This is a genomic window from Pseudomonas sp. CFBP 13602, from assembly GCF_014842725.1.
GTDB lineage: Bacteria > Pseudomonadota > Gammaproteobacteria > Pseudomonadales > Pseudomonadaceae > Aquipseudomonas > Aquipseudomonas baltica.
In genome coordinates this window covers 57,672-115,342 of sequence record NZ_JACYVT010000001.1, presented here as the reverse complement: position 1 = coordinate 115,342, position 57,671 = coordinate 57,672, and the positions used below count along the sequence as shown (strand labels likewise).

The window sequence follows — 57,671 nt, the reverse complement described above, 5'->3', positions numbered from 1 at the left end:
CACTATCTTGTGCGACGCGGTATTGGCATCTCTTGCCTCGAAAGAGGCTGGACGCCCGGTGAAGGTCGCACTTCCCCGACCGCTTATGTTCAACAACCTGACCCATAGGCCTGCGACGATTCAAAGAATCAGGCTCGGTGCCAACTCCGACGGCAAGCTCACTGCCGTTGGTCATGAGAGCTGGTCGGGCAATCTGCGAGGTGGGCGCACTGAAGCCGCCACCGCATCGACCCGAACATTGTATGCGGGTGCTAACCGCATGACCCGCCTCTATCTTGCCCAACTCGACCTTGCTGAAGGGAGCGCCATGCGTGCGCCCGGTGAAGCGCCGGGCATGATGGCTCTGGAGATTGCCATGGACGAGATGGCAGAGAAACTGGGGATGGATCCCGTAAGATTTCGTGTTATCAACGACACCCAAGTAGATCCCGAGCAGCCGGATCGCCGGTTCTCTCAACGCCAGTTAGTAGAGTGCCTGAATAAGGGGGCTGATCATTTCGGCTGGGCGCGACGTAACACCCATCCGGCCAAAGAACTCCGTGACGGATGGTGGGTTGGCTTGGGAATGGCCTCCGCGATCCGAGGTGCACCTACGACAAAGTCCGCTGCTCGAGTCCGGCTTGACCGCGAAGGCATAGTCACCGTCGAAACTGACATGACCGACATCGGCACCGGCTCTTACACGATTATTGCCCAGACTGCTGCGGAAATGATGGGCGTGGATATGGACAAGGTAAACGTAAACTTGGGCGACTCGCACTTCCCGGAATCATCCGGTTCGGGCGGTCAATGGGGCGCTGCCTCATCTACGGCAGGCGTCTACGCTGCTTGTGTGAAGCTCAGGGAAGCCGTTTCGATGAAGCTGGGCCTTGATCCGACCCTCACCGAATTTGTCGCTGGCCACGTTCGTCAAGGGTCGATAAGTCTGCCATTGACCACTGCGACAAAGAACGGCGAGCTGGTGTCCGAAGACTTCATGGAGTTTGGCGACCTCGCCAAGGAGTACGCTCAGCAAACATTTGGCGCCCATTTCGTTGAGGTTGGAGTAAATGCTGCCACTGGCGAGATCCGTATTCGTCGTCAACTGGCAGTGTGCGCAGCGGGCAGGATACTCAATCCAAAAACGGCACGAAGTCAGATCATCGGGGGAATGACCATGGGCGCCGGTGCTGCGCTCATGGAGGAAATGGTCGTGGATCATCGCCTAGGTTTTTTTGTTAATCACGATCTGGCCAGCTATGAAGTGCCGGTACATGCCGACATCCCCCATCAGGAGGTTATTTTCCTGGATGAGGTTGATCCCTATGCCACGCCGTTGAAGGCTAAAGGCGTCGGCGAGCTAGGTATTTCTGGCGCCGCTGCGGCGATTGCCAACGCTATCTATAACGCGACCGGCATTAGAGTCCGTGACTATCCCATTACGCTCGATAAGCTGATTGACCACTTGCCGGAAGTCGGCTGACCTTAACGCTTTACCATCGGAGTCATCAATGCAGCTGAGCCGCACGAACCTGGCAGATATCATTTATTTCCTTGCCATCGCTCGGCACCAGAGCTTCAGGAAAGCTGGGCTGGACGTGGGGATCAGCGCGTCTGCGCTAAGCCATGCCATGAAAGGGCTAGAGACACGGTTGGGCGTTCGACTGCTTAACCGCACAACACGAAGCGTGACGCTTACGGCAGCTGGCGAAGAGCTGCAGGGCCTCATCAGCGCGCCGGTAAATGATATCGGTCAGGCGCTGGAGGCCCTGAACCGGCTGCGCGACGAGCCTGCCGGACGCATCAGACTAAACGTCTTGAGCGACGGCGCGAAACTCATCCTCGGCCCGGTCCTCCCAGTCTTCGTTGATCGCTATCCGGATATAGAGGTTGACCTCACCGTCACGAATCGAATGGTAGATGTCATTGGTGACGGCCATGATGCGGGGATACGTTACGGCGGGACGGTGCCCGAAGACATGATCGCCCAGCGACTCTCTCCCGATGTCGCTTGGGCCGTCGTTGGCGCGCCGGATTACCTGCAGCGTTTCGGAATTCCGATGCATCCGGACGACCTGCACCATCATCGGTGTCTGCGTGTGCGCCTGGGCAATGCACGCATCTACCACTGGCAGTTCTCGAAAGGCGGTCAGCAGATGGAGATAGATGTGCCGGGGCCCATCACTATTGATGAGGGTCGCGTCGGTGTGGCGATGGCTATGCGCGGCGTAGGCTTGATGTACGTCCCGCAGAAGGTAGTCGAGCGGCAGATTGCGGAAGGATCTTTGCAGCGGGTCCTTGTGGATTGGACTCACTATGACCCAGGCTTTCACATTTACTACTCAAGTTTCAGACAGATACCTGTTGGTCTGCGCCTGCTCATTGACCTCATACGTGAGCTTGAGCCGATGGGGCCACTCCCCTAGCCGCTACTCGTTGATCCATAGAGGATAAGTCGTGCTTGATACTCGACGAAAGCTCTTGGAGGTCACTGACTGCTTGTACCGACTCTTAAGCTATACAGGGATCTACTTCTCCACAAAATGACTGACACAGGTTGGGCAAAGCATTGATTCAGGAGCATCCAGAAGAACGGCGGCCTGCTCAATCCCAAGAAGGCGCTGTTGGTCAGATCCATACTTTTTACCTGGCCTATAGAATCGACCAAATTGCCCTTGTGCCTACCGATGACTTGCTTTAGCTTAGCTCGTGTGATGGCTACGGGCCATGCCTCTTCGGCATGACACCGGGTAGCAATACTTACAACGCCCTGGACTACCCATGAAAAGATTTGTCGTACTCGACAGTTTCCGCGGCCTCTGCGCGGTTGCCGTCGTGCTGTTCCACACTTACGTGGTGCAAAGCATTGCCGAACTCGAGTTTTTCAAGAACGCCTTCCTGCTCGTGGAGTTCTTTTTTATCCTCAGTGGTTTCGTGTTGTTTCACACCTACGGCCAGCGTTTGAACAACGCGACCGATTATAAAAATTTCTTCATCAGTCGCACGGCTCGCCTGTATCCCCTGCATCTGACGATGTTGGGCGTTTACCTGGTACTGGAAATGGGTCGTTCGCTGGCTGAGAGGAAAGGCTTCAGTTTCAACGAACCGGCATTCAGCGGTGCCACTTCGATGGACGAATTTCTGCCCAACCTGCTCCTGCTGCAATCCTGGCTGAACAGCGCCATGACCGGCTCGTTCAATTACCCCTCCTGGAGCATCAGCATCGAGTACTACCTGTACTTGATATTTGGCGTCATGGCAGTGCTGGCGCGCACCAGCAAGGTCAAGGTCTTCGCAATGGTGTCCCTGGCGGCCTTCATCACTTTGTGGAACGGTGAATCCTGGCTGAAGCTGGAAATCTTCCGCGGCGCTTCGTGCTTCTTCGCCGGTGCCTGCCTGTATGTGCTCTACGATCGCATCAAGGACCTGGAGCTGGACGCCGTGGACTTCAATCTGCTGGAGATTGCCCTGGTGCTGGGCAGCTATCGTCTGCTGGTGTCGAACATCGATCACAAGGGCGTGTATGCCAGCCTGCTGTTCTGTGTCTTGATTCTGGTATTTGCGTTCGAGCGCGGCGTGGTTTCGCGACTGCTGCACCAGCGCTTTTTCGTCTGGCTGGGCGCCCTGTCGTTCTCCATCTATTTGACGCACGCAGCCATTCTCTTCGTGTTCAAGAGCGCCGTGATCGTGCTGTCGAAAGTGCTGCACACCGACCTGACAGAGACCCTGCAAGGCCATGACATGCCCAACATGGTCAAGTACATTTCGACCCACAGCATATGGCTCGACAACGCCATTGTCGTCTTGCAGTTGGCGGCGGTACTGCTGGTCTCGACATTGACCTACAAGTATGTCGAGATGCCGGGCGTGCAATTAGGCAAGCGACTCACTCGCCGCAAAGGCGCAACGCCTGGCCCTACTCTGCAAGGCACCGTGCAGTAACCTCCCAGGTATCCTCCGGCCGTGCCTCTTAAGGGACGGCCCATGTGCCACGACAACCCACTTAACCAACCCCATCAGCTTTTCCCAGGCCACTCCATGCCAAGGACCTTGTAAACCTCGGCAACCACCTGCATCGCTGCCTGTTCGACACCGCCGTCATTACGGCAGCAAACCCAGCCGTGATCTGCAATCGCCCGCTCGAAGGCTTGCGTACAATCGACATGTTCTTGCAGGGTATGGATCACCGTACTGCTGAGTCCGCGCCGTCGTGCAGCTGCCCTCGCCCATGAAATATCCGGGTCTGTGACAACCCCGACATGCAGGTCCGGCACTCGCACGTTTCGATCGATGTTAAGCTGCAGAATGTCTGCGAATGGGACCATCCGGCGAAAAGCGGCCTCCGATGGGTACCAGCGATCGATCAGGATGATGCTGTCGCGTGGCTGCCGGGTCAGCACGTGCTGCGAGATCCAGGCCCGGCTCTGGGCAAAGCGCTCACAGATCTCCCACTCCAAGTCCTGACGGGGACTTCTCGCAAGTTGGTTGACCAGGACCATCGTTTCACCCCTGAAGGGATCGCTCTTGCGCTCGCATAACCGGATCACTTTTTTGTCGTCGGCCCTCAATAATTTAGTTACGGCCTCCAACAGCGTGGTTTTTCCGGTGCCCTTGGGCCCGTCGAGAGAAACGAATAATGGAAGATTCATTGTTCACGTAACGATTCATATAGGGTTTATTTGCGCGATGATGTCACTGCCCATCATGCCGGGGTCAGTCTCGAAGTAATACTGTTGAATAGCTGTTGCTCGGTAAACAGTTGGCAAATATATACCCGAATCAGAGCGGTCTATTCCATTGTGATCGTTGCGATGGCTTTTATAGTGCGATTCAATCTAAGGACGCTGCACTTCGACGCTCGTTTGTCTGGTTGAAAACCCTGAATGGCAAGCTGCGTTCGAATGCGTTCTTCGCGATTGCTCGGTCGTGGGTTTGTGACTGAGTGTCCACTACAACACAGCCATCATTTGGCGCTCTGGTGAATACAATGGCAAAACACATTCAAATCCTCGACGGCGGCATGGGCCGAGAGCTGTCGCGAAACGGTGCACCGTTTCGTCAACCCGAGTGGTCTGCGCTGGCGCTGATCGAAGCCCCGGAATATGTGCGCCAGGCACATGACGCGTTCATCGCTGCCGGTGCGCAGGTCATTTCCACCAACAGCTATGCCGTGGTGCCCTTCCATATCGGCGAAGCGCGGTTCGAGAACGACGGCACCGCTTTGGCGCAGCGGGCGGGCACCCTCGCCCGCGCCGCTGCCGATGCCAGTCCTTACGCCGTTCGCGTCGCCGGGTCGCTGCCTCCCCCGCTTGGCTCGTACCGCCCGGATCTGTTCGAGCCGGTGCAGGCTGGCAAGGTCCTGCGGGTGCTGATCGACGCGCTGAGCGAGCATGTCGATCTATGGCTGGCAGAGACGCAAAGCTCCATTGCGGAAGTCAGGCTGGTGGCCGAGTTATTGAAAGACGACCCGCGACCACGCTGGTTTTCCTTCACGCTGGATGACGCGCTGGACGCCCAGGGCAAGGCTCGCCTGCGATCTGGCGAAAGCATCACCGACGCCGTGTTGGCGGCAGTCGAACTGGGCGCGGCTTCCGTGCTGTTCAACTGCAGCCCGCCGGAAGTCATGAGCGCTGCCTTGCTCGAGGCTGGCGCACACAGCAGTTTACCGCTCGGCATCTATGCCAATGCCTTCGAACCGTCGGACCATAAACGGGGTGCCAACGTCGGCATCAGCGCACTGCGCCGCGACACCCAGCCGGACAATTACCTGCGCTGGGCGCGTGAGTGGGTCGATCAGGGTGCCAGTATCGTCGGCGGTTGCTGTGGCATCGGTCCGGAACACATTCGCGCACTGTCGACCGCCCTCGCCGGCTCCGACTTCGTACCCGTTGCCCAGGATGCCCTGCATGTTTGATCGTCGCTCGTTCATCAAGGGTACCGGAGCGGCCGCGATGACAGCGGCCATGACCTCCGCCTGGCCGTTGGCCAATGCCTTCGCGCAGGAGCCACAGGGTCCCAGAAAAGGCGGCCACCTGACAATCGGCCTGGACAACGCGTCGACCACAGACCGCCTGGATCCGGCCTTCTGGTTCGAAAGCTGGATGTATTTCACCGGCAGTCAGCTGTTCAATGCTTTGGTTGAAGTCGACGATAGCGGAGCAATCGTGCCTTCACTCGCCGAATCCTGGTCCAGCGATGACGGTGGCCGCAAGTGGGTCCTGAACATCCGCAAAGGCGTGCATTTTCATGATGGACGCGCCTTGAGTGCAAAGGACGTGGTCTGGTCGCTCAACCACCACCGCAACGAGAAGTCGTCCTCCCCGGTCAAGGTCTATCTGGACCCGGTCACGAGCTTGAGAGCCACTGCGGATCACGAGGTCACTGTCACGCTGGCGGAGCCGAACGTCGAGTTCATCGCCTTGTTGTCAGCGGTGCATTTCGTGATCACAGCCGAAAACGAGGCGTTCGAAAAAGCCATCGGCACCGGCGCCTTCATTCTGGAAAGCTTCCAGCCGGGCGTGCGCATGCTGGTCAAGCGCAACCCCAACCACTGGAACCCTTCACGCGGCCATGTCGACTCCGTCGAAACCCTGGCCATGAATGACTCGACCGCCCGGGTCGCGGCGCTGGTCAGCGGTTCCGTGCAGATCATCAATCGGGTCAATCCGCGGATAGTCGGGCGCATCGAGAAGCTGCCCTCGATTCAGCTGGTGCGGGACAAGGACAGCCAGATATTCACCCTGCCCGGCCTGGCCAACGTGGCGCCGTTCGATTCCCTCGATGGGCGTCTGGCACTGAAATACGCGATAGACCGGCAACAGTTGATCGACACGGTCCTGGGCGGGTATGGCTCGCTGGGCAACGACAATCCAGTCTTCCCATCGAACCGGTACTTCGCGCAGGATATTCCCCAGCGACCTTACGACCCTGATCTGGCGCGCTTCCACTGGCAAAAAGCAGGGTTCGCAGGCCCGCTCACGCTCTTCGCGGCAGACGCGGGCTTTCCAGGGGCGGTGGATGCGGCTCAGCTGTATCAACAGTCGGCGCAAAAGGCTGGCATTCCCCTGGGCATCGAACGGGTGCCAAACGACGCATTCTGGACCGATACCTGGCTGAAAAAGCCGTTCTGCACCTCCAATTGGGGGGCGCGCCCCACTGCCGATGCATTGCTGTCCATGGTGTTCACCAGCCAGGCCCCCTGGAACGAATCCGCTTGGCGCGTCCCGGCTTTCGATCAATTGGTGAAAGCGGCGCGTGGCGAAACCGATGAAGACAAACGCCGGCAGATCTACCACGACATCCAGGTGATGCTGGTCGAGCAGAGCAGTGAAATCATCCCGCTGTACGCCGATGCGCTGGCAGCCACGCGCAAGAACGTCAAGGGTTTCACGTCGGTGCCTGGGGTGCCCCTCAGTGGCAACCGAGCCGCCGAGAAAGTCTGGCTGGAAGGATAAAGTCGATGTCGGTGACACTTTCGGTTATCGCTCGCGCGGGGGGGCAAGGCGCGCTGGCAAGCATGATTGCGCGGCGCCTGGCGGTCGGCATGGTCATGCTGCTGGCGACTTCGCTGTTGATTTTCATCGGCCTGAACCTGCTACCGGGCGATACGGCAACCGCAATTCTGGGTCAGTCCGCAACCCCTGCGGCGATCCAGGCCCTGAAGCTGCAACTGGGCCTGGACCAACCGGCCGGCTGGCGTTATGTGCAGTGGCTGGGTGGGGTGCTGCAAGGTGAGTTCGGCGTCAGCCTGAGCTCTCGGGAAACCATCTCTACGGCCCTCTTGGAACGGCTGCAAAACACCCTGTTCCTGGCAGGCATCACCGCGTTGGTCGCGGTACCGCTGGCGCTGATCATGGGGTTCGTTTCGGTCCGTTTCCATGGCGGCTGGGTCGATGGCCTGTTGAGCCTGGCAAGTCGCACCACAGTGGCCTTGCCCGAATTTTTTTCCGGCTACCTGCTGATCTTCATCTTTTCGATGACCCTCGCGTGGTTGCCCAGCAACAGCAGCGTGCAGGCAGGGATGCCGTTCTCGGACCGATTGACAGCCATCGCACTTCCCATGGCCACGCTGGTACTCGCCGTGCTGGGCCACATGAGCAACATGACCCGAGCGGCGCTGCTCAATGCCCAGCGCAGCAGCTACGTCGATACCGCCGTGCTCAAGGGGCTTTCACCCATGCGGGTTTTGTGGCGGCACGTCTTGCCCAATGCCTGGGGCCCGATCATCAACGTCATCGTGTTGAACATGGCCTACCTGATGGTGGGCGTGGTGATCGTGGAAAACGTTTTCGTCTATCCCGGCCTGGGCCAATACCTGGTCGACAGCATCGGCAAACGGGACGTGCCTGTGGTCCAGGGTTGCGCGCTGGTGCTGGCAGCCATCTACATCCTGCTGAATCTGTTCGCCGACGTGATCGCCTTGTTGACCAACCCCCGTCTACGCCACGGAAAATAATTCATGCCCGCACCGAAAATCGTTCACCTGCCCGGCATCGTCGGTCTGGTTCTGTTCGTGGCCGTCGCCCTTTTCGCGCCCTGGCTGGCTCCCCATGCTCCCGACCAGGTGATTGGCACAGCCTGGGATGTCCCCTCGGCGCTGGCGCCTCTGGGCACCGACAATCTGGGCCGCGACCTGCTGTCGCGGCTGATCTGGGGCACGCGCACGTCGCTGTCGGTGACTGCCGCCGCAGCCTTGGTGGCGTTCGTCGGGGGAACGACGCTGGGCTTCATCGCTGGGGCTGCCGGGGGCTGGATCGACCAACTGATCTCGCGTATCAACGACGTGCTGATGGCGATACCGACGTTGATACTGGCGCTGGTGATTCTGGCAACGCTGCCCAAGACCCTGGCTGTGATCATTCTGGTGCTCGGGCTGCTGGAGGCCACTCGCATTCTGCGCGTGGCACGTGCCTTGGCGGCGGATATTGCAGCCATGGAGTTCATCGACGTGGCGCGCATGCGCGGAGAAAGCATGGCCTGGATTCTGCTGCGGGAAATTCTGCCCAATGCCCTGCCCATCCTGATCGCGGAATTCGCCCTGCGCTTCGTTTTCATTCTGCTGTTTCTGTCCGCGTTGTCTTTCCTCGGGCTGGGCATTCAGCCCCCTACGGCAGACTGGGGCGGATTGGCCCGGGATAACAAGGACGGCGTGTTGTTCGGTGTGTGGGCCGCGTTGATACCGGGTGCAGCGATTGCCGTGTTGGCGCTGTGCATCAATGCGCTGGCTGATTGGCTGCTGAACGGCAACACACGCCAGTGGGGAGCGCGCAACCATGACTGATTCGACCCACGCCTCTGCACCTCCACTGTTGTGCGTCGACCAGTTACGAATTGCCGCCAGAGGCGAGCCTGGGCAGATGCTGGTCGATAACCTGTCCTTCACGCTCAATGCCGGAGAAGTGCTGGGTCTGATCGGCGAGTCCGGAGCGGGGAAATCCACTGTCGGCCAGGCGATCCTGGGTCATCTGCGTGAAGGCATGACGCTTGCCGACGGGCGAGTCCTGTTCCATGGGCAGGACCTGCTGCGCCTTCCCGAACCTGGCTTGCGACGGATACGCGGCAGGCGCATCGCGTACGTCGCACAATCGGCTGGATCGGCCTTCAACCCGGCTCTGACCATCGGTGCCCAGGTGATCGAAGCTGCGCAGTTGCACGGGCCCATGGATGCGGCCACGGCCAAGGCGCGGGCACTGCAGCTGTTCACCGAGTTCAGTCTGCCGGAGCCTGAAACGTTCTACACACGTTACCCGCATCAGGTGTCGGGCGGGCAGCTGCAGCGCGCGATGATCGCCATGGCGCTGTGCAGTTCGCCCGAGCTGATCGTCTTCGACGAGCCGACGACCGCACTGGATGTCGTCACGCAACTGGGCATTCTTCAGGCCATTGCGCAGGTCATCCGCCGGGCAGGTGTAGCCGCCATCTACATCAGCCACGACCTGGCCGTGGTTGCACAACTGGCCGACCGCATCATGGTGTTGCGTCATGGCCAATGCGTGGAGCACGGGACGACGCAGCAGATTCTGCAAAGGCCGACGCAGCGCTACACCCGGGATCTGCTCGATGCCGGATGCACTTCTCGCGGTCCAGGCGTTGTTCCATCGGTGCAGAAAGAACTGCTGACCATCCGCTCACTGAGCGCCAGGTATCACCATCGGCCGGTATTGGACGACGTTTCCCTGCGTCTGTGGCAAGGCTGCACGCTGGCGCTCATCGGTGAATCAGGATCAGGTAAGTCGACCTTGGGTAGAGCCATTTGCGGATTGCTCACGGACGTTGGCGGGTCGATGACGCTGAACGGCAAGGCGCTGCCGTTGACGCTCGGGAAGCGTGCCCACCAGCACCTGCAGCAGGTCCAGCTGGTCCATCAGATTCCCGATAGTGCGCTCAATCCCAGACTGTCGATCGGCGATCAGCTCGATCGCGCCGTGCAGAAATTTACCGGGTCAAGCCGACAGCTGCGGCAACAACGGGTGATCGCATTGCTGGGCCAGGTGGGCCTGCCTGCAGACATCGCAAAGCGACTGCCGCACACGCTTTCCGGGGGGCAGAAACAGCGCGTATGCATTGCACGCGCGCTGGCTGCCGAGCCTGCACTGATCATTTGTGATGAACCCACTTCGGCGCTGGATCCGCTGGTTGCCCAGGAGATTCTGGCGTTGCTGCGGCATCTGCAAGCCGAAACGGGCGTGTCGTACCTGTTCATCACCCACGACCTGCACGTCGCCAAGCAGATTGCCCATGAGGTGGCGGTGTTGCGCAACGGCCGTATCGTTCACCGAGGACCCACTGCTGAAGCACTCAGCGCACCGTTTGATGACTACACACAGAGCCTTGTCGAATCGGTACCGCAAATGCGGCAAGACTGGTTGGCGCAGATGACCGGTTGATAGCGCGTCGTTTTTCCCAGAGTGCGCCAGGTGTTCAGCTGGGCCTGGCTTTGAACGTCAACGCAAAGCCCAGCAACACCACCCCGGCGAAGCCCGCCGGGAACAGCCAGATACTTTTCCAGTCATGTTGCATGCCCGTTGCATAGTGATCGGTCACCTGCCCCGCTACCCAGAAGCCAATCAACATGCCCAACCCATAGGTGGCCAGGGTGATCAGGCCCTGTGCCGAGCTGCGGAAGCGTTCAGGCGTCTTGGCGTCGGTGTAGATCTGCCCGCAGACGAAAAAGAAGTCGTAGCAGACACCATGCAACGCGATGCCGATCAGCAGCATGGCGACTTCTTCCCCGCCGCTGCCATAGGCGAACAGCAAGTAGCGCAGCACCCAGGCGAACATGCCGACCAGCAGCGCGATCTTGATGCCGAAGCGGGCAATGAACAGCGGCAGCAGGAGCATGAACAGCACTTCGGACACTTGCCCGATGGCCATCTTCGCGGTGGGATTGGCGATGCCGATCTCGGCCAGGAACGGGTTGGCATTCTGGTAGTAGAAAGCCAGTGGTATGCAGATCAGGATCGAGGCCAGGAAGAAGATCAGGTAGCTGCGATCCTTCAGAAGCCCCAAAGCATCCAGGCCCAGCACTTGACTCAGTCCCTTGCGCTCGCTGGTGGCCTGCAAAGGTGCCGTGCTGGGCAGGGTGAAGCTGTAAAGCCCCAGGAGCAGCGAAGCGACGGCCGACATCAGGAAAGTATTACGCAGTGCGCCACCGGCGATACCTTGAGCAGAATCCCAGGCGAAAACCATGCTGATCACCACGCCGGCAACGATCCAGCCGATGGTGCCCCATACCCGGATGCGGGAAAACTCGCGAGCCGGTTCTTTCATCTGGCGGAAGGCAACCGAGTTCACCAAGGCCAGGGTCGGCATGTAGGCCACCATGTAGGCCAGGACATAGGGATAGAACGCGGCGAAATCCGCTGCTCGATAGAGTTGATACAACAGCACCGCGCCCAGCAAGTGCAGCACGGCAAGGATACGTTCGGCGTTGAACCAGCGGTCGGCGATCAGACCGATGACGAAGGGCGCAATGATCGCTCCCAAGGATTGCGTCGAGAATGCCAGCCCGATCTGGCTGCCGCTGGCACCCAGGCCCGTCGCCAGGAATGTTCCCAGGGTAACGAACCAGCCACCCCAGATGAAGAACTGCAGGAACATCATCACGCTCAGTCGGGCGTTCATCGTTTTCATTGCGCTCACCGTTTTATTGTTATGGCAGGTGTCGGTCGAAAGCTTGGGCGGTTCAGTCTTCGAGCAAACCCAGTAATCTTCGGTTGGATTGCACGTCGGCGGACACGCCGGCGAAATCATCGAAAGCGCGTTGCGTGCGCTTGATCATGTGTCGCTCGATGAAGGCAGCACCCTCACCTGCGCCTTGCGCCGAATCCTTCAGGCAGCATTCCCACTCGAGCACGGCCCAACCGTTGAAGCCGTACTGGGTCAACTTGCTGAAGATCGATTTGAAGTCCACCTGGCCGTCACCCAGCGAGCGGAAGCGGCCCGGCCGATCGACCCAGTCCTGGTAGCCGCCATACACGCCGGAGCGGGCATCGGGACGGAACTCGGCGTCCTTGACGTGGAACATGCGGATGCGCGCGTGGTAACGATCGATGAAACCCAGGTAGTCCATCTGCTGCAGCAGCAGGTGGCTGGGGTCATACAGGATGGCGGCGCGCGGATGGTGGTCGACTGCCTGCAGGAAGCGCTCGAACGAGGCACCGTCGTGCAGATCCTCACCGGGGTGAATCTCGTAGCACAGGTCGACACCGGCCTCTTCGAAACAATCGAGAATCGGCAACCAGCGCCTGGCCAGCTCGGCAAAACCCTGCTCGACCAGACCATTGGGCCGCTGCGGCCACGGGTAGACATAGGGCCAGAGCAAGGCGCCGGAAAAGGTCGCGTGGGCGGTCAGGCCCAGGCGTTGGCTGGCTTGTGCGGCAAGCTTGAGCTGCTCGATGGCCCACTCGGTGCGGGCTTGTGGAGCATTACGCAAATGCACCGGCGCGAACTCGTCGAACACCGCGTCGAAGGCAGGATGCACGGCGACCAGTTGACCCTGCAGGTGGGTCGACAGCTCGCTGATCTGCACGCCGGCTTTGGCGCAGACGGCATTGAGCTCGTCGCAGTACGCCTGGCTTTGCGCTGCACGCTCCAGGTCGATGTAGCGGGTGCCTAGCGTGGGCAGTTGGATCGACTTGTAACCTTGTGACGCAGCCCAGCCAGCGATGTTGGCCAGGTTGTCGAAAGGCGCTTCGGGCGACATGAACTGCGCCAGGAATATACCTGGGCCACGCAGCCCCGTCTCGGCAGGAAGGTTCATTGTGCGGTACTCCGTGAGGAAGATGGGCAGATCAGTTCGGTCCACTTGGCGTCGCCGCGGTGGTTGATGATGGCGGCCTCGATGAAGGCCATCCCGCGCAGGCCGATGTGCATGCCGGGTACGCCGGGCACCTGGTCGCCGGCCCCGCCCGCCTGGATGGCGTCGGCAAAATCCACGTACAGATTGGCCATCGCCTCCAGGTAACCTTCGGGATGCCCTGCGGGCAAACGCATCCGGCGCGTGGCGGCGGCACTGAGCCAAGGTTGGCCAAGACCCGAACGCAGGATGCGCATGGGCTGGTCCAGCGAACGGTGAATCAGACTGGACGGTTCTTCCTGCCGCCATTCCAGCCCGCCTAACTCGCCATAGACGCGAATCTTCAACGGATTCTCTTCGCCGGCGCAGACCTGGCTGGCGATCAGAACTCCGCTGGCCCCGCCGCTCATCTTGATCAGCACACTGACGTCGTCGTCCAGTTGGCGACCTTCGACATGGGAGCCGAGCATGGCGCTGAGGCAGTACACCTGCTGGTCGGCAACGAATTCAGCCAAACTAAACGCATGCGTACCGATGTCGCCGATGCAGCCGCCAATGCCGGATTGTTCCGGGTCGTCGCGCCAGTCGGCCTGCTTGTTGCCCTGGCTGGCGATGTCCTGGCTGAGCCAGCCTTGCGGGTATTCGACGATGACTTTACGCACGGCACCGATGAGGCCATTACGCACCAGCTCGCGGGCTTCCCAGGCCATGGGGTAACCGAGGTATACGTGGGCAAGGCCATAGAGTCGGTCACTGCCGAGCAAGGTCTGGTCCAGCGCCTGCAGCTCGGCCAGGTTCAAAGCGGCGGGCTTTTCGCTGAACACATGGAAGCCTGACTGGATCGCGCGCTGTGCGACGGGCGCATGCAGATGATTGGGCGTGACGTTGACCAGCAACTGCATGCGCTGGTCTTCGGGGAGGCGCGCTTCGGCCTCGATCATCTCCCGCCAGTCGCCATAGACACGCTGTGGCGCGAGCCCCAAAGCGTTTCCAGTGCGCTGATTGTTGAGCGAATCGCGACTGAAAGCGCCGCACACCAGATCGAATCGCCCATCCAGCGCCGCCGCCCGCCGATGTGCCCGGGCAATGAACGACCCTTCCCCCCCACCGACGAAACCCATTCTGGTTTTTTGCATGACATCCAGCCTCTAGATCCTTGTCAGCTCAGCGCTGGTCAGATCAGCAATCAATGACCTAGCGATGTAACCGGTTACATTTGTTCAAGGAATCTAGGCGTCAACGCGTCCCCTGTCAAACACCACCGGGCGGATCATCGCGGTACCGGAGGCAGTGGCAAACTGAGGTAAGCTCTGCGTCGGGATTACCGGGAACGAGGTAGGCGTGTCGAATATTCGTGAAGTGGCGCGGCTGGCCGGCGTTTCGGTGGCTACGGTATCGCGTGCGCTGAAATCACCTGAACGGGTACTGCTGGCAACGCGCGAGCGGGTCAATACTGCGGTGGAACAGGCCGGGTACCGGCCAAACCTGATGGCCGTGCAGTTCCGTTCGCGACGCACGTTCAACCTGGTCATCCTCGTGCCGCATATTGCTAACAGTTTTTTTGCCCGAGTCATCAGCGGCGCGCAGAAAGCTGCCCAGTCGGCGGGCTATCGCGTATTGCTGTGCGACACGTTGGGCTGCGAAGCGACCGAGCGCGAATATGCCGACCTGGTGCACGCCCATCAAGCCGACGGCGTACTGCAGCTGCGCGCCTACGATCCATTCGCGTCGACTACCGACGCAGCCGACCTGCCCCCTATCGTCAACGCCTGCGAAATACTCGAGGGGGGCCGTCATCCCACCGTCAGTCTGGATAACCATGGCGCTGCGCGAGCGGTCACAGAACACCTGCTTGCCCTGGGCCACCGACGTGTGGGTTTGATCAACGGGCCTGCCACCAGCCCGTTGACCCGTGATCGGCGTGCGGGCTACGAGGCAGCCTTGCGTGCAGCGGGCATCACACCCGATGCCAAGTTGATTTGCCCAGGGGATTTCAGCCTGAAAGCAGGCTATAACGGAGCACTGCAGTTGCTCGGCATGCCCGAGCGTCCTACTGCATTGTTCTGTGAAAGCGATGAGATGGCCATTGGCGCATTGAAGCGCATCAAGGAAATGGGCCTGCGAGTTCCCCAGGACGTTTCCCTGGCCGGCTTCGACGACATCGAACTGGCTGCCTATTGCGACCCACCGCTGACGACCATCGCTCAGCCAGCCGAGTGCTTCGGCCAGCACGCGGTGGACATGCTGATCAGTTTGATCGAGAAACGCCCTCTTGAAGTGCGGCACGTGACGCTGCCCCACAGCCTGGTCGTTCGGCAGAGCACCGCTGGCGTGCCCAACGGTGATATCGCTAGCGGGTGACAGACACGGGCTTTGAAACATCAACCACCGGGAACCGGCTTCTTCTGCCGCCTGCAACGTTCCGAACAATAGCGGACCTCGTCCCAACAGCGCGCCCATTTCTTGCGCCAGGTGAACGCAAGCCCACAGGTGACGCAGTGCTTTACCGGTAACTCACTTTTCTTCAAGACCCTCTCCATGGCAACGTTCACGGACTAACTGGGTAGCCAACCGACAGAGCTGTATAAAGATACAGTGCTCAGCTAGAATAGCGCACCTGCCCATTATCCGGACATACGCATGGATCTTCATCTCAGCCAGACCAGCGCAGCTATCGCTATGGTCAACAGGCTTCAGGCCGAACTGACCGATTTGGGCGAAGTATTGCGAACTGCAGCAGACCACGTACGTGTCGATGCCATGTTTGGTCTGGATTTCAGGCCTGAGGACGCGGTGCGCAACGAACCGATAGAAGTACGTGTACTGGAAGGTGACGAGGCGGTACAGGCGGCGTTCGAGGCCTTGACCAGTATCTGGGTCAAAGTGGGTCAGCACCCGCGGGAAACATTGCGCGTGCCTGGTGCCATCGCCCTGCCCCGCACTGCCATCGACAAGATCCTGCAGACGAATGCGACGCGTGTCGAACTGGGCAAGTTGATCGGTGCCATCGACAAAACCAACGACCGTCGCAACGTGTGGAACCGCTTCAAAGGCAGCGGAAATGGCATCGTGCCCAAGCAAGCCCTGCGTCTGACCAACGTGCTCACTGCGCCGTCGAACATCAACTTTTATTGGGATGACACCGGTTCGTCCGGCGCCCGCAAGATGGCCGGTGATCTTCTGCAAGAGTGGCACGAGCTACTCGATCAATATCATGACAAACAGGCAACGGTGCAACACTCCTCGGAAGCCGCTGCCGAGAATGCTCTCGTCTACGGCATCGACATGCTGGGCAAGCTGGACCCGCAGGAACAGGTCGCCATTCGCCGCTTGGTTCAGCCTCATATCCGGGCACGAGTCAGGAACGGCGACTCGAAGGTCAAACCCATCATCGCGCCAGTGCCCTTCGTGTATGAAACGGGTATCGCACCGCCCAAGATAAAGCGGCTCCCGAGTTACGAACCCAAAGTAGTGATCCGCAAGAACACCCGCTTGGCGTTGCTGGAGGAAGAGCCTTATGTGGAGGCAATGAATCTCTATCGTTATAAGGATAGGCATCGGGTTTATGGACCTCTGCAAAAAAAGTCAGCTGAAGAGGGCTAGGGAGTTGATGCTTGAAGCCAGCTAGCAAGGAAGGCTGACGCCGTGCTGTCTATTAATAACATCATCATAGGGTAAAGATTTTTACTTAGCCCCTTCCCTCTCGACGTGGCCACATTGAATTAAAACCTGCGCCTGGCACCTTGCCCCGCTTGGTGATTACTAAGTTGATAATACGGAAATGAAAGCAACTCGTAGCGGAGCCTTGTCATGATGTTATTGTTTATGGCTAAAGGCATCCTGGTGAACGCAGCAAAGCAGCTTGGTGCTCGTTACTGATCACCTTTGCGGAAGGTTCACGGAGGAAAGCATGTGCGACGACGTGTCATGATGTTATCTATAGTTTTCCAATTAATTCAGCGAGGTTGCCGGCCCCTTCTGCATCGCCTATAAAGCTGCTCTTCACTTTGATCAGGCTCTTCAAGTGTCCGCCGCCGCCCTCTCTGCACGAGAAACTTGCCAACTGCTTCGTGACGTCGCTCTAGGTATTCGCACCTTGCACCGTCTCGACGAAACGGATTGGGCCGATCCCTACGGCACAGCGATGACCGTCGGCGCCGACGGCTGGATCATCACCTTTCACAACCATGAAAACGGGCGCTTTCATTGCGAGCGTTGTGAAAGCCCGGACGGCCGCACCTACCTCTTCGATTCATCCCACCACTACGGCACCGACCCTATCGAGCTTCTAAGTACCTGGGAGCACACCAGGCTGGCGGAAATACTGACGACTATCTAAAGCAAGGCTTCGAAGCCAGCAACTGTCAATGCGAATCGTTTGCGGATAGAATCCGCTGCCATTTCGCTAGCCTCCCCTGCCTGGAACGATGAACCCATGCGTCGCACGTTACTTTCGCTGTGCCTGCTGCAAGCTGCCCTGGTGTTTGCCTGGGCCTTTGAACCCGTCGAAGCCAGCGGAAACCTCCAGCTCGAAGCGGTGAACATCGAGGCCGACAGTGATTATGAACGCGCGGATGGTCCGGTCACGGGTTACAGAGCCACCCGCTCAATGAGTGCGACGCGCACCGACACGGCCCTGCACGAGACGCCGCAGTCGATCAGCGTCGTGCCCCGTGACGTATTGGAAGACACCGCCTCCACTCGCTTGCAGGACGCGCTGGATTACGCAGGGGGTGTCGGCCGCGCCAACAACTTCGGTGGTCAGGGCCTGACCACTTTCACCGTACGCGGCTTCACCACGGGCGAGTTCTACCGCAACGGTTTTCCAATCAATCGCGGCTACCCCAATGCGCCGGACGCCAATACCGTGGAACGCCTGGAAGTGATCCGCGGCCCGGCGACGAGCCTGTATGGCCGCGGTGATCCGGGCGGCACTTTCAACGTCGTCAGCAAGCAACCGCTGGCCGAGCGCAAGGTGACGATTGGCAGCCAGCTGAACGATCAGGGCATGCACCGCGCCACGCTGGATGCCGGCGGGCCGCTCAGCGAGGATGGGCGCCTGGCCTATCGGCTGAACGTGTTGGGCGAAGGCGGCGAGAGCTTTCGTGACCATGTGGAAACCGAACGCTACGACATCGCGCCCGTGCTCAGCTGGCAAGCCAGCGACGCTACCAAAATCGTCTTCGAAGGCGATTTCATGCGCAACAACCATCCGCTCGATCGCGGCCTGACGCGCTACGCCACCCAGCGGGGCAGCGCTTCGCGCGACACCAATGTTTGGGAGCAAGGCCGTGACAACCTGCTGCACAACGACAACGACATGGCCCAACTCAGGTTCGAGCACCGCCTCGATGACGCCTGGACCCTGGCCGGCGGGATGCAGTGGCTTGACGGCAGCCTCAAGGGCAATGCGGTCGAGGCCAACGCAGCCCCGCTGGATGGACGTACCCTGCAGCGCAACTTCAACTACCGCAAACTGGAATGGACCGACCGCGACTATCAGCTGAATCTCACCGGCCATTTCGATACCGCAGGGTTTTCCCACACCTTGCTGGCCGGCGTGGAGTATGAAGACTACGACTACCGCTCGATCATCCAGCGCTCGTCGGCCGCAGCGGGCACCTACCCCATCGACCTCTACAACCCGGTGCTGGGCCAGCCACGCCCAGCCCTCACCCGCACCACCACCCACGACACGGAAAACCTGAAAACCTGGGCCGCGTTCATTCAAGACCAGGTTGCCTTGACCGAGCGCTTCAAAGTGCTCGCAGGCGTGCGTCTGGAGCGCTTCGAACAGGACTACGACAACCGCTTGCCAGGCTCTGTGGACTGGAACGCCGCGCAGACCTCGGCAACACCACGGCTGGGTTTGATCTACGACCTCACCGATACACTGGCGCTGTACGCCAACACCGCGCGGTCGTTCAAACCCAATAGCGGTGCAAGCCGCGATGGCGGCGGCTTCGATCCGGAACAAGGCAAGTCTTACGAGTTGGGCATGAAGTGGGAAGCCCTCGATCAGCAGCTGAGCATCGACGGCGCCGTCTACCATATCGTCAAGGAAAACGTGCTCACCCGTGATCCGGTCGACCCGACCTACAGCGTCGCGGCCGGCGAAGTCACTAGCCGTGGCCTGGACATCACCATCGCCGGCAACCTCACGCCACAATGGCGGATGATCGGTGGCTACGCCTACGTCGATGCGCGGGTGACCGACGACAACAACCTGCCCAATGGCACCCGCCTTGCCAACATTCCGCGCAACAGCTTCAGCCTGCTCAACACCTACGAGTTCCAGGACGGCGCAGCCAAAGGCCTGGGCCTGGGCGTGGGCTTGAAATACATCGACGACCGCGCCGGACAGACCGCAGCCCAGACCTACACCATGGAGCGCTACAGCGTGGTCGATCTGCTGAGTTTCTATCAGGTGAACGATCACGTTCGCCTGAATTTGGAACTGCAGAATGTGTTCAACAAGGGCTACGACGAAGGCGCGTTCAACACGTACGCGTATCCTGGCGCACCGCGTACGGTTCAGGCGGGCGTGGCGTATACGTTCTGACCAAGAGCGATGACTGCCCAGGGCGAGATTTTCAGCTCATCCAATTGCCGCCATCGACATTATAGGTCTGGGCCACGACGTAGTCGCTTTCGTCGCTTGCCAGAAAGAGCGCCATGCCCACCAGGTCCTCGGCCGTGCCCATGCGACCGAAGGGGACTTCCTGGCTGACCAGACGCTTTTTCTCGCCCAGTGGGCGATTTTCGTACTTGGCGAACAACGCGTCGACGCCATCCCAGTGTTCACCCTCGACCACCCCCGGGGCGATGGCATTGACGTTGATCCGCTCCTTGATGAGATTGAGGCCGGCGGACTGGGTCAGGCTGATCACAGCCGCCTTGGTCGCACAGTACACACCTACAAGAGCCTCACCTCGCCGTCCTGCCTGACTGGCCATGTTGATGATCTTGCCCCCGTGCCCCTGGCCGATCATCTGCCTCGCGGCCGCCTGCAGGGTAAACAGCGTTCCCCCGACGTTGATCGCAAACAGCCTGTCGTAGCTCGCCCGGGTGATTTCGGTGATGGGCGCCAGGTCGAATAGCGCCGCGTTGTTGATGAGAATGTCCAGCTTGCCCGCGCGTGTCACCACACTGGCGATCGCTCGGTCGATGGAAGCTTGTTGGGTGACGTCCATTTCCACCGCGTAAGCCTGGGGACCGAGTTCGATAGCCGTTGCCTGGGCTCGGTCCAGATCAATGTCGGCGATCGCGACAATGGCACCTTCACGTATGTACGCTTGCGCGAACGAGCGACCAATGCCTCGCGCAGAGCCAGTGATCAGTGCACTTTTACCGTTTAGTCGGTTCATCGAGTCAACCTTCGAGTTCGTGGAAACAAGGGCTTCAGGGCTTGGGATAACCGGCTCGCTTCATGTCGCGCTCGGTCGTTGACTGAGCGGACGCCAAGGCCTGATCCACGGACATCTGTCCGGTGAGCGCGGCGGAGAACAGCTTGCCGACCGATGTACCGATCGACTGGAACTCGGGAATTACCACATACTGAATGCCCACGTATGGAACGGGCTGGGCGGAAGGCTGCGAAGGATCGGCATGCTGCATCATCTGCAAGGTGACCTGAGCAAACGGCGCCGCTGCCAGGTAGGCGTCGCTGTAGGTCGACATGCGAGTGCCCGGCGGAACGTTGGTGATACCGTCCTTGTCGGTGACCAGCTGGATGTACTGTTTGGACGTCGCCCAGGTGACGAACGCCTTCGCCGCGTCCTTGTGCCGAGAGGTGGCGGGAATCGCCAGCGACCAAGCGTACAACCACGATGAGCCCTTGTCGGTCACCTCAGTGGGCGCCGCAGCGAAACCAACACTGTCCACTACCCTGCTCTGCGCTTTGTCGGTGGTGAAGGAACCGGCCACGCTGGCGTCGACCCAGATCGCGCACTTGCCGCTGTTGAACAACGCCAACGTCTCGTTGAACCCATTGCTCGAAGCGCCGGGCGGCCCGTACTTCTTCAGCGTTTCGACATAGAACGTAGCAGCCGCCTTCCACTCGGGACTGTCGAGTTGAGGCTGCCATTGCTCGTTGAACCAACGCGCACCGAAGGCATTGGCCATGGTACTGAGCAAGGCCATATTCTCGCCCCAGCCAGCCTTGCCGCGCAGGCACATACCGTATTGGCCCTTGGATGCATCGGTCAACCTGGCCGCGAAACCGCCTAGCTGTGACCAGGTTGGCGCTGGCGGCATGGTCAGCCCGGCGGCCTTGAACAGGTCGGTCCGGTAGTAGGTGACCGTACTTTCGCCGTAGAACGGCAACGCGTACAGCGTGCCGTTCACCGAGAGGCCTTGGCGGACGGCGGGAAAGATGTCGTCTACGTCGTAGTCGGCTGGCAGATCCTTCATCGGTTCCAACCAGTTTTTTGCGCCCCACAGTGGCGTCTCGTAAGTACCGATCGTGAGCACGTCGAACTGGCCACCGTGCGTCGCGATATCGGTCGTCAAGCGTTGCCGCAACACGTTTTCCTCGAGCACGACCCAGTTAAGCGTGATGTCGGGGTGCTGTTGTTCGAAGAACTTGGACAGCCGCTGCATGCGGATCATGTCACCGTTGTTGACGGTGGCAATGGTCAACGTCTCAGCGGCCTGTCCGGCGACGGCGAATGAAACACTCGCGGACAGGATCAACGCATTGGTAATCTTCATGAAGTTCTCCGCGTCCAGCCGGTTCGACCGGAGCCGTTGTTATTGTTCTGGTGCGCCGAGCCGTTGGATCGGCGACAGGTCGAGTAAAGCAGCTGCCCGATCTGTACTCAAACGAACGGCGAATGGGCGATCGGTACTTTTTTGATCTTTTGCACCGTTGGGTTTCGAGGCAAAAAAGTATCGGAACGCTGTCATTGACGGGCTACCGATGGCGCGGGATTTCAGAGTATGGTTGAACCCGTCGACCTGCAGAATCATGAAAAAAACAACGATAAAAGGGGCACTCGATGCCTGATGACCGCGCCACTGTGTTCGAGTACCGTCAGCCAGATCTGGAAGTGATCCTGGCACGACCAGACCAGACCTTTCGCTGGTACGAGCATGACTACCCCTATTCCCTGGCACGCTGGAACCATCATCCCGAGTTCGAAATTCATTTGATCCGGCAAGGCAGCGGCAAGCTAGTGGCAGGTGATTACATCGGCCCCTTCGGACCCGGTCACGTCGCACTGATCGGCCCCGGTTTGCCCCACGATTGGATGGGCGATCTGGCAACGGGTGAACGGTTGGTCGCTCGCGACGTCGTACTGCAGTTCGACGGCACCACGCTGCTGGAGTGTCGTAGTGTGTGGCCCGAACTGGCGGAGCTCAAAGGCCTGTTCGACCGAGCTCAGCGCGGAATCGAGTTTCACGCGGCGACAGCGGTCGAGGCAGCGGTCCTGCTGGAACGTATAGGGCAAGCGAATGGCCTCAGGCGCCTGACGCTGTTCCTGCAGCTCATCGATACCTTGGCAAACGCGCCGGCCAGTGAATTCCGCGTTCTGGCCAGCGCCTGTTATTCCCCGTCCCTCGACGAATACAGCACACAGCGTATCAATCAGGCGTTCGACTACCTCACCCGGCAACTGACTGCCGAGGTACGCATGTCGGTGATCGCCGCGCAGCTGGGCATGAGCGAGGCGGGTTTCTCGCGTTTTTTCAAACGCATGACCGGCCATGGTTTCATCGACCTTATGCGCAAGCTGCGGGTCCAGCGAGCCTGCAGGCTGCTCGCCCAGACCCAGCGATCGGTGGCCGATATCTGCTTCGAAGTCGGCTACGAGAACTTGTCCAACTTCAACCGGCACTTTCGCCACGAGATGCAGCAGACGCCCAGCGAGTATCGACGTCTTACAGCCGTCTGACCCATACAGGAGCAAGAATCGACATGCAGTTACCTTCAGTGGTGGTGTTCGGTGAAGCACTCACCGATCTGGTCCAGACCACGCCCGGTCGCTGGCAAGGCTATCCGGGCGGCGCGCCGTGGAACGTGGCGCGGGCGATGAGCCGATTGGGGGTACCGACGGCGTTCGCGGGGTCGATCAGTACCGATTCGCTGGGCGATGAGCTGTACCGACAGTCCGAAGCTGCCGGGCTGGACCTGCGTTACCTGCAGCGCGTCGAGGCCGATCCACTGGTGGCGATCGTGCCTTCCAGCCACCCTCCCCGTTATTTTTTTGCCGGTGAGGCCGATCTGCATTTCGATGTGCAGCTGCTGCCCTCGGGGTGGCTGGCGGCTGCGCAGTTGTGTCATTTCAGCTGCATCAGCCTGGCCCGACAACCCCTGGGTGACAGGCTGGTCGAGGTCGCTCGGCAGGTGAAGCAGCACGGCAAACTGATCAGCTATGACCCCAACTGGCGCAACCTGATGGATGCTCGATACCGCGAGGTGACGTTCCCCGCGATGGTCGCACTGGCGGACATCATCAAGCTGTCGGATGAGGATCTGCGGCAGATCTATCCTGGCTTGAGCGAAGAGCAGGCCCTGCAGCAGTTGCGCGAGATGAATGAAGGGGCACAGGTTCTGTTTACCCGCGGCGCCGAGGGCATGGTGCTGTTTACGCTAGACAGCAAGGTCGAACAGGCGGCAATCGCCGTGGAGGTAGCCGACACCGTTGGCGCCGGCGACGCGAGCATGGCCGGCTGGCTGGCGTCGAGCCTGCTGGGTATCGAAGCCCCCCAGGCACGGCTGGCGTTTGCTGCGGCCTGTGCCTCGGTGTCCTGCGCCAATGCCGGGGCCTATGCGCCCAGCCGCGCAGAAGTTGAGCAGCTGCTGTCGCGTTGAAGCGGTGTGTCAGGTAGACCGGGGTGCGCGCTTCGCGGCCACGGGCCGCTCCTACAGGAGGGCAGCGTGGTGTGTCAGGGTAAAGGCCGGCGCGGTATATCAGGCTGAAGGCGCTGGAAGGTATTCGGATATCTCGACGAGGTTCAGGTCTGGATCGCGGACGTACACCGAGCGAATGGGGCCGGTGGCACCGGTGCGCTTGACCGGCCCTTCGAGGATGGGCCACGGATGACCCTCAAGCCGTTCGATCACCTGCTCCAGGCTGCAACTGGCGATGAAACACAGGTCCAGTGCACCGGGCACAGGCAAGTGCGCCTTGGGCTCGAACTCATGCCCACGCACATGCACGTTGATTTTCTGATGGCCGAAGACAAACGCCACGCGCCCTTCCCCAAAGCTTTCCAGTCGCATGCCCAGCACGTCGATGTAGAAACCCTTGCAGGCCTCCAGATCGATGGTAGTGAGGACGATGTGGTCAAGGTGATCGATCATCTAGGGCCCTTTTCATTTACGGTACCTGACTCAACGATCCAGCGCATCGCGCTACGCTGGCCCGCGATTGATCAATCATGCCGAACGCGTTGAACCCGTGCAAAGTCAGTGCGCAGGTTACATCCCTGCACTTGATGTCTACCAATAGACCATCGCCCGCCACAGCCGTTTAATCGACGTTCACCGGCGGCGCGGTGAACGTCCATGGGCAGCCTCAACCGATTGGCAATTGACCGGTGACGATGGCCGTGACCAGGAAGATCCCGAACATCGGCAACGACCACTTGAAGAACTCCTTCTGGTATTCGCCGAAGGTCATTTCGGTGCGGTTCATCAGCAGGAACAGCCAGGCCACCGTAGGGCTGGCGTAGCGTAGCGCCTGGCCCATGAATGAGGCGACGCCGATTTCAGTGGGCGTGATGCCGAAGCTGTAGGCAATGGGCGCGACCACCGGCAGGATACCGAAGTAATAGGCGTCCACCGGCAACGCATAGCAGGCCAGGGCGCCGAGGAACGCAAAGATCAACGCCGTATGGCTGCCCATCGATTCGGGAATCAGGCTGGCCATGTGCTCGGCCACCGCACCCGCCATGCCGCTGCCGTTGAAGATCCCAAGAAAGCACCCTGCCGCCAGAATGATCGACGCCACCGCCACCGCATCGCCGCCATTGGCAGTGATCCGCTCACGCTGTTCCACTGCGGTGTAGTTGACGGTCAGCGCCAGCGCCGTGCCCAGCATGAACACCACCGCGCCACTGGCCCAGCCGGCGATCAGGATCACCAGCATGCCCACCGTCAACGCCAGGTTGAAGAGAAACAGCTTGGGCCGTTTGAGCTCTTTGTCGTGGTCTTCGATGACCGTGACCATGTCGGCAATCTGTTGCGGGGTAACGATGACTTTCTCGCCAGCGACGAAGCCCAGCCGCTTGCGCTCCTTGATGCCCATCAGGTACGCCATGCCGAACACATAGATGAACGACACCCCGAGAATCGGCAGGATCGCCACGAACAGCGTGTTCACCTCAAGGTTGAGCACTGCGGCAGCGCGCGCCAGCGGCCCGCCCCACGGCAGGCAATTGCCCAGCCCGCAAGGCAGGATGATCAGCATGGCCAGGTTGGACAGCTTCATGCCCATCTGTTTGTACAGGGGCAGAAAGGCGGTGGTGATGATCAGGATGGTGGTGGTGCCGTCGCCATCCAGGGTCACTACCGACGAGGTGAACGCGGTCACCAGAATGATCTTCAGCGGGTCGCCGTTGGCCTTGCGGATCAGGTAGGTACACAACGGATCGAACAGCCCCACGTTCATCATCAGGCTGAAGTACAGCACCGCGAACAGAATCATCACTGTAGGGTTCACGGTCCCCAGGGAGATCTTGCCGTCCGCTCCCTGGGAATAGAACAGGCCTTCCTTGATCCACTTGATGATCATGTCCAGCGGCACGCCGCTGAGCAGGCACACCAGCACGCCGACCGCCAGCGAAACCACGATCAGGCCGGTAAAGGGCGAAAGTTTTTGCTTGATCACCAACAGCAGGAACGAGGTGATCAACGTATAGCCCAGAATGGTCAGCATCCGAACGTCTCCACATATTATTTTTATCGAGAGAGGCAGCGTCTGTTGCGCAGGCTCGGTCTTGGCCACCGAGCCTGCGGGGCCCTACCGGCCCTGCAACAACTGGGTCACCCAATCAGGGGCCAGCTCAGGCAGTGGCTCGCCGTTGTCGCGGCAGCGGACGTACTGGTCGATCACCTCGCGACGCTGTTTTTCATAGATGCCTTTCTTTTCCGACGCTTCCAGCACTTCCAGCAGCCGCGCACGGGGGACCACGGTGACACCGTCGTAGTCACCGAACACCAGGTCACCGGCGGCCACCTCCACACCGGCACAGGTGACGGTGGTGTTGATCTTGCCTGGCCCCTGCTTGCCGGGGCTGCGCTGCATGAAACCCTTGGCATACACAGGAATGTCGAGCTCGGCCAGCGGCAGCTTGTCACGCACGCAACCATCGATGACCAGCCCGGCAAGGCCAACGGCCTGCGCCGCCCCCGCCATCAGATCACCGATGTACGCACGCCCGGGATAACCCTTGCCAGCGACCACCAGAACATAGCCAGGCTGCCCCTGGTACACCGCCACGTGGATCGGAAAGTTGTCGCCATCTTCGGTGTCCACGGTGTAGGCGGTGCCGAGCATGATCTTGCGGTCGTCCAGCGGCATCAGATCGGCGTCCATGGCGCCGTTGCGGGCAATGCCGAGCTTGGCCATGCCATCGCACAGCTGTGCGGGGCTGAGCTTGCGGAATCGGTCGAGCAGGTCCTGGGGAATCAGCTCGGGCAGGGGCAGGTAGTGTTCGGTATTCATGGCGTCTTCCTCAGGAATGTCTGACCAGCTGGCGAATGGCGTCGCGGTAATCGAGATCGCTGCCATCGGCACCCAGCAGGGTTTGCCAGTCGGTGGCGGCGAGCTTTTCCAGCTGCTGGTGGCTGGCCCTGGACATGGTGGCGTCGACCCCGGCGTCTTCGAGGGTGGTGACCACGTCGTCCATCTCGGCGCTGCGCCGTTTGGCGTGGATCAGCGTGCGCGCAGTGAAGGTGTTGGCCAGTTGCTCGACGGTCTTGCCGTTGAGCGATTCGCCGAGGGAATCGACGAGCGTGTCGAGCACTCCGAACTTCTCCCCTGCCTGGAAGGCTTCGAGCAGCAGTTGCGGCAGGCCTTTCATCACCACGCTTTTCAGCATCTTGATCGCCGAAGCGGCGCCGGCCTCGGCGTCCAGCACGGTTAGTTGCATGCCATAGGGAGTGAACGCGTCGGCGAACGCACGTGCACCCTCGCCGGCCAGCAGCATGGGTACGCGATGGTTGTTGCCAGGCACCGTGCCCATCACTGCAGCGTCGCAGAAGGTCACGCCGGGGGCCTTGGGCAGCGCGGCGATGGCTTGCTTGACGGTGGGCGCGGCCGAGTTCATGTCGACATAGGTCTGCCCGGCCACCAGCAGCGGCAACACGCGCTCGGCCACGGCCAGTGCGCTGCTGGCACTGGTCAGGCAGGCCACGAAACGTGCGCCCTGGCAGGCGCTTTCCAGCGAATCGAAGAGTGTGACGCGAGTGTGCTCGGCGCGCTGGCGGATCGTCGCGCCGCGCTGGGGGTCATCTGCCTGGGCATCGAAGGCGCCAATCTGCAGATCGCCCTGGGTGCGCAAGCCGGTGGCAAGGTGGTAGGCCGCTTCGCCAAACCCGATGAAAAGCAGTTCCATCAGCGTGTTCCTTGTTTGTATTGTTATTGATGGGGCTGGAGCAAGGCCTGTGCCAATTTCTGAAGAGAAATATTTTGCAATTTAAAATCAATGACTTGCAGCAACAAAGTACGAGAACGGTTTAACGACCGCATTGCAGCAATGTTGCATTTCATTGCAAAATCTTTCATCAGCCTTTAGCGTGCAATGACTACGCTCCAACAACTGCCCATCCACCAGGAGCGATTCCATGCTCGGCAAACTGGCTGTCATTTCTCCTTCCACAACCCTCACCGCGGTGATGAATCAGGTGCTGGAGAAACGTGGACTGCGCGTGGCCGTGGTGGAAGCCGCGCAGCATCAGGCGATACTGATGGCGCAACGGGCGATCGACGAAGGTGCCAGCGTCCTGATCAGCCGTGGCAAGACTGCCAGCGTGCTGCGCGAGCACTTTCAGGTACCGATCGTGGAGGTGCGCCACACGTTCTTCGACTGCATCAATGCCTACCACAAAGCCTTGGCGGTGTCGGACCGCATCGCTTTCCTGGCCACCTCCGACGGCTATGCCGCGATCCTTGCGAAGGCAAGGCCGTTCATGCCGGCGGTGACCATCTGCCCGATCGACCCGTTCGGCAGCGCGCAAAGCACCGACGCGCAACTCGACCGCTTGCAGGAACAGGGTATCGAGGTGGCTATCGGCGGCTTGTCCCTGGAGCAGGCCGTCAAAGCTCGCGGCCTGCACTACATCATGTCCGACGCCGATGCCGACGCCGCCTTCGATGCCATCGACGAAGCCCTGCACCTGCTGCGCATCGAGCAGGAACGACTGCACAAGCGTCTGGAGCTGCAGGGACGCTACGAGATGATCCGGTCGATCCTCGACTGTGTCTCCGAAGGCATCTTCAGCATCGACAGCCACGGCGTGATCACCAACATGAACAGCGTTGCCACCCACTACCTGGGCAGCGTGCGTTGTGGCGACAATGTGGCCGGCCTGCTGGCGCAGGACTACTTCGGCCGCGTGCTGGGCAAGGCCGAAGCGGTGCGCGGTGCCCTGATCAACCTGGGGCGCCTGTCACTGACCCTGAGCATCGCGCCGATCACCTTGGGCGACCAGGTGATCGGCGCCGTCGCAACCCTGCAGAAGCAGACCGAAATCAAGGCCATCGAGCAGAAGATGCGCCGTCAGCTGGCGCGCCAGCACGTGGCCGAGAATACCTTCGCGTCGATCATCGGCAGCAGCCCGGCACTGGCCAAGGCCAAGCGCCTGGCGCAGACCTTCGCCGCAGTGGACAGCACGGTGATGATCGAAGGCGAAACCGGCACCGGCAAGGAGTTGTTCGCCCAGGGTATCCACAACGCCTCGAAGCGACGCCATGGCCCGTTCGTGGCGATCAACTGCGCGGCGTTCGCCCCCGGCGTGCTGGAGAGCGAACTGTTCGGCTACGTAAAGGGGGCGTTCACCGGTGCCTTGACCGAGGGCAAGGCCGGCGTGTTCGAGCTGGCCCACACCGGGACGATCTTTCTCGACGAGATCAGCGAAACCTCGGCGGAAATCCAGCTCAAGCTGTTGCGCACGCTGCAGGAGCGCAAGGTGGTGCGTATCGGCGACGACAAGGTCACGCCAGTGGACATTCGCATCATCACGGCCAGCAACAAACGCCTGCCGCAGTTGGTGGCGCAGGGGCTGTTCCGCGAGGATTTCTTCTACCGCATCTGCGTACTCAAGCTGCAGCTGCCTGCCCTGCGCGAACGGCGCCAGGACATTCCCGAACTGGTGGCCCACTTGCTGGCCAGCTTCGGCATGCCAGCCGCCGCCCCTGGAGCAGCCCTGCTGGCGCGCCTTAGCGAGCATGAGTGGCCAGGCAACATTCGCCAGCTGGGCAACATCGTCGAGCGCCTGGCGGTCATGGGCCAGGGCCGCGAAATGACCGGAGCGTGGGTGGAAGAAGCGCTGGAAGACCTGCCCTCGCCCGCCCAGCCTCTACCTCAAGCGCCGCCAATGCTGAACCGCAGCGAACGGCAGGTCCTGCTCGAGGCGTTGCACAGCGTGCGGGGCAATCGCGAACAGGCCGCCCGCTTGTTGCAGATCAGTACCACCACGCTGTGGCGGCGCATGAAGAAGTACCAGGACCTGGACCCGGATGCATTCGCGGTGACCCGTCTGTGCGGGTCCCAGGATGCATCTGCCTAGCGCCAGGTTGCGGCGCTGGAATAGCTCAGGAGTAGGCTTGGGAAACCTGCCCCACCGGCTGTTTGTGGCGCAGCGTCTGCTGTCGCGCCAGCTGCGCCTGGACCGCGGCGACCGCCTCGAGCACGCGGTGCGTCCAGCTCTGGTCATCCGGGCGCACCACGACCACGCGAAAACCATGCTCGTGGCCTTCGCTCTGCACGCCCTCGGAGTCGTCGACGTGCAGGTCGATGTCGAAGGCCGGCGGAAACTTCGACGGCGAGAGGCTCATGCCATGGCTGGCCAGGGCACGGCTGTGGACTTCGCTGTTGACCACGCCGTCCACGCGAATACCGTGCAGCAACAGCCAGCGCTTGATATAGGCCGGTGTGCGCCCGGAAGAGGTATACACCCAGATGCTGCAGCCCTGACGACGCAGTTCCCGCGTCAGCGAGCGGGTACCGATGCGCAGCGGCTCGCCCAGCCAGCGGTGCACGAAGCCCGGCAGCCAGCTCTGTTCGGCTTCGCTGTGATGGGGCAGGCAGGCCAGGGTATCGTCGATGTCGAACGAGATACGCACGCGCGGACGGTTGAACGGATTCATCGGATCGAGACCTGTGATCGCTTGCCACATCGGATTGGGCGACGTTTGGGTTGAAGCGCTGCGGTCGCATCGGTCAGCGCGGTGTGTCTGGTTCATCGACCCCTGCCCTCGTGCAACGCCAGCTGCTTGTGGCTGAGGAAGAATTTCTTCGGGTCCGGTGCCTGCTCTTCGAGGAAGGCGGCGTATTTCTTCTTGATCTTGGGCAATTCGTAGAGCGCCTTGACGCCATGCTTGGCGGAGTTGCGGATCACCGACGAAGGGTTGAAATAACCCTGCGCATTATCCAACGACAGCACGAAAGGCGGTAGCCCGGCGCGGATCAGCAGATAGCTGACGATCAGCGAACCGGTGCGGTTGTTGCCTTCGATGAACAGCTGCGGCTTGCTGAGGATGCGCACGTAGACGCCGGCGGCGCGCTTCCACACCGACTCGCTGCGGTACGTGCAGTACCAGTTGTGCAGATCCTTGATGCCACCTTCGGTGTTGTTGAAGAAATGCTCTTCGGTGGCGGCCAGATGCTGGGCAAACTCCACACGCCGCGCCGGGTCACGCCCGCACAGCACCGTGGCATTGATTTCCAGCATCAGGTTGACCTGTTGCAGGTCGAACAGGTCAACCCCTGCTGCCACGTATTCGTCGACCAGGGCATAGCCGGCCAGGACGTTCTCCACCACCTCGTCCGTCAACGGATCACGCTGCTCGGTGAAGTGCTCGCTGAGCTCGGCGAAGCGGCCCTGCACTTCGCGCAGGGCTTCTTCGATGGCGGGCAGATCAAGACGACGCGTTGCAGACATGAATATTCCTGGACTCGATGGGTGAAACGGCATCCTGCCGCTGGCTAGCTGAACTTGCCGCTGATGTAGTCGCCAGTCATCTGTTCGCGCGGGTTTTCGAAGATCTGCGCAGTCGAGCCCATCTCCACCAGGTAGCCGGTGCGGGTCCCCTGGGAAATGTCCACCGAAAAGAACGCGGTGGTGTCGGCGACGCGTATTGCCTGCTGCATGTTATGGGTGACCAGCGCGATGGTGTAGTCCTTCTTGAGCTCCACCATCAGCTCTTCGACGCGGCGCGTGGCGATCGGATCGAGGGCCGAGCAGGGTTCGTCGAGCAGCAGCACTTCAGGCTCCGTGGCAATCGCGCGGGCGATGCACAGGCGTTGCTGCTGGCCGCCGGACAGCGACAGGCCGCTGACCTTGAGCTTGTCCTTGACCTCGTCCCACAGCGCCGCGCCCTGCAGCGCATGCTTGACCCGATCACCCAGGTCGCCCTTGTAGCGGTTCAGACGCAGACCGAAGGCGACGTTGTCGAAAATGCTCATGGAAAACGGGTTGGGCTGCTGGAAGACCATGCCGATGTAACGGCGCACCACCACCGGATCCACGCCCTTGCCATACACGTCCTGGCCGAGGAAATGCACGTGGCCTTCGAAACGGAAGCCCTTCACCAGGTCGTTCATGCGGTTCAGGCTGCGCAGCACGGTGCTCTTGCCACAACCCGAGGGACCGATGAAGCCGGTGATCTTGTTCTTCTCGATCGGTACGTGGCTGTCGCGCACGGCCATGAAGTTGCCGTAGAAAATCTTGTCGAGCTTGCAGTCCATGACCACAGGTGCCTGGGTCGCGAACGGGACGGCTTTTTGCACGGATAGTACACTCACAATATAGGTGCTCCCATTCTCAGAACTTGGGCTTGCCGAAAACACGACTGACAATGTTCACAAACAGCACGATCATCACCAACACGAGGGAGGCCGCCCAGGCGAGCTCCAACTGGTTGTCGAAGGGCATGCCGGAAAAGTTGTAGATCAGCACGGCCAGCGACGCGGTGGGGTTCATCACCGCCAGGTTGCCTTCGTGGTAGATCCAGTAGTTGCTGAACAGCGCGGTGAACAACAGCGGAGCGGTTTCGCCCGCAGCCCGTGCCACGGCGAGCATGACCCCGGTGAGGATTGCCGGCATGCCGGTGGGCAGGATGATCTTCCAGATCACCTGCGAGCGCGTGCAACCCATGCCATAAGCGGCGTCCTTCATCACCTTGGGCACCATCTTCATGGACTCCTCGGCGGTCAGCACCACGATCGGCAGCATCAGCACGGCCAGGGCCACCCCGCCCGCAGGCGCGGAATAGGTACCGGTAGTCATCACCACCAGCGCGTAGGCGAACACCCCGGCCAGAATCGACGGCAGGCCGGTGAGCATCTTCGCCGCGAACCGCGCGGCGTTGGCCAGTTTGCTGTCGGGCCCCAGCTCGGCGAGGAACACCGCTGCCATGATGCCGACAGGTACCGCGATCGCCGCCGCGATACCGACCATCACGAAGGTGCCGGCCATGGCGTTGCCGAAGCCGCCGCCGGTTTCGAAACCGGTCGGTGGCAGCTCGGTGAACACTTCCAGGCTCAGGCGCGCGCCGCCACGGGTGATCAACATGTACAGCACCGACAGCAGGGGCACGCTGGCGATCAGCGCGCCGCTCCAGACCAGTGTGGTCAATACCAGGCTGCGCAGGGCGCGGCCTTCGAACTTGCGCTGCAGGCTGGGCAACGCGGCGGTAGGCGTACTCAGGCTTGTCATTATTTGCTACCCCGTTGCGCGTAGACCATGAGCATGGAGCCGATGAGGTTGACGATCAGGGTGATCAGCATCAACACCAGTGCCGCGTACATCAGCACTTCGATCTCGCTGGGCCCGGCCTCCGGGAAGTTCAGTGCCAACAGCGCTGCCAGGGTGTTGGCCGGAGCGAACAGCGACAGCGAGATGTTGTTGGCGTTGCCCACCAGCATGGCCAGGGCCATGGTTTCACCCAGGGCTCGACCCAGGCCCAGTACCAGCGAACCGAAGATACCGGTTGCCGCCGAGGGCACCATGACCTTCAGGATCGCTTCCCAGTGGGTGGTACCCATGCCGTAGGCGGCTTGCTTGGTTTTCATCGGCACGGCGGTCAGGGCGTCCTGGGACACCGCGGCGATGGTTGGCAAAATCATGATGGCTAGCACCAGCGCAGCCGGCAGCAGCCCGGGCCCGCTCAGTGATGTGCCGAAAAAGGGAATCCAGCTCAGTTCGGTGTGCAGCCAGGTGGTCAGCGGGCGGATGGCCGGAATCACCACATAGATGCCCCACAGGCCGTAGACGACGCTTGGAATGGCCGCGAGCAGTTCGACGATTGTGCGGAATACCGCCGCCAGCTTGGCAGGCAGGAAATCCTGGGTCAGGAAGATCGCCATGCTGATGCCGAAGAAACCGGCGATGACCAGGGCGATCAAGGCGCTGTACAGCGTGCCCCAGATGGCCGGGAGAATGCCGTACTTGCCTTGGTTGACATCCCACACGGTGCCGAACAGCACGTCGAAGCCGTGTTTTTCCATGCCGGGCAGTGCCTTGCGCCCTACTTCGAATACCAGGGCAAATACCACGGCCAGAATCAGCACCACACCGACGCGCGCAAGCGCACGGAACGTGCGATCGACCAGAAAGTCCTTCGTCGAAGGCGGCTGGCAGGCTGAGTCCGGGTTATCCGGTACAACGAAAGGGCTGTTCATTGATTAATTCCGGGGTGTGGAAGTAGACCTCGCCCGACCCGGCAGCGAAGCCAGGACGGGAGAGGTCTCGCGCATGTCACTGGATATTGGCGCTGGCTTTGCGAACCTGCTCCACAACCGACGGCGGCAGCGGGATGTAGCCCATCGAATCGGCGATCTTCTGGCCTTCGGTCAGGCTGTACTCGATCATGTCGCGCATGGCCTTGGCCTTGGCCGGATCTTCGTTCTGCTTGCGGAAGATCATCCAGGTGTAGGTGGTGATCGGGTAGGACTTCTCACCTTCTGGATCCGGCAGCCAGGCCACCAGGTTTTCCGGCATCTTCACCGCGGCCAGGGCCTCGGCACCGCTTTCGGCATTCGGTACCACGTACTTGCCGGCCTTGTTCTGCAGTTCGGCGAAGTCGACCTTGGCCAGTTTGGCGAAGCCATACTCGATGTAGCCGATCGCGCCAGGGGTCTGGCGAACGGTGGCGGTCACGCCGTCGTTCTTGGGCGACTTGATGAACTTGTCACTGGCAGGCCAGTTGACGGTGTTGCCCTCGCCCAGGGTCTGCTTGAACGCCGGGTTGATGGTTGCCAGGTGCTTGGTGAACACTGCGGTGGTGCCACTGGAGTCGGCGCGCACGACCACGGTGATGGGCATGTCGGTGAGTTTCAGATCCGGGTTGGCAGCGACGATCTGCGGATCGTTCCACTTGGTGATCTTGCCCAGGAAGATGTTGGAGTAGACTTCACGCGGCAGTTTCAGGCCCTTGGGGCTGCCCGGCAGGTTGTAGGCCAGGACGATTTCGCCCGCGGTCATCGGCAGCAGTTGCGCGCCTTCGGCCACCTTGGCGATGTCTTCATCTTTCATGGCCGAGTCGCTGGCAGCGAAATCGACGGTCTTGTTCAAAAAGTCCTGTACGCCCGCACCGCTCCCCTTGGACTGGTAGTCAACGGTAACGCCAGCGGTTTTCTTGCTGAAGTCCTTGAACCAGGTGAGGTAGATCGGGGCCGGAAAGCTGGCGCCGGAGCCGGTCAACCGGACGCTTTCGGCAGCGAAGGCCATGGAGCTGGCGCTGAGCGAAACGGCAACGGCGAGCGCGGCAGACTTCATCAAACTTTTCATCTAAGGAACTCACTGAGATAAAGGGCAACGGAACTGTGCACAGCTTTTGTTACGGTTTGATGAATCCGACGACCGGCAGTGACTCTTTCGCGGACGACGCGTGCGTAAATCTCATCGAGTTGTTGTAACCTCGCCCGGCGCCAGCGCAGGCGATGCCTGCTGCCATGGCTCAGGCCTTCATCATTTTTACGCCTGGTTGCTCGCCGGAGCTGGCAACCGCTCAAAGAGAATCCGAACATGCGGCATTCCATGATCAACCGTTGGTGCATGGGCTTGCTGGCCCTGTGCCTGTGGGCCACCCTGCCCGCCCATGCCGAGCCTGCCCCGGCACCGCCGGCCAATACCGCCAGCGCCCCGGTCGAAGTGCTGGCCACACCCGCACAGCTCAGCGACCAGCTCGACCAGATTCGCCAGAAGGTCTCGACTGCCGCCAACGATGACCTGCTTGCCAGCCTGCGCCAGGCAGCGCTGCAGGTGCAGCGTCAGGCCGATGCGTTGCTGGCTCGCCAGGGCGTGGACATGGGGCATCTGGATGACCAGCTCAACGTGCTTGGCGCAGCGCAACCGGAGGAGCCGCAGACCCTGACGGCCCAGCGCCGCACGCTGACCAACCAGAAGAAGGCCTTGACCACCGACCAGGCCGACACCACGGCGCTGAGTACCTCGGCCGGTGACCTGGCGATCCAGATTCTCAACCTGCGGCGCAACCTGCTGGACACCCAGATCAGCACCCGGTCCGCCAGCCCGTTGAGTTCCGCGTTCTGGTCCAGCCTGATCCAGCCCACCGATGACGACGTCAGAAAGCTGGGCAGCCTGTGGCAGGACGTCTCTCAGGTCTTCGACAGCGCCCTGGCACCCGGCTCGCGCGGCACGTTCATCACGATCGTGCTGGGCGCCCTGCTGGTATGGGTGGTGGCCCGACGGCTGATCGAGCGGCTGCTGGTGCGGGCCATGATCCGCTGGTTCCCCGAAGGTCGGCTGCGCCGCAGTACCCTGGCCCTGGCCACCGGGCTGACCACGGTGCTGACCATCAGCGCGGCGACCTCTCTGCTGCAGTGGGGCATCGTCAGCCATTCGCAACCCAGCGCCAATGTGTTGAACCTGATCGAACAGGTGCAGACGCTGATCCTGTTCTGCGCCTTCATCGTCGGCATGGGCCGCGCCCTGCTGATGCTGCCCAACCCGTCCTGGCGCCTGCCCAACATTCCCGACCCGATCGCCAGCGCCATTGGCAACTTGCCAGCCGTGCTTGCCCTCGCACTGATGTTCACCGGCACTTTCGAACGGATCAACAGCGTGATCGCCAGCAGCCTGGCGCTGTCGGTCGCGGTCAACGGCCTGACCGCGCTGCTGGTAGCGTCGATCTTCGTCTACGGCCTGGTGCGTGTGCGCCAGACCCGTCGCCGCTTCGCCCTCGAGCGCACCGCAGGCTTCGTCGGCCTGATCCCGTTCATCCTCTCGGTGTGGATCGGCATCATCGTGCTCGGGCTGTTGAGCGGTTACCTGACGCTGGCCTATGTACTGACCGTCAAGTTGCTGTGGATCAGCCTGGTTACCTCGACCGCGTACCTGTTGACGGTGTTCTTCGTCGACATCTGCGAAACCCTGCTCTCGCCCAAGCAGTCCGGCGGCCAGGCCCTGGGCGCCATGCTCGGGCTGTCGCCACGGCATCAGGCCCAGGCCAGTACCCTGCTGGCCGGCGTGGGCCGAACCTTGCTGCTGTGCGTTGCGCTGATTCTGGCCTTCATGCCGTCGGGATCGAACCCCAGCGAACTGCTGGCCAGCTTCGCCCGGCTGGACGTGGGCAGCAAATCCCTCGGCGCCTTCAACATCGTGCCGGGCGATATCCTCATTGCGGTGCTGCTGCTGGTCGGCGGTCTGTTCAGCATCCGTGTCCTGAAGAACTGGCTGGGTGACCGCCTGCTGCCGGAAACCAACATGGACGCCGGCATGCGCGCCTCGCTGGTGACCCTGGTCGGCTACATCGGCTTCGTGCTGTTGGGTATCGCGGTGCTGTCGACGCTGCGCATCAGCCTGACCAACCTGACCTGGGTGGTCAGCGCGCTGTCGGTCGGTATCGGCTTTGGCCTGCAGGCAATCGTGCAGAACTTCATCTCCGGGTTGATCCTGCTCACCGAGCGGCCGGTCAAGGTCGGCGACTGGGTCAGCCTGGCTGGCGTGGAGGGGGATATCCGCCGCATCAACGTGCGCGCCACGGAAATCCAAATGGGCGACCGCTCGACGGTGATCGTGCCCAATTCGCAGTTCATTACCCAGAACGTGCGCAACGTGACCATGGGCAACGCGCTGGGCGTGGTGGGCATCACCCTCACCCTGCCGCTGGACACCGACGTGCTGAAGATCCGCGAGCTGTTGATGACTGCCTATGCCGAGCACGAAGCGGTCCTGGCCGAGCCGGCTCCGTCGGTCACCTTCAAGGACCTGACCAGCGCTGGCCTGCTGATCAGCGTCAGCGGCTTCGTCAACAGCCCGCGTTCGGTGGGAACCGCGCGCAGTGACCTGCTGTTCACCATCCTCGACCGCCTGCGCACCATGGGCGTAGCGCTTTCGGCGCCACAGAGCATGCTGCTGATCAACGAAAAAGGCGAAGCCAGCCCCGCCCCGGAGAATGGCTCGATCAGCTGATTGTCACCCGGTAGTGGACAGTGAAACGCTGTCCACCCGATTTATCCTCCCCAGGGTCGAAGCTAGTCTAGCCTCAGTTTCAACACACCCCCAGCGAACCGAGAGGACCCGACCATGACCCACACGACCTACAACCGCCTGAACAAAGACGATGCCGTAGTTCTGCTCGTCGACCATCAAACCGGCTTGATTTCGTTGGTGCAGGACTTCACGCCGAACGAGTTCAAGAACAACGTTCTGGCCCTGGCGGACCTGGCCAAGTTCTTCGAGCTGCCGATCATCCTCACCACCAGCTTCGAACAAGGCCCGAACGGGCCGCTGGTGCCAGAGCTCAAGGAGATGTTCCCGGACGCGCCCTACATTGCGCGTCCCGGCCAGATCAACGCCTGGGACAACGAAGACTTCGTCGCTGCCATCAAGGACACCGGCCGCCGGCAGATCATCATCGCAGGCGTAGTCACCGATGTGTGCGTCGCATTCCCGACCCTGTCGGCGCTGGCCGAAGGCTTCGAGGTGTTCGTCGTCACCGATGCGTCCGGCACCTTCAACCACACCGTGCAGCAGGCTTCCTGGGCACGGATGTCGGCAGCGGGCGCACAGTTGATGAACTGGTTTTCGGTGGCGTGCGAGCTGCACCGTGACTGGCGCAACGATATCGAAGGCCTGGGCAACCTGCTGTCCCAGCGCATTCCCAACTACCGCAACCTGATGAACAGCTACTCGGCCCTGGCCAACAAGTAAGGCAAAAAAAAAGCTCCTCCTTGGCATAGGGCTAAAGAGGAGCTTTCGTGCATCCGGAGTTCGGGTTATCAGCTCGGATGCTGTACGAACAACGCGCTTACATCCGACGTAAGCTGGTTGGTGGCGCCCAGGTAATCGATCAATTCTGCGGCACGGCTGCCCCGCAGGCCTGCCGTGGTGATCTTGCCGTCATGGACGTACGTGTACACCCCCGACACGGCGAACGCCTTGAACTGGGCAATGTGCCGAGCCTGCTCGGCCTGCGATTGCTGGAACTCGTCACTCTGGAAAAACCGTCGACGCGCCAGCGGGCTGGCGAAGGCGATCTCCAGCACGGCCAGCTGTTCCCGCACCGGTGTCGCCTTGTGCGCCACATCCGGGGCCGGTGGGTGCATGCCATCGTTCTCGAAGGGCGCACACAGGTGCAGGCGCACCTTGAGCACCGCAGCGCTGGCTGCCAGCAGCGGGCCCAGCTTGTCGTGCAGGTACTGATGCAGGCTTTCCAGGGTGCCGCGCGGGCTCAGGTGCAGGTGAATGCGATCGGCCTGATCCAGGCCATTCATGACTTCGTCGCCGGTGCGATTGACCAGATTGATCGAGCCTTCGGGCAGATCATAGGCCAGGGTTTCCTCGAACATGTTCTGTTCGTCGCTGAACAACAGCGAGCTGGCGTCCTGGAACTGCTTCTGGTCAGCCGCAGACAGGAAACCGATCTCTACCCCGCCGTCGAGCTCGTAGTCGCTGATTTCCTGGATACCTTCGGCCAGCGGCCACAGATGGGCATCCTGCTCGCGGGAAAGATGGTGCTGGATGTACAGGCCCAATCCCGGCAGCCGTGCGCACAGCGGACCATGCACGTCGCGCCAGTAGTGGGCGAATATGTCGTGCGGTACCCGTGGTCGACGTTTGACGGTGGTGTAGCTGTTGATTTGGATCATGGGGCACCCGTGGGATTGAAAACAGTGTCTGTTCAGAGCCCGGTGACGCCGCACGGGTTCAACCTGACTGGGTGCAATGACGGGCGAACGGTACGCCGCTAGGGATTGGAAATCCGGTTGACGCTGGTGATCCCGCCGTTCCAGATCATTTCGTAGTGCCCCGCCTGAATGATCGAGGCAACAGGCCTGGGCGTCATCAATGCCCAGCAATGGTTGCCCGGCGAGCGTACAGAATGGTAGAGCAAGCCCGTGGCGCCCAGTTGCCGAACGTGCGCACCCAGCGCATTGGCGGCGCTGTAGTCGTCCGGGGCATAGACCGGGTCTTGCAACGACAGCCCGGTGGCATCGCGGCAAGCGGCATCATTGAAAGCGCAGACCAGGCTGCGGAAGACGAAACGCTCGTAGTTCAAGCCGGCCACCTTTGCCCAGTAGCGGTTTTGATGGTGATGCACTTCGGCAATCGCCGTCTCCACCGTATCGGCCAGGTACAGCACCCCATAGCTGCCATCACTGAAGCGCGAGCCATCGGCATTCACATGGGTGAACGGCGCCGTGGCGTAGGAACAACCCACGATGCCGAATGGAATCTGATCCAGGGGGATCAGCTGCAGCGCGCCGACCTCGTTCTGCAGCCTGGGATTGGTCAGCGCCTGGAGCCGATAGAGCATGTCGAACTCATCGGCATCGGCGACATCGTCGAACAGCGCGATGGGCGGAAACCGCGAGTTCACCAGGCGATAAGCCTGCACGGCAGCACCGGCCACGGCAGGCAATCGAGCGGCCGTCACCATTGCGCGCCACGCAAGGCGTCCACTCGACGAAAGGTTTCGTAGAGTGAGATGAAATCGCCCTGGGCCATCACCTCGAGCGGTTTGCGGCCGTTGAAGAAAGCGTTGGCGTTCTCCATGTTGGCAAAGCCATAGACGTTTTCCGGGTTATCGAAGATCGTGCGCAAGGCCGCGTGAATGTTCAGAACGAAGCTGATGCGATGCATCTGGTCCATGTCCAGGCTCACCGACCATTGGGCATCGCCCTGCCGGCCACGGCTATAGGTGCTGCGCGAGATGCGCAGGATCTTGCAGGCCTGCTCGCCCGACGCATTCCATTTGTCCAGAATGCGCAAGGCGGTGCGCAGACCCGCCACGCATTGGTCGCGGGTGAACTCGGCGGTTTGCAGCGAGGCAGTCATGGTCAGGCCCTTTTTATGATCTACAGAGCAAACATTAGCACTTATAGGTCTGCAGAATCAATCTTCGCACTCCATGTCCGGATATAAGCTCATGGCGATGGCAGCTTGTCGATGTCATCCAGTGCCCGGTAGACCTCATCCACCCCGTGCTGCCAGGCTTCGCGCGGCAGCGGCCACGCTTCCAGGCGCTGCTGCAGGTGCTCTGCGGCATCGGCCAGCATCAGCGCGCCCGCCATGCGCGCGGCCCCCTCCATGCGATGGGCCAGGCCGATGGCCGCCTGCAGGCGCTGCTCGTGCAAGGCCTGGGTCAGCTCGCGCAAATCGTCTCGACAGGTCGTAACCAGAAGCTGCTCAATCGTTCGCCGGGTCGCTGCATCGAGTGCCGGCGCAAGCGGCGCCACCGATCGCTCGGCGACCCTCAGGAACTGGCCGCAGACCCGTGCCAGCTCCGACAGCTGCAAAGGTTTGAGCAACACATCGTTCATGCCGCTGGCATAGCAGCGCTGCACGTGCTCGGGATCACTGGCGGCGGAAATGGCGACGATGGGAAGGTGCCCGTAGCCGCCGGGTATCTGCCGGATCTTGCGGGCCAGGGCGTAGCCATCGAGGTCCGGCAGCTGGCAATCAAGCAATACCAGACCCAAATCGTCATGCGCACTGAGGGTGCCCAGGGCCTGCGTACCACTCCCGACCACTTCGCAGCGATAGCCCAGCAATTCCAGTTGCTGGGCGATGACACGTTGATTAAGCACATGGTCTTCGACCACCAGTACCGTCTTGCGCAGCGCCACCAACGTGTCCACCGCAGTGGCAGGCAGCGCCGTTGCCAGTGTCGGCGACAGCGCTTGCAGCGTCACCGGCAACCGGCAGCTGATTACGGTGCCGCAGCCCACTTCGCTGTGCAGGGCGATGCTGCCACCCATGAGCTGGATCAGCTCGCGGCAGATGGCCAGACCCAAGCCGCTGCCCCCGTAGCGCTCGGTCGTGCTGCCATTGGCCTGGGTGAATGCTTCGAACACAGCGTTGTGGCGATCCGGCGCGATGCCGACACCACTGTCGCTGACGCGGATCTCGAGCCATCCGCCTGCGCCCTTGGCCGTGGCCGTGGGGCGGCATTCGAGGGCCAGGGTGACCTGGCCATGGTGGGTGAACTTGACCGCATTGGAGAGCAGGTTGGTGAGAATCTGCCGCACGCGCAGGCGATCGACTCCGAGCAGCGTGTGATCGAACCCCAGCGCGCGGTAATCCAGGCGCAGGCCTTTACGCTCGGCTTCCAGGCGGTACAGCTCGGCGACGCTGCGGCCCAACGCGGCCAGGTCGGTGGGCTGCAGGTGCAGACGTACCGCGCCGGCGTCCAGGCGCGTGATCTCCAGAATGTCGTCGAGCAGCTCCAGCAGATTCACGGCCGAATCGTTGGCCAGGCCAACCCACTGCTGTTCACGGGCACCCAGATGGCTGCGGGACAACAGTTCGATGGCCGACAGCACCGCATTCATCGGCGTGCGAATCTCGTGGCCGAGCATGGCCAAAAAGCGCGCCATGCGCCGTTCGCTGCGTTGCGCGCGGCGTTGCGCCACGCGGGCGCGGCGGGCCAGCGTGGCGAGCAGCAGCAACAGCCCAAGTCCCACGACGATTTCCAGCCAGTAATACTGCGCCAGGGTCTGCCAGGTGGGTGCGCCGAAATCGGTCTGCGCCAACCAACGGTCATAGATATCATCGGTGGCCTTGGAGGTGAGGCTGTCCAGCGCCTTGTCGACGATGGCGCGCAACAGCGGCTCGCTGGGTGTCACGCCCATGGCCAGCACCACCGGCATGTCGGCCACCACGCCGGCCAGGTGCAGGCGACCGGCATACTTGCGGCGCAACACCGGTTGCAGCACGGCGTCCAGACCGATTGCCACGTCCGCGCGTTGTTCGGCCACCGCGGCCAGGGCCTGTTCGGCATCACCGAGCAACAGCAGGCGAACGTCGGGATGGTGCTGGCGAAGGTAGTGTTCATAGCCACCACCGCCTTTCACCGCCACGGTCTGCCCTGCCAGGCGGCCGGCAGTGAACAGCATGGGCTTGCCGGCGCGGGTGATCGCCACCGTCGCGCCAAAGAAATACGGCTGGCTCAACAACAACTGGCTGCGTGGCTGTGCGTCGAGCAAACGCTCGGACACTGCCGAAGCCAGCATCAGTCGGCCGCTGGCCAGGCTCTGCTGCGTTGACTGCCAGTCGGGACTGGGCACGCGGACCAGACGCAGGCCGGTGGTGCGCTGGATATGATCGATGTAGTCACGGGTCAGCCCCTGATGCTGGCCATTTTCCACGTACTCGATGGGCCAGTAGGGATCCACCGCATACTCCACCACCGGGTGGTCACGAATCCAGCCGCGCTCGGCCTCGGTCAACGCCAGCGTTCGAGCGTCGAGCGAAGCGCTGTAGCACAGCGCGATCAGGGGAACGGCCCAAGCCTTCATGGTGCAGCTGTCCGTGGGGTGCGTACGGGCAGACTAGCAGGGCCGAGACATGACAGGTTTTTAACGTTTCGGGGGAATGTGAACGGTTATTTTCAGCGCCGAAGCTCCCCTCCCAACAGCCCGTGGCGACGGCTATTGGCGTTGCACCACCGCCACCTCGGCAACCGGCGCCAGGCGCGCCGCAAGGTCGACGGACAGCGCCTGAGCCGCGCTCCAGCGCAAGTGAATGGCATCGACGAAGGCGGTTTCGCTGACCTGGTATTCGGTATCGGCGTTCCACAACTGCGCGCCACTGCGATCCAGGGTCTGGCGCAGGGCACTGTCGAACGCGGCCAGCAGGCGACCGTCGCCATCGTGTTCGGCCTTCCACTGCGGATGCAGCGGAGTCGCCACCACGGTCAAAGGCCGCCCTTCGCGCTTGAGACGCTGGGCCAGGCTGTCGAGCGCGGCGAAGCAGGTCGGGTCGAGCGCGTCGGGCTGGCCGTACAGCAGCGCGCGAGAATTGCGGGTGTCCAGCGGCCCGTCGCCGTAACGGTTGAACACCAACGGGTCGAACTCGACCTGCCCGGCGCGCTGGGCCTTGACCGTGCGTGCGTTGCGCAGCAGCGAGCCGGGGGTGAAGTAGCGCATGTAGGGCAGCCAGGCCGAGCCCTGTCCGTACACATAGGCATCGGCGTCGCGGCGGTCGAACACGGCCGCGGCAACCGTGCTGCAACCCGCGAAGTCCAGTGGGTCGACGATCATCAGCACTTGCTCGACGGTGGTTTCGCGGTCCAGCAGCCAGTTGGCGACGTACACCGCCTGGTTGGCGCGCAGTCCGCAGAACGCACCATTGAGAGGCCGCACCCCAGGGGCCTTGTCGGCGACCGTCTGGCCGTCGAAGTGCCGCCACGCGACCGACGAACCCACCACCAGCAGGTTCGGCGCCTGCGCCGGGTGCTCACGCATGAACGAGAGCTTTTCGTCCGCACACAGGCTGTTGGAAAACGCCGGCGGCGGCAGGTTGCCGGTGGCGCGCAGCCCCAGAATCAAGCCGGCGAAAAGCGCCAGACTGCCGAACAGCCCGACACCCATCCAGATCAGGTAGGCAGGGCCCATCGCGGCGCCCGCAGGCGGCGATGCGTGTGGCTGTGCGGTCGTTTGCATCGGTCAACTCCCGGAAAGTTTGCTTTCGATCAACTGAGTGAATTGGCCGACGTTGCGCAACGACTCCAGTTCCGCGGTGCGGAACTTGATGCCGAAGCGCTGCTCGGCGGCGACGATCAGCATCACGTGCATCTGGCTGTCCCAGCCCTCGACCTGATCGGCCGTGGTGTCGCTGCTCAGCACCAGGCCTTCGTCGTCGAACAGGTCACGGAACAGGTCGGTCAGTTCGTGCAACACAGTAGTGGTTTCAGTCATGGCGGATCTCGATGTGATGGTTGAACGTGGAAGACGCGTTCAGTGGGTAACGCCACAGCGTGGCCGGCGAACTGGCATCGGGGTTCGGCGCATGGACGAAGCCCAGCTGCGGATAATGTTCGGCGACCATCGCATTGCGCTCGCTGGGGCGGTATTCGCCGATCAACGCGCTGTAGCCGGCGGTAGCGGCGTATTGGGCAAGTACCTGCAGGGCCGCCTGTTCGGCCTGGCGGCCCAGCACACGGCAGCTCATCAGCCAGGTGTCGATGAACAGCTCGTCGTCGGCACAAGTGGTGTCGGGGCGCGCCAGCACCACGCTGATCAGGCCGTTGTCGCCGAACTTGTCGGTCAGGCGCAGGCTCAAGGCGACCGCGCCGGGGGTGTCTGCCAGCTGTTGCACCTGCACCTCGCTGTAGCGCCGCGTGCTGAGGTTGAACTGGTTGGTCTTGTTGATCAGCTGCGTCGCCCGCGCCAGCTCCGCAGTGCCTATGGGCCGCGCCTGCATGACCATTTCCAGGCCCTTGAGGTAACCGGCCATGTCAGTGGCCTGACCCAGCGCCGCCTGGCGTTCGCCGTTGGCCCGGTAGGTCTGGACACGGGCGCTGTCGTCGGCAGTGAAGGCAATGGCCTCGAAGTAACCCGCGGCAGCCACCCGTGCCGGGTAGTCGGCGACGTCATCGGGCAGTTCCGGGACCGCCACCTGGGGCAATTCACGGCGCACGATGTCGCGCTCGGCAGGGTTGTCGTCGACGAACACCAGGCTGTCCAAGCCGATGTTCAATTGCTCGGCGATGCGCCGCAGGTTGCTCGCCTTGTCTTCCCAGTTGGCCACGAAGGCGGCGATGTCGCTGCGCTTCAACGCCATTTCCGGATGATCGAACGCCGCCTCGGCTACCTGCATGTCGTTCTTGCTGCACACCGCCAGGATCACACCGCGGCGCGCCAGCTGCGCCGCGTACTGCTGGAAAGCGAGGAAGGCTTCACCGGTGGCACTGCCCTGCCCCAGGCACAGGCCGTCGACCCCGTCGTCACCCACCACGCCGCCCCACAGGGTGTTGTCCAGGTCCAGCACCAGGCACTTGCGCGAGCGACCCACCACCGCGGCAGCGATGCGCGCCAGTTGGTCGCCGTACAAGGGTGCCCAGATCGGACTTACCAGTTGCTTGGCCTGATGCCAGCGGACCGGGTTGGCCAGGCCGTCGCCGTACTGGCCACCGGCCGCACTCCAGGCCAGGTCCATGAGCAACACGCCGTCTTCGCGGGCGGCACGACGGATCTCGTTGTTCAGCCGTTCGAGCAAGGCGCGCGGCGAGCCTGGCACCAGCGCGTCGAAGTGACCGAACAGCGCCGGGGTCGCGGGCACCAGGGTTTGCTGGATGACCTGCGCAGCGTAGCGAGCACGGGCCTGGCGCCAGAGCAGGCGCAGTTCTTCAACCCGCGCCTGCACGGCGTTTTCGGCCTCTTCGGCACTGGCATGCAGGGCGCAACTGGGTGGCGAATCCATGGCGTCGAGGGCGAGCAGAATGACCTGCGGGGCAAACGCCTTCAGCGCGGGATCATCACCGAGCAACGCCTGGCGATACTGGCCATAGGGCGCCAGGTACACCGACACGCCGACCTGACGCTGCAGCGCGGCGACGCGGATACCCGGCAGCAAATGGTCGACGGTATGCGACGCCAGCACGGCCATGCGCAACGCGGTGAAGCCCGGTACGCTTTGTTCACCTTCACCAACGAGCAGCTCGATGCCCTGCTGCGCAAGGCGATCCAGCCGCAGCGTCTGGGTGAAATCGCGACGGTAGGCGGCCAGCCTCGCCGTTTCATGCAGACGCGCCAGAGGATCGCTCAGCGACTTGGCGTGGGAAATCGCCGCACCCAGGTCAGGGTGTTGGGCAAGCCAGGCTAACTGTTCCATGGTCGGCACCTTGTGATTGATCAGAACGGGGTGATTGATCAGAACTGGAAGTAAAGGAATTCGCTGGGGGCAACCGAGAACGCCGTGGCCAGCGCGAAGAAGCCCAGCACGCCGATGCCCACGCCAACGGTGGCGCTGGGTTGCCAGGCACTGGCCGGCACTCGGCGCTGCAACCAGTGAAGCTCCGGCTTGGCGTTGAGGGCGGTGCGCAAATGGCCCATCCATTGCTGGATGTTCGGCAGCGTCCAGACGAACGCCAGCAAGGCGGCGATCATGATCAGACTGCGCAGGTGGTTGGCCGCCAGTTGTGCCGGCAGCTCGCTCAAACCGAGCATGCCGCCCAGTACCGCCAGGGCACTGGCCAGGGTCGGCGCGCGGAAGAACACCATGGCCACCACCACGCAGGTGAAGGTCAGCAGCACGGCCGGTATCCGGTGCATCCAGTGATCACTGTCCACGGCCCAGCCCCGGCGAGCCTTCCAGGCGCGCCAGCCGTGTGCCACCACCAGGTAGAAGCCGTGCACCAGGCCAAACGCCACGAACTGCCAGCCCGCGCCGTGCCACACGCCGGAAATGAACATGGTCAGCACGGTCGGATAGGCCACCACCATGCAGAACGTACCCAGGCTCATCTTGCCGCGCTTGGGCATCGGCAATCCTGCCGCCATGCGTCGACGGGCGATGCGCAGCACGATCGGGTTGTAGATGTAGCTGGTGAGAAAGCGGGTCAGGGTCATGTGCCAGCGCGACCAGTAGTCGATGACATTGCGTGCCTTGAACGGGCTGTTGAAGTTGGCCGGCAGGCTGATGCCGAACAGCAGCCCCAGGCCGATGGCCATGTCGGTGTAACCGGAAAAGTCGAAATAGATCTGCAGGGTGTAGCTCAACGCTCCAATCCAGGCCTCGTGCAGGGCGGGTACGGTTCCGTCTGCCGCCATGGCGAATACCGGAGCGGCCTTCTCGCCCATGGGGTCGGCCATGATGACTTTCTTGAACAGGCCCATCAGAAAGATGCTGGCGCCAATGGATAGGTTGACCAGCCGCGGACGAAAGTTGTCGCCATGGCGAAACTGCTCGAGCATTTCCCGGTGGTGAGTGATGGGGCCGGCAATCAGATGCGGAAAGAACGTGATGAACAGGCAGTAGTTGACGAAGTCATGTTCAACCACTTCGCCGTCATGGGTGTCGACCAGGTAGGCAATCTGCTGGAAGGTGAAGAACGAGATGGCCAGCGGCAGAGTGATGTTCTGCAGTGTCCAGCCCAGACCAAACGCTTGGTTGATGTTGCCGAACAGAAAACCGGTGTATTTGAAATACAGCAACAACGCCAGGTTGGCGCTGACACCCATGATCAACAGTGCTTTGGAGCGCGTACGCAGTAGTTGCCCGGCCAGTACATAGTTGAACGCGATGCTGCCCAGCAGCAAAGGGACGTTGGCGGGGTTCCACCAGCCGTAGAACACCAGCGACGCCAAGGTCAGCCATATGGCAGCCAGGCGCTGACGTCCCGTTCCGGCAAGCAGAAAGAACCCCAGCAAGACCACCGGCAGAAATCCGGCGATGAATACCATCGAGTTGAACAACATCGGTAATACCCCACGCGTGGCGCGACATTGAAAAGTCTTTCGGAACAAACGGTCGTCCAGATGCGCACACGGCCAGACGCCCCACGCACATGTCCGGCCGGTGGCAGATTCATGAAACGGGGCAGTAGGAAAACGGTACTTTTAACGGGGCACGAAGAAAGTTCACTGCCCCTGACGAACGGAAAGAAGAATGTCGCAAACTTATGCGCTGCGCAAGTCCTCCAATAAGAAGATAGTTCTTATCGCAAGCCGCCCTGTTAAAGCCGTTGAAATACAGCCAATTAGTTTTTTGACGCGCCTGATTTGGCGCACGGATTCTTGACAGACGGCCACGACAGAACATTGACTACTATATAAATCAATGACTTACGCGAAACACAAGGCAAATGTAAAATTTTTGTCAAAAATCATGATTCGCTGCATTGACTTACATGCCAGCACCACCTTAAATTCGCTTCAACGCCCATGAAACCTCGTTCCAGAGACTTTCCGAAGGCAAGAAGAGCGTCTAGCCGGTTCCGGTGAAAGCGCCATTCAAATAAATGAAACACCACGCCCACTGCGTTGCATGGACCGGCGGTAGCTTTAACTTCTGATTGACGGATTCAGATTGACGGATCCGGATTGACAGAGTTGAACTCGAAATGGAATGGGGCACAGAAATGTCGAGCACAAGTACAGAACATGCAGAGTTTTCGCCTCGCTTGAAACTCGTTTCAATGCGCTCCGCTGCAGCACGCGGAAAAAAGCATTAACCAACGGGCGGTGCAAACCTCCTCCTCTTTTCAAGCGAAGGCATCCACATGGTCGATACTCGGCAGCAACACTCGACAATCCTCATTGATGGATACTCCTACCTGGAAGTGTTCTCGGGTGCGGAAAAAAGCCCCAAAGAGGGGACGACCATCGTTACCGTGACCTACGGCGATCGCCTGGGTTACCTCGAGCAATTGGTCGGCGATGCCTTGAGCTTTGCAGAAATCGACGAAGTGCTGATCGTCAGCAACGCTGCAACCGCCCCGGTGGACCAGCTCGCCGAACGCTGGCCGGGACGCGTGCGGGTCATACAGCTGGCGGAAAACAGCGGCTCGGCCAACGGTTACGCAGTGGGCATCGAAGCCGCGCTGGCCAATGGCGCCGAGTACATCTGGATGATGGACGACGACAACACGCCAACGCCGGCCGCAGTCGAACTGCTGCACGCAGAGCTCAAACGCCTGGAAGGCGTGCACGGCAGCAGCCAGGTCGCCGTGCTGGGCTTCCGCCCCGGCCAGCAGGAGGACATCGCCCAGGGCGTGCCACTGCGTTTCGCCACGCAGCGGCCTTCGAGCTACTTCGGTTTCCACGTTGCGCAGATCCCTTACAAACTGTGGCGCCGTCGCCCCTGGGGCAAGCGTCGCAGCAAACCGGCGGCCATGCTCAGCCTGCCCTTCGCGCCTTATGGCGGCATGCTCGGCCATCGCAGCCTGTACGAAAGCATCGGCGTGCCGCGCCGCGAGTTGGTCCTGTACGTGGACGACACCGAATACACCCGGCGTATCACTGCCAACGGCGGGCACCTCTATCTGCTCACCGATGCGGTCATCGACGAGCTGGAGGATTCCTGGAACAACAAGGCCAACACTCGCAACATCTATGAATCGTTCCTGCTGGGCAACTCGGATTTTCGCGCCTACTACTCGGCGCGCAACCAGGCCTGGTTCGACAAGCACGTGTGGCTGGCATCGCCGCTGATGTACCGCCTGAACCGCAAGATCTTCAATTCGCTGCTGACTTATTTCGCTCGTCGTCGCAATGCCCAGGATCGCCTGGCGCTGCTGCAGCGAGCCATTCATGACGGCGAGAACTCGAAGCTGGGCATGAGTTCGACGTTCCCGCTGCGCTGATGACGTTTTACCCGGATTTTGCTTTGCCCTGATGGACCTGCACACCCCAGGCGCCGTCCCTGACCAAGGATCGCGGACGGCCTGCTGTGCCTAGCTGTTTCCTGCTGTTCAACTTTTCGAGAGTGCGCCCCATGGACAAAACGACTGTTACCAGAATCGGTGTTAGCGGTACCGGCATGATTGCACGCGCGCTGGTTCTGCTTCTGGCCAAACATTACAAGGACGTACAGGTGACGCGGGTCCTGACCCGTCGCCCGGTGCGTGAGCTGGCGAATTTTCCGTTGGACGGCGTACTCACCAACTCGCTCGACGACCTGATCGACCACAGTGACCTGATCATCGAATGCAGCGGCGATGTGTGCCACGGCACCGTGGTCATCGAGCGCGCTTTCAGTGCCGGCCTGCGGGTCATCACCGTCAACGCCGAGCTGCAGGTGACCACCGGTTCGTACCTGGCCGGCAAGGGTTTCATCACCGAAGCCGAGGGCGATCAGCCCGGCTCGCTGGCAGCCCTGCGTGAAGAGGCCATCATGATGGGCTTCGAACCGCTGGTGTACGGCAACATGAAGGGTTACCTGAACCACAACCCCAGCCACGAGGACATGGCCTACTGGTCGTCGCGTCAGGGCATCAGCATCGAGCAGACCACCTCATTCACCGACGGCACCAAGGTGCAGATCGAACAGGCGCTGGTGGCCAACGGTTTCGGCGCGACCATCACCCGCCAGGGCATGGAAGGCCTGCCTTCGACCAATCTCGACGAGAGCTCGGCCATACTGGGCGCCCTTGCCGACAGCCTGGGCCAGTCGATCGTCGACTACGTGATCCCCAGCGGCTACGCTGCCGGCGGTGTGTTCCTGGTCGGTCGCCATGACCGCGTGCAAAGCCAGGCGCTGCAGTACCTCAAGCTGGGTGCGGGCCCCTACTACGCCCTGCTGCGCCCTTTCCACCTGTGTTCGCTGGAGGTCGGCAAGACACTGCGCCGCGTACTCAACGGCGGCGGCATTCTGCTGAACAACTCGACCAACCCCACCGTTGGCGTCGCTGCCATCGCCAAGCATGCCATGCCGGCAGGCGAGCTGATCAGCCGCGGCATCGGCGGTTTCCAGCTGCGCGGCGAGAGCGTGATCATCGACCGTCACGAGGACCACGTACCGATCGGCCTGATGAGCCACGCGGTCATGAAGCGCGCCGTCGAGCCGGGCCAGATGATCACCTTCGACGACGTCGAGCTGCAGCCCAGCCGCGCGCTGGACATCGTTCTGCAACAACGCAGGGGCACACGCATCCTGGTCGAGGACCTGTCCCTGGTCACCGGCCGCTCTGCTGCACAGCCGCTGTTCACCGGCGCCGAAGCCGTCCTGGGCTGACACGCGCCCCGCTGCAACCACAAGAACCCGCCTCGGCGGGTTTTTGCGTTTCCGGGCCTGCCGAAACACCACTGCTGACTCGGCATGAATCATTGCGAAAGCGGATCAAAAGCGCATGATTCATGCAATTGCGCTGACGCCGTTTAGCGTTTTCGGCATGATTTTGCCTGCGCCGCGCCGTAGCATTGGTTTCAAGGGGTCTGCATTGCGAGCGGTCGGCAAACGCCGACTAGACTCAACCCCAACGCTGCACCCACAACAACAAGATCAAGGGTAGTGACGACGTGAACGACTATCTTCCCCTCAGGCTGCATGTGCCTGAACCCAGCGGCCGTCCCGGCTGCAAGACCGACTTCTCCTATCTGCAGCTGAGCGCCGCAGGCGCTGTGCGCAAGCCCGCCGTCGATGTCGACCCGCAAGCCACCGCCGACCTGGCCGCAAGCCTGGTGCGGGTGCTCGACGAGGACGGCCAGGCGCAGGGGCCGTGGGCCGAAGACATTCCCGAGCAGGTGCTGCACGACGGCCTGCGCGCCATGCTCACCACGCGCATCTACGACACGCGGATGGTGACCGCCCAGCGCCAGAAGAAAATGTCTTTCTATATACAGAGCCTGGGCGAAGAAGCCATTGGCAGCGCCCATGCGCTGGCACTGCGCGCCGACGACATGTGCTTTCCCACCTACCGCCAGCAGAGCATCCTGATGGCGCGCAAGCTGCCGCTGGTGGACATGATCTGCCAGCTGTTCTCCAACGAAAAAGACCCGCTCAAGGGTCGCCAGTTGCCGGTCATGTACTCGTACAAAAACGAAGGGTTCTTCAGCATATCCGGCAACCTGGCCACCCAGTTCGTCCAGGCGGTAGGTTGGGCCATGGCCTCGGCCATCCAGGGCGACACGCGCATCGCGTCGGCGTGGATCGGCGACGGTTCCACCGCCGAGGCCGACTTCCATACCGCCTTGACGTTCGCCCACGTCTACCGCGCGCCGGTCATTCTCAACGTGGTCAACAACCAGTGGGCGATCTCGTCGTTCCAGGGTATCGCTGGCGGTGAAGCCACCACCTTCGCCGGGCGCGGCGTGGGCTGTGGCATAGCCTCGCTGCGGGTGGACGGCAACGATTTCCTCGCGGTGTTCGCCGCCTCGCGCTGGGCCGCAGAGCGCGCACGGCGCAACCACGGGCCGACCTTGATCGAATGGGTCACCTACCGCTCCGGCCCCCACTCCACCTCAGACGACCCTTCCAAATACCGCCCTGCCGACGATGGCCAGCACTTTCCGCTGGGCGATCCGATCGCCCGCCTCAAGCAGCATTTGATCGTTACCGGGATCTGGAGCGAAGAGCGCCACGCCGCCCTGGAAAGCGAGATCGAGGCACAGGTCATTGCAGCGCTGAAGGCGGCCGAACAATTCGGCACGCTGGTCAGTGGTCGGGTCGCAAGCGCCGCGACCATTTTCGAAGACGTGTACAAGGACATGCCCGAGCATCTGCGTCGGCAACGTCAGCAGATGGGAGCCTGACATCATGAATATGCCTACAGAAACACCGGTCGAGAAAGCAAACAGCACGGCCATCATGAGCATGGTCCAGGCCATCCGTTCGGCCATGGACGTCATGCTCGAGCGCGACCCCAACGTGGTCGCCTTCGGCCAGGACATCGGCTATTTCGGCGGGGTGTTCCGCTGCACCGAAGGGCTGCAAGCCAAGTACGGGCGCTCGCGAGTGTTCGACACGCCTATTTCCGAGAGTGGCATCGTCGGCATCGCGGTCGGCATGGGCGCCTATGGCCTGCGCCCGGTGGCCGAGATCCAGTTCGCCGACTACGTCTACCCCGCCTACGACCAACTGGCATCGGAGGCCGCGCGCCTGCGCTTTCGCTCGGCCGGGCAGTTCAGCGCGCCGATGACCGTACGCATGCCCTGCGGCGGCGGCATCTACGGCGGCCAGACGCACAGCCAGAGCCCGGAAGCGATCTTCACCCAGGTCTGCGGTCTGCGCACCGTCATGCCCTCCAACCCCTACGACGCCAAAGGGCTGCTGATCGCCGCGATCGAGAACGACGACCCGGTGATTTTCCTGGAGCCCAAGCGACTCTACAACGGCCCCTTCGACGGCCATCACGACCGGCCCGTGACGCCGTGGTCCAAGCACGCCGCCAGCGCGGTACCCGAGGGCTACTACAGCGTGCCACTGGACAGCGCCGCCATCGTGCGGCCGGGCAGCGAAGTCACGGTGCTGACCTACGGCACCACCGTCTACGTGGCGGTCACCGCCGCCGAGGAGACCGGGATCGACGCCGAGGTGATCGACCTGCGCAGCCTGTGGCCGCTGGACCTGGACACCATCGTCGCTTCGGTGCAGAAAACCGGACGCTGCGTGGTGGTCCACGAAGCCACCCGCACCTGCGGCTTCGGCGCCGAGCTGGTGGCGCTGGTGCAGGAACATTGCTTCCACCACCTGGAGGCGCCCATCGAACGCGTCACCGGCTGGGACACGCCGTACCCGCACGCCCAGGAATGGGCCTATTTCCCAGGCCCTGCGCGTGTCGGCGCTGCCTTGCAACGTGTGATGGAGGTCTGAATGGGCACGCATGTAATCCGTATGCCGGACATCGGCGAAGGCATCGCCCAGGTCGAGCTGGTGGAATGGTTCGTCAAGGTCGGCGACACCGTCAGTGAAGACCAGGTATTGGCCGATGTGATGACCGACAAGGCGACCGTGGAAATTCCCAGCTCGGTGGCCGGCACCGTGGTCGCCCTGGGGGGCGTGCCGGGTGAAGTCATGGCGGTAGGGGCCGAGTTGATCCGCATCGAGGTCCAGGGCACCGGCAATCATCACGAGGCCCAGACCCCGGTAGCCGTGGACGCAAGCGACGACGTCGAAGTGGCGGTTGCGGCTGTACCGGGCAGCGCGCCGACAAACCCCGTACCGATGGCCAGGGCCGCTTGCAACAAGCCCACCGCCGAAGCGCCCTCGCGGCCTCTGGCCTCGCCGGCCGTGCGTCAGCGCGCGCGCGACGAAGGCATCGACCTGGCCGGGCTGCGCGGCACCGGCCCTGCCGGGCGCATTCGGCATGCAGACCTGGACGCATTCCTGAGTGGCAGCCGCACCGCGCAACAGGCGACAACCGGCACGCCGCGAATCGACGAGGAACGCATCCCCGTCATCGGCCTGCGGCGCAAGATCGCCCAGCGCATGCAGGAAGCCACGCGGCAGGTGGCGCACTTCAGCTATGTCGAGGAGATCGACGTTACCGCACTGCTGTCGCTGCGCGCCGACCTCAACGCGCAGTTCGGTGAGAGCCGCGGCAAGCTGACCCTGCTGCCACTGTTGATCCGGGCATTGGTCGTGGCGTTGCGCGAGTTCCCGCAGATCAACGCGCACTACGACGATCAACAGCAGGTCATCACTCGCCACGGTGCCGTGCACATGGGCATCGCCACGCAAAGCGACAACGGTTTGATGGTGCCGGTACTGCGCCATGCCGAAGCTGCCGACCTGTGGTTCACGGCAGGGGAAATCAACCGCCTGGCCCATGCCGCGCGCAGTGGCAAGGCGGCGCGCAACGAGCTGTCCGGCTCGACCATCACCCTGACCAGCCTGGGTGCCCTGGGCGGCATCGCCTCGACACCCGTGATCAACCGGCCTGAAGTGGCCATCGTCGGCGTCAACCGCTTGGTGGAACGGCCCATGGTCGTCAATGGCCAGATCGCGATCCGACAGATGATGAACCTCTCCAGCTCCTTCGATCACCGCGTGGTCGACGGCATGGACGCGGCGCGCTTCATCCAGGCGGTCAAACGCCTGCTGGAGCAGCCGGCGATGCTCTTCGTCTAGCGCTGCTGGCGTGAACTATGCCGGGTAGCGGCGGGTCGACATCCCCATCGACTCACCGCTATCAGGAGCAACCTCCCATGCCACATGCACCACTGATCACCCTCAACGACGGCGTGCAGATTCCACAACTGGGTCTGGGCGTCTGGCAGCTCGATGACGATCAGGCCTACGCGTCGAGCGTGGCCGCCCTCAAGGCCGGCTACCGCCACATCGACACCGCCATGATCTACGGCAACGAGGCCGGCGTCGGCCGCGCCGTGGCCGAAAGCGGACTGGCACGCGACGAAATCTTCATCACCACCAAGCTGTGGAACACCGACCAGGGCTACGACAGCACCCTGCGCGCGTTCGACGCGAGCATGGCCAAGCTGGGCCTGGAGCAGCTCGACCTGTACCTCATCCACTGGGCGCTGCCCAAGAAGGCCGCCTACCGCGACACCTGGAAAGCTTTCGTACGGCTCCAGGAAGAAGGCCGCGTGCGCTCTATCGGCGTGTCCAACTTTCATCCAGAGCACCTGCAGCACATCATTGCCGATACCGGGGTGACGCCGTCGGTCAACCAGATCGAACTGCACCCCGATTTCGCCCAGATCGAGTTGGTCGAATTCTGCAAGGGCCTGAACATCGTGACCGAGTCGTGGAGCCCACTGGGCCAGGGCGGCGCCCTGCTCTCCCAGCCGGTGCTGTCGCAGATCGCCGAGAAGCATGGCAAGAGCGCTGCCCAGGTGATCCTGCGCTGGCATGTCCAGAACCAGCACGTGGTCATTCCGCGCTCGAGCAACCCGGAGCGCATTGCGCAGAACCTCGACGTGTTCGATTTCGTGCTCGACGAGCAGGACATGCAGGCCATCGCCCACATCCCGCAGACCGGGCGGCTTGGCCCCAACCCCGACACCTTCGACATGGGCGCGTGACACGGGCGCTCGACAGACACACCCCGCAACACCTGTTAAACTGATCGTCTCCCAAAACAAGGCTAGACACACCCCACGGCTGCCAAGCCGCGGGGTGTTTGTGCTGATAGGTATTGCATGTCCTTGACCGATATTCGCCGTAACGTACTGGCTGGCCTGACGTCCTCGTTCGCGCTGGTGCCCGAGTGCATCGCCTTTGCCCTGGTGGCCCAGGTCAACCCATTGATGGGTTTATATGGCGCCTTCATCATCTGTACTCTCACCGCGTTGCTGGGCGGCCGACCGGCGATGATTTCCGGAGCTGCCGGGTCGATGGCCGTGGTCATCGTGGCGCTGGTGGTACAGCACGGCGTGCAGTACCTGTTGGCCACCGTCGTGCTCAGCGGCCTGATCATGGCGATTTTCGGCGTGTTGCGGCTCGGCAAGCTGGTGCGCATGGTGCCTCACCCGGTCATGCTGGGCTTCGTCAACGGGCTGGCGATCGTCATTGCGATGTCGCAGCTCGAACACTTCAAGACCCACGACGGCCAATGGCTGCCGTTCGGTGAGCTGGGCATCATGACCGGGCTGGTGGTGCTGACCATGGCCGTGGTCTACCTGCTGCCGCGGCTGACCAAGGCCGTACCCGGCGCGCTGGTGGCGATCATCGGCGTCAGTCTGCTGGTGCAATGGCTGCACCTGCCCACGCGCACCCTGGCCGACATGGCGACCATCGCCGGCGGCCTGCCCAGCTTCGAGTGGCCCAGCGTCCCGCTGGACCTGGCGACGCTGAAAATCATTGCCCCCTATGCCCTGCTGATGGCCATGGTCGGATTGCTGGAAACCTTGCTGACCTTCAACCTCACCGACGAGATCACCGAGACCCGTGGCCAGCCCAACCGCGAATGCGTGGCGCTGGGCGTGGCCAACATCACTTCGGGCCTGTTCGGCGGCATGGGAGGGTGCGCGATGATCGGGCAGACCGTGATCAACCTGAGTTCCGGGGGCCGCGGGCGGCTGTCCGGGATCGTCAGCGGGGTGATGATCCTGCTGTTCATTCTGTTCCTGTCACCGCTGATCGAGCGCATCCCGCTGGCCGCCCTGGCCGGGGTGATGTTCGTGGTCGCGCAGCAGACCTTTGCCTGGGGTTCGGTGAGGGTGCTGGGCAAGGTGCCCGCCAACGATGCCGTGGTGATCATTGCGGTGACCATCATCACCGTGTTCACCGACCTCGCCACTGCCGTGCTGTGCGGCATCCTGATCGCGGCGCTGGCCTTCGCCTGGCAGCACTCGCGCGACATGCGCAGCGATGTCCACGACAGCGACGAGGCACGCGTCTACACCCCGCATGGCACATTGTTCTTCGCCTCGACCACGCATTTCCAGGCACTGTTCGACCCGCAGAACGACCCGGACCAGGTCTACATCGACTGCCGTCATCTGCACCTGGTGGATCATTCGGCCATCGCCACCATGGAGAATCTCGCCGCCCGCTACAGCAAGTTCGGCAAGCAGCTTCAGCTGCGCCAGCTGTCCTCGCGCAACCAGCGCCTGCTGGAAAAGGCTCACGCCG

The 57,671-nt window shown here is 61.8% G+C and carries 49 protein-coding genes (2 of these 49 cut by a window edge); 24 read left to right on the top strand and 25 right to left on the bottom strand.

All coding sequences use genetic code 11. The annotated features are described in order from the left end of the window. The 3 genes from paoC to IFU31_RS00465 form a co-directional block, all read left to right on the top strand. Positions 1–1,462: the 3' portion of an aldehyde oxidoreductase molybdenum-binding subunit PaoC gene (paoC, locus tag IFU31_RS00475; protein ID WP_192101977.1), read on the top strand. The gene continues 749 nt to the left of window position 1, outside the view; 1,462 of the gene's 2,211 nt are visible here — the last part of the coding sequence; its start codon lies beyond the left edge, outside the window; the stop codon is at positions 1,460–1,462. Positions 1,463–1,490: 28 nt separating this feature from the next. After that, positions 1,491–2,405 (top strand): LysR family transcriptional regulator, encoded by a 915-nt coding sequence (locus IFU31_RS00470; RefSeq protein WP_122478024.1) that lies wholly within the window; start codon positions 1,491–1,493, stop codon positions 2,403–2,405. 355 nt (positions 2,406–2,760) lie between these two features. Next, complete coding sequence (locus tag IFU31_RS00465; protein WP_192101976.1) at positions 2,761–3,921, top strand: acyltransferase family protein; 1,161 nt, start codon at positions 2,761–2,763, stop codon at positions 3,919–3,921. Positions 3,922–3,995: 74 nt separating this feature from the next. Here the strand turns inward: IFU31_RS00465 and IFU31_RS00460 are convergent, their stop codons facing one another. Further along, positions 3,996–4,628 carry a dTMP kinase gene (locus tag IFU31_RS00460; protein WP_192101975.1) on the bottom strand — a complete coding sequence of 211 codons (633 nt, stop codon included), beginning with the start codon at positions 4,626–4,628 and terminating at the stop codon, positions 3,996–3,998. A gap of 338 nt (positions 4,629–4,966) precedes the next feature. Here IFU31_RS00460 and IFU31_RS00455 point away from each other — a divergent pair, with 338 nt between their 5' ends. From IFU31_RS00455 to IFU31_RS00435, 5 genes are read left to right on the top strand one after another with little or no spacing between them, the layout of a single operon-like run. Then, on the top strand, positions 4,967–5,893 hold the full coding sequence (locus tag IFU31_RS00455) for a homocysteine S-methyltransferase family protein (protein ID WP_192101974.1): 927 nt from the start codon (positions 4,967–4,969) through the stop codon (positions 5,891–5,893). Beyond that, positions 5,886–7,433, top strand: a complete 1,548-nt coding sequence (locus IFU31_RS00450; protein WP_192101973.1) for an ABC transporter substrate-binding protein — start codon at positions 5,886–5,888, stop codon at positions 7,431–7,433. The genes IFU31_RS00455 and IFU31_RS00450 overlap by 8 nt, the downstream gene beginning before the upstream one ends. Positions 7,434–7,438: 5 nt before the next feature. After that, a complete protein-coding gene (locus tag IFU31_RS00445; protein WP_192057062.1) occupies positions 7,439–8,434 on the top strand; it encodes an ABC transporter permease in 996 nt (331 codons plus the stop codon). Positions 8,435–8,437: 3 nt separating this feature from the next. Beyond that, on the top strand, positions 8,438–9,259 hold the full coding sequence (locus IFU31_RS00440; protein WP_192101972.1) for an ABC transporter permease: 822 nt from the start codon (positions 8,438–8,440) through the stop codon (positions 9,257–9,259). Further along, a complete protein-coding gene (locus IFU31_RS00435) occupies positions 9,252–10,865 on the top strand; it encodes an ABC transporter ATP-binding protein (protein ID WP_192101971.1) in 1,614 nt (537 codons plus the stop codon). Before IFU31_RS00440 ends, IFU31_RS00435 begins: the two co-directional genes overlap by 8 nt. A 34-nt stretch (positions 10,866–10,899) precedes the next feature. Here IFU31_RS00435 and IFU31_RS00430 read toward each other — a convergent pair whose 3' ends face one another. Genes IFU31_RS00430 through IFU31_RS00420 form a run of 3 tightly spaced genes read right to left on the bottom strand, consistent with a single transcriptional unit; the run spans position 10,900 to position 14,412 of the window. After that, on the bottom strand, positions 10,900–12,111 hold the full coding sequence (locus IFU31_RS00430; RefSeq protein ID WP_192101970.1) for a nucleoside permease: 1,212 nt from the start codon (positions 12,109–12,111) through the stop codon (positions 10,900–10,902). A 52-nt stretch (positions 12,112–12,163) separates the two neighbouring features. Further along, on the bottom strand, positions 12,164–13,240 hold the full coding sequence (locus IFU31_RS00425; RefSeq protein ID WP_192101969.1) for a sugar phosphate isomerase/epimerase family protein: 1,077 nt from the start codon (positions 13,238–13,240) through the stop codon (positions 12,164–12,166). Further along, on the bottom strand, positions 13,237–14,412 hold the full coding sequence (locus IFU31_RS00420; RefSeq protein WP_244657605.1) for a Gfo/Idh/MocA family protein: 1,176 nt from the start codon (positions 14,410–14,412) through the stop codon (positions 13,237–13,239). Before IFU31_RS00420 ends, IFU31_RS00425 begins: the two co-directional genes overlap by 4 nt. Before the next feature lie 205 nt (positions 14,413–14,617). On the opposite strand from IFU31_RS00420, the gene IFU31_RS00415 reads away from it, so the two are divergent. Then, on the top strand, positions 14,618–15,637 hold the full coding sequence (locus IFU31_RS00415) for a substrate-binding domain-containing protein (RefSeq protein ID WP_192101968.1): 1,020 nt from the start codon (positions 14,618–14,620) through the stop codon (positions 15,635–15,637). A gap of 20 nt (positions 15,638–15,657) precedes the next feature. Here the strand turns inward: IFU31_RS00415 and IFU31_RS00410 are convergent, their stop codons facing one another. Next, on the bottom strand, positions 15,658–15,804 hold the full coding sequence (locus IFU31_RS00410; RefSeq protein ID WP_192057058.1) for a DUF2256 domain-containing protein: 147 nt from the start codon (positions 15,802–15,804) through the stop codon (positions 15,658–15,660). Between the two features lie 112 nt (positions 15,805–15,916). Here IFU31_RS00410 and IFU31_RS00405 point away from each other — a divergent pair, with 112 nt between their 5' ends. The 3 genes from IFU31_RS00405 (at position 15,917) to IFU31_RS00395 (ending at position 19,838) form a co-directional block, all read left to right on the top strand. Then, entirely contained in the window at positions 15,917–16,879 is a 963-nt protein-coding gene (locus IFU31_RS00405; protein WP_192101967.1) for a DNA replication terminus site-binding protein, read from the top strand. A 421-nt stretch (positions 16,880–17,300) separates the two neighbouring features. Then, the gene (locus IFU31_RS00400; RefSeq protein WP_192101966.1) at positions 17,301–17,615 is read left to right on the top strand and encodes a DUF7693 family protein; all 315 of its coding nucleotides are present in this window, start codon (positions 17,301–17,303) and stop codon (positions 17,613–17,615) included. 96 nt (positions 17,616–17,711) lie between these two features. Then, positions 17,712–19,838, top strand: a complete 2,127-nt coding sequence (locus IFU31_RS00395) for a TonB-dependent siderophore receptor (RefSeq protein ID WP_192101965.1) — start codon at positions 17,712–17,714, stop codon at positions 19,836–19,838. Between the two features lie 31 nt (positions 19,839–19,869). Here IFU31_RS00395 and IFU31_RS00390 read toward each other — a convergent pair whose 3' ends face one another. Together IFU31_RS00390 and IFU31_RS00385 are read right to left on the bottom strand one after the other, a co-directional pair. After that, a complete protein-coding gene (locus tag IFU31_RS00390; RefSeq protein WP_192101964.1) occupies positions 19,870–20,643 on the bottom strand; it encodes an L-iditol 2-dehydrogenase in 774 nt (257 codons plus the stop codon). Positions 20,644–20,677: 34 nt separating this feature from the next. After that, on the bottom strand, positions 20,678–21,988 hold the full coding sequence (locus IFU31_RS00385; RefSeq protein ID WP_192101963.1) for an ABC transporter substrate-binding protein: 1,311 nt from the start codon (positions 21,986–21,988) through the stop codon (positions 20,678–20,680). Positions 21,989–22,275: 287 nt separating this feature from the next. Between IFU31_RS00385 and IFU31_RS00380 the strand changes: the two genes are divergently transcribed. Both IFU31_RS00380 and IFU31_RS00375 read left to right on the top strand, forming a co-directional pair. Next, positions 22,276–23,172: an AraC family transcriptional regulator gene (locus tag IFU31_RS00380; protein ID WP_122477991.1), complete on the top strand. Its 897-nt coding sequence runs from the start codon at positions 22,276–22,278 to the stop codon at positions 23,170–23,172. Between the two features lie 23 nt (positions 23,173–23,195). Next, the gene (locus tag IFU31_RS00375) at positions 23,196–24,092 is read left to right on the top strand and encodes a carbohydrate kinase family protein (RefSeq protein WP_192101962.1); all 897 of its coding nucleotides are present in this window, start codon (positions 23,196–23,198) and stop codon (positions 24,090–24,092) included. 99 nt (positions 24,093–24,191) lie between these two features. Here IFU31_RS00375 and IFU31_RS00370 read toward each other — a convergent pair whose 3' ends face one another. The 4 genes from IFU31_RS00370 to IFU31_RS00355 all read right to left on the bottom strand — a co-directional run bounded on the left by IFU31_RS00370 (position 24,192) and on the right by IFU31_RS00355 (position 27,841). Next, positions 24,192–24,584, bottom strand: coding sequence for a VOC family protein (locus IFU31_RS00370; protein ID WP_192055978.1), 393 nt, complete (start codon positions 24,582–24,584; stop codon positions 24,192–24,194). Positions 24,585–24,798: 214 nt separating this feature from the next. Then, positions 24,799–26,160, bottom strand: a complete 1,362-nt coding sequence (locus tag IFU31_RS00365) for a CitMHS family transporter (RefSeq protein ID WP_122797520.1) — start codon at positions 26,158–26,160, stop codon at positions 24,799–24,801. 84 nt (positions 26,161–26,244) lie between these two features. Beyond that, positions 26,245–26,949, bottom strand: a complete 705-nt coding sequence (locus tag IFU31_RS00360) for an RraA family protein (RefSeq protein ID WP_192101961.1) — start codon at positions 26,947–26,949, stop codon at positions 26,245–26,247. A gap of 10 nt (positions 26,950–26,959) precedes the next feature. Then, the gene (locus IFU31_RS00355; RefSeq protein WP_192101960.1) at positions 26,960–27,841 is read right to left on the bottom strand and encodes a DUF1932 domain-containing protein; all 882 of its coding nucleotides are present in this window, start codon (positions 27,839–27,841) and stop codon (positions 26,960–26,962) included. Between the two features lie 229 nt (positions 27,842–28,070). Here IFU31_RS00355 and IFU31_RS00350 point away from each other — a divergent pair, with 229 nt between their 5' ends. Further along, a complete protein-coding gene (locus IFU31_RS00350; RefSeq protein WP_192101959.1) occupies positions 28,071–30,014 on the top strand; it encodes a sigma 54-interacting transcriptional regulator in 1,944 nt (647 codons plus the stop codon). A 25-nt stretch (positions 30,015–30,039) separates the two neighbouring features. Here the strand turns inward: IFU31_RS00350 and IFU31_RS00345 are convergent, their stop codons facing one another. The 6 genes from IFU31_RS00345 to pstS all read right to left on the bottom strand — a co-directional run bounded on the left by IFU31_RS00345 (position 30,040) and on the right by pstS (position 35,237). Beyond that, positions 30,040–30,594 (bottom strand): hypothetical protein, encoded by a 555-nt coding sequence (locus tag IFU31_RS00345; RefSeq protein ID WP_244650958.1) that lies wholly within the window; start codon positions 30,592–30,594, stop codon positions 30,040–30,042. Positions 30,595–30,686: 92 nt separating this feature from the next. Then, positions 30,687–31,388, bottom strand: coding sequence for a hypothetical protein (locus IFU31_RS00340; RefSeq protein ID WP_192101958.1), 702 nt, complete (start codon positions 31,386–31,388; stop codon positions 30,687–30,689). 44 nt (positions 31,389–31,432) lie between these two features. Further along, positions 31,433–32,194, bottom strand: a complete 762-nt coding sequence (gene pstB / locus IFU31_RS00335) for a phosphate ABC transporter ATP-binding protein PstB (protein WP_244652093.1) — start codon at positions 32,192–32,194, stop codon at positions 31,433–31,435. 76 nt (positions 32,195–32,270) lie between these two features. Beyond that, positions 32,271–33,164: a phosphate ABC transporter permease PstA gene (gene pstA, locus IFU31_RS00330; RefSeq protein WP_122477974.1), complete on the bottom strand. Its 894-nt coding sequence runs from the start codon at positions 33,162–33,164 to the stop codon at positions 32,271–32,273. Beyond that, positions 33,164–34,129 (bottom strand): phosphate ABC transporter permease subunit PstC, encoded by a 966-nt coding sequence (gene pstC, locus IFU31_RS00325; protein WP_122477973.1) that lies wholly within the window; start codon positions 34,127–34,129, stop codon positions 33,164–33,166. The genes pstA and pstC overlap by 1 nt, the downstream gene beginning before the upstream one ends. A 76-nt stretch (positions 34,130–34,205) precedes the next feature. Next, positions 34,206–35,237 (bottom strand): phosphate ABC transporter substrate-binding protein PstS, encoded by a 1,032-nt coding sequence (gene pstS / locus IFU31_RS00320; RefSeq protein ID WP_122477972.1) that lies wholly within the window; start codon positions 35,235–35,237, stop codon positions 34,206–34,208. Positions 35,238–35,474: 237 nt separating this feature from the next. Here pstS and IFU31_RS00315 point away from each other — a divergent pair, with 237 nt between their 5' ends. Both IFU31_RS00315 and ycaC read left to right on the top strand, forming a co-directional pair. Further along, positions 35,475–37,883, top strand: a complete 2,409-nt coding sequence (locus IFU31_RS00315) for a DUF3772 domain-containing protein (RefSeq protein ID WP_192101956.1) — start codon at positions 35,475–35,477, stop codon at positions 37,881–37,883. A 114-nt stretch (positions 37,884–37,997) separates the two neighbouring features. Continuing rightward, complete coding sequence (gene ycaC, locus IFU31_RS00310) at positions 37,998–38,624, top strand: isochorismate family cysteine hydrolase YcaC (protein ID WP_192057045.1); 627 nt, start codon at positions 37,998–38,000, stop codon at positions 38,622–38,624. 68 nt (positions 38,625–38,692) lie between these two features. Here the strand turns inward: ycaC and IFU31_RS00305 are convergent, their stop codons facing one another. The 8 genes from IFU31_RS00305 to IFU31_RS00270 all read right to left on the bottom strand — a co-directional run bounded on the left by IFU31_RS00305 (position 38,693) and on the right by IFU31_RS00270 (position 48,115). Further along, the gene (locus IFU31_RS00305) at positions 38,693–39,562 is read right to left on the bottom strand and encodes an EthD domain-containing protein (protein WP_192101955.1); all 870 of its coding nucleotides are present in this window, start codon (positions 39,560–39,562) and stop codon (positions 38,693–38,695) included. Between the two features lie 98 nt (positions 39,563–39,660). Beyond that, a complete protein-coding gene (locus tag IFU31_RS00300; protein WP_122477964.1) occupies positions 39,661–40,353 on the bottom strand; it encodes an RES family NAD+ phosphorylase in 693 nt (230 codons plus the stop codon). Further along, positions 40,347–40,751, bottom strand: coding sequence for an antitoxin Xre-like helix-turn-helix domain-containing protein (locus tag IFU31_RS00295; protein WP_122715433.1), 405 nt, complete (start codon positions 40,749–40,751; stop codon positions 40,347–40,349). The genes IFU31_RS00300 and IFU31_RS00295 overlap by 7 nt, the downstream gene beginning before the upstream one ends. 89 nt (positions 40,752–40,840) lie before the next feature. Beyond that, positions 40,841–43,213 (bottom strand): ATP-binding protein, encoded by a 2,373-nt coding sequence (locus IFU31_RS00290; protein ID WP_192101954.1) that lies wholly within the window; start codon positions 43,211–43,213, stop codon positions 40,841–40,843. Positions 43,214–43,345: 132 nt separating this feature from the next. Next, on the bottom strand, positions 43,346–44,359 hold the full coding sequence (locus IFU31_RS00285; RefSeq protein ID WP_122477960.1) for a hypothetical protein: 1,014 nt from the start codon (positions 44,357–44,359) through the stop codon (positions 43,346–43,348). Between the two features lie 3 nt (positions 44,360–44,362). After that, entirely contained in the window at positions 44,363–44,614 is a 252-nt protein-coding gene (locus tag IFU31_RS00280; protein WP_122477958.1) for an acyl carrier protein, read from the bottom strand. Then, positions 44,607–46,529, bottom strand: a complete 1,923-nt coding sequence (locus IFU31_RS00275; RefSeq protein WP_192101953.1) for an HAD-IIIC family phosphatase — start codon at positions 46,527–46,529, stop codon at positions 44,607–44,609. Before IFU31_RS00275 ends, IFU31_RS00280 begins: the two co-directional genes overlap by 8 nt. Before the next feature lie 38 nt (positions 46,530–46,567). Next, positions 46,568–48,115: an MBOAT family O-acyltransferase gene (locus IFU31_RS00270; protein ID WP_192101952.1), complete on the bottom strand. Its 1,548-nt coding sequence runs from the start codon at positions 48,113–48,115 to the stop codon at positions 46,568–46,570. 803 nt (positions 48,116–48,918) lie between these two features. On the opposite strand from IFU31_RS00270, the gene IFU31_RS00265 reads away from it, so the two are divergent. The 7 genes from IFU31_RS00265 to IFU31_RS00235 all read left to right on the top strand — a co-directional run. Then, positions 48,919–50,001 (top strand): glycosyltransferase, encoded by a 1,083-nt coding sequence (locus IFU31_RS00265; protein ID WP_122477953.1) that lies wholly within the window; start codon positions 48,919–48,921, stop codon positions 49,999–50,001. Positions 50,002–50,177: 176 nt separating this feature from the next. Then, the gene (locus IFU31_RS00260; protein ID WP_244647867.1) at positions 50,178–51,371 is read left to right on the top strand and encodes an NAD(P)-dependent oxidoreductase; all 1,194 of its coding nucleotides are present in this window, start codon (positions 50,178–50,180) and stop codon (positions 51,369–51,371) included. A 284-nt stretch (positions 51,372–51,655) separates the two neighbouring features. Further along, positions 51,656–52,888, top strand: coding sequence for a thiamine pyrophosphate-dependent enzyme (locus IFU31_RS00255; protein WP_192101951.1), 1,233 nt, complete (start codon positions 51,656–51,658; stop codon positions 52,886–52,888). Positions 52,889–52,898: 10 nt separating this feature from the next. Continuing rightward, a complete protein-coding gene (locus IFU31_RS00250; protein WP_122478262.1) occupies positions 52,899–53,948 on the top strand; it encodes an alpha-ketoacid dehydrogenase subunit beta in 1,050 nt (349 codons plus the stop codon). Then, positions 53,949–55,205: a dihydrolipoamide acetyltransferase family protein gene (locus IFU31_RS00245; RefSeq protein ID WP_192101950.1), complete on the top strand. Its 1,257-nt coding sequence runs from the start codon at positions 53,949–53,951 to the stop codon at positions 55,203–55,205. Positions 55,206–55,282: 77 nt separating this feature from the next. Beyond that, positions 55,283–56,119, top strand: a complete 837-nt coding sequence (locus IFU31_RS00240) for an aldo/keto reductase (RefSeq protein WP_185793292.1) — start codon at positions 55,283–55,285, stop codon at positions 56,117–56,119. Between the two features lie 117 nt (positions 56,120–56,236). Next, positions 56,237–57,671, top strand: partial view of a SulP family inorganic anion transporter gene (locus IFU31_RS00235; RefSeq protein WP_122477946.1) — the 5' portion only. The gene runs 17 nt beyond the window's last position; only the first 1,435 of its 1,452 coding nucleotides appear in the window; its start codon is at positions 56,237–56,239; the stop codon falls past the right edge of the window.

Excerpts from the sequence above, each read along its gene's own strand:
- IFU31_RS00265 (WP_122477953.1), top strand. The coding sequence starts at position 48,919 with ATGGTCGATACTCGGCAGCAACACTCGACAATCCTCATTGATGGATAC.
- IFU31_RS00380 (WP_122477991.1), top strand. The coding sequence starts at position 22,276 with ATGCCTGATGACCGCGCCACTGTGTTCGAGTACCGTCAGCCAGATCTG.
- IFU31_RS00240 (WP_185793292.1), top strand. The coding sequence starts at position 55,283 with ATGCCACATGCACCACTGATCACCCTCAACGACGGCGTGCAGATTCCA.
- IFU31_RS00360 (WP_192101961.1), bottom strand. The coding sequence starts at position 26,949 with ATGAATACCGAACACTACCTGCCCCTGCCCGAGCTGATTCCCCAGGAC.
- IFU31_RS00375 (WP_192101962.1), top strand. The coding sequence starts at position 23,196 with ATGCAGTTACCTTCAGTGGTGGTGTTCGGTGAAGCACTCACCGATCTG.
- pstC (WP_122477973.1), bottom strand. The coding sequence starts at position 34,129 with ATGAACAGCCCTTTCGTTGTACCGGATAACCCGGACTCAGCCTGCCAG.
- IFU31_RS00445 (WP_192057062.1), top strand. The coding sequence starts at position 7,439 with ATGTCGGTGACACTTTCGGTTATCGCTCGCGCGGGGGGGCAAGGCGCG.
- IFU31_RS00260 (WP_244647867.1), top strand. The coding sequence starts at position 50,178 with ATGATTGCACGCGCGCTGGTTCTGCTTCTGGCCAAACATTACAAGGAC.
- IFU31_RS00425 (WP_192101969.1), bottom strand. The coding sequence starts at position 13,240 with ATGAACCTTCCTGCCGAGACGGGGCTGCGTGGCCCAGGTATATTCCTG.
- IFU31_RS00245 (WP_192101950.1), top strand. The coding sequence starts at position 53,949 with ATGGGCACGCATGTAATCCGTATGCCGGACATCGGCGAAGGCATCGCC.
- IFU31_RS00460 (WP_192101975.1), bottom strand. The coding sequence starts at position 4,628 with ATGAATCTTCCATTATTCGTTTCTCTCGACGGGCCCAAGGGCACCGGA.
- IFU31_RS00300 (WP_122477964.1), bottom strand. The coding sequence starts at position 40,353 with ATGGTGACGGCCGCTCGATTGCCTGCCGTGGCCGGTGCTGCCGTGCAG.
- IFU31_RS00455 (WP_192101974.1), top strand. The coding sequence starts at position 4,967 with ATGGCAAAACACATTCAAATCCTCGACGGCGGCATGGGCCGAGAGCTG.
- IFU31_RS00280 (WP_122477958.1), bottom strand. The coding sequence starts at position 44,614 with ATGACTGAAACCACTACTGTGTTGCACGAACTGACCGACCTGTTCCGT.
- IFU31_RS00465 (WP_192101976.1), top strand. The coding sequence starts at position 2,761 with ATGAAAAGATTTGTCGTACTCGACAGTTTCCGCGGCCTCTGCGCGGTT.
- pstA (WP_122477974.1), bottom strand. The coding sequence starts at position 33,164 with ATGACAAGCCTGAGTACGCCTACCGCCGCGTTGCCCAGCCTGCAGCGC.
- IFU31_RS00250 (WP_122478262.1), top strand. The coding sequence starts at position 52,899 with ATGCCTACAGAAACACCGGTCGAGAAAGCAAACAGCACGGCCATCATG.
- IFU31_RS00395 (WP_192101965.1), top strand. The coding sequence starts at position 17,712 with ATGCGTCGCACGTTACTTTCGCTGTGCCTGCTGCAAGCTGCCCTGGTG.
- IFU31_RS00370 (WP_192055978.1), bottom strand. The coding sequence starts at position 24,584 with ATGATCGATCACCTTGACCACATCGTCCTCACTACCATCGATCTGGAG.
- IFU31_RS00285 (WP_122477960.1), bottom strand. The coding sequence starts at position 44,359 with ATGCAAACGACCGCACAGCCACACGCATCGCCGCCTGCGGGCGCCGCG.
- IFU31_RS00390 (WP_192101964.1), bottom strand. The coding sequence starts at position 20,643 with ATGAACCGACTAAACGGTAAAAGTGCACTGATCACTGGCTCTGCGCGA.
- IFU31_RS00355 (WP_192101960.1), bottom strand. The coding sequence starts at position 27,841 with ATGGAACTGCTTTTCATCGGGTTTGGCGAAGCGGCCTACCACCTTGCC.
- IFU31_RS00440 (WP_192101972.1), top strand. The coding sequence starts at position 8,438 with ATGCCCGCACCGAAAATCGTTCACCTGCCCGGCATCGTCGGTCTGGTT.
- IFU31_RS00365 (WP_122797520.1), bottom strand. The coding sequence starts at position 26,160 with ATGCTGACCATTCTGGGCTATACGTTGATCACCTCGTTCCTGCTGTTG.
- IFU31_RS00275 (WP_192101953.1), bottom strand. The coding sequence starts at position 46,529 with ATGGAACAGTTAGCCTGGCTTGCCCAACACCCTGACCTGGGTGCGGCG.
- IFU31_RS00305 (WP_192101955.1), bottom strand. The coding sequence starts at position 39,562 with ATGATCCAAATCAACAGCTACACCACCGTCAAACGTCGACCACGGGTA.
- IFU31_RS00350 (WP_192101959.1), top strand. The coding sequence starts at position 28,071 with ATGCTCGGCAAACTGGCTGTCATTTCTCCTTCCACAACCCTCACCGCG.
- IFU31_RS00295 (WP_122715433.1), bottom strand. The coding sequence starts at position 40,751 with ATGACTGCCTCGCTGCAAACCGCCGAGTTCACCCGCGACCAATGCGTG.
- IFU31_RS00430 (WP_192101970.1), bottom strand. The coding sequence starts at position 12,111 with ATGAAAACGATGAACGCCCGACTGAGCGTGATGATGTTCCTGCAGTTC.
- IFU31_RS00270 (WP_192101952.1), bottom strand. The coding sequence starts at position 48,115 with ATGTTGTTCAACTCGATGGTATTCATCGCCGGATTTCTGCCGGTGGTC.
- pstS (WP_122477972.1), bottom strand. The coding sequence starts at position 35,237 with ATGAAAAGTTTGATGAAGTCTGCCGCGCTCGCCGTTGCCGTTTCGCTC.
- IFU31_RS00315 (WP_192101956.1), top strand. The coding sequence starts at position 35,475 with ATGCGGCATTCCATGATCAACCGTTGGTGCATGGGCTTGCTGGCCCTG.
- IFU31_RS00345 (WP_244650958.1), bottom strand. The coding sequence starts at position 30,594 with ATGAATCCGTTCAACCGTCCGCGCGTGCGTATCTCGTTCGACATCGAC.
- IFU31_RS00290 (WP_192101954.1), bottom strand. The coding sequence starts at position 43,213 with ATGAAGGCTTGGGCCGTTCCCCTGATCGCGCTGTGCTACAGCGCTTCG.
- pstB (WP_244652093.1), bottom strand. The coding sequence starts at position 32,194 with ATGGACTGCAAGCTCGACAAGATTTTCTACGGCAACTTCATGGCCGTG.
- IFU31_RS00435 (WP_192101971.1), top strand. The coding sequence starts at position 9,252 with ATGACTGATTCGACCCACGCCTCTGCACCTCCACTGTTGTGCGTCGAC.
- IFU31_RS00340 (WP_192101958.1), bottom strand. The coding sequence starts at position 31,388 with ATGTCTGCAACGCGTCGTCTTGATCTGCCCGCCATCGAAGAAGCCCTG.
- ycaC (WP_192057045.1), top strand. The coding sequence starts at position 37,998 with ATGACCCACACGACCTACAACCGCCTGAACAAAGACGATGCCGTAGTT.
- IFU31_RS00420 (WP_244657605.1), bottom strand. The coding sequence starts at position 14,412 with ATGCAAAAAACCAGAATGGGTTTCGTCGGTGGGGGGGAAGGGTCGTTC.
- IFU31_RS00470 (WP_122478024.1), top strand. The coding sequence starts at position 1,491 with ATGCAGCTGAGCCGCACGAACCTGGCAGATATCATTTATTTCCTTGCC.
- IFU31_RS00450 (WP_192101973.1), top strand. The coding sequence starts at position 5,886 with ATGTTTGATCGTCGCTCGTTCATCAAGGGTACCGGAGCGGCCGCGATG.
- IFU31_RS00405 (WP_192101967.1), top strand. The coding sequence starts at position 15,917 with ATGGATCTTCATCTCAGCCAGACCAGCGCAGCTATCGCTATGGTCAAC.
- IFU31_RS00385 (WP_192101963.1), bottom strand. The coding sequence starts at position 21,988 with ATGAAGATTACCAATGCGTTGATCCTGTCCGCGAGTGTTTCATTCGCC.